45 protein-coding genes and 1 pseudogene (1 of these 46 running past the window's edge) are annotated in these 57671 nt (G+C 62.5%); 18 read left to right on the top strand and 28 right to left on the bottom strand.

Going from position 1 to position 57671, the window contains the following annotated elements:
• From leuB to leuC, 3 genes are all read right to left on the bottom strand, one after another.
• Window positions 1–359: the 5' end (the start) of a 3-isopropylmalate dehydrogenase gene (gene leuB, locus D3260_RS00225; RefSeq protein ID WP_120096476.1), read on the bottom strand. Its footprint begins 718 nt before the window's first position; only the first 359 of its 1077 coding nucleotides appear in the window; it begins with the start codon at window positions 357–359; the stop codon falls past the left edge of the window.
• Window positions 360–727: 368 nt separating this feature from the next.
• Complete coding sequence (gene leuD / locus D3260_RS00220) at window positions 728–1372, bottom strand: 3-isopropylmalate dehydratase small subunit (protein WP_120096475.1); 645 nt, start codon at window positions 1370–1372, stop codon at window positions 728–730.
• 104 nt (window positions 1373–1476) lie between these two features.
• Window positions 1477–2886, bottom strand: coding sequence for a 3-isopropylmalate dehydratase large subunit (leuC, locus tag D3260_RS00215; protein ID WP_120096474.1), 1410 nt, complete (start codon window positions 2884–2886; stop codon window positions 1477–1479).
• 104 nt (window positions 2887–2990) lie between these two features.
• Between leuC and D3260_RS00210 the strand changes: the two genes are divergently transcribed.
• Window positions 2991–3884 (top strand): LysR family transcriptional regulator, encoded by an 894-nt coding sequence (locus D3260_RS00210; protein WP_120096473.1) that lies wholly within the window; start codon window positions 2991–2993, stop codon window positions 3882–3884.
• 76 nt (window positions 3885–3960) lie between these two features.
• On the opposite strand, the gene D3260_RS00205 is transcribed toward D3260_RS00210, so the two are convergent.
• Genes D3260_RS00205 through prmB form a run of 3 tightly spaced genes read right to left on the bottom strand, consistent with a single transcriptional unit; the run spans window position 3961 to window position 7005 of the window.
• Complete coding sequence (locus D3260_RS00205) at window positions 3961–4941, bottom strand: tetratricopeptide repeat protein (RefSeq protein WP_158583321.1); 981 nt, start codon at window positions 4939–4941, stop codon at window positions 3961–3963.
• Window positions 4942–4972: 31 nt separating this feature from the next.
• The gene (gene aroC, locus D3260_RS00200) at window positions 4973–6073 is read right to left on the bottom strand and encodes a chorismate synthase (RefSeq protein WP_120096470.1); all 1101 of its coding nucleotides are present in this window, start codon (window positions 6071–6073) and stop codon (window positions 4973–4975) included.
• Window positions 6074–6075: 2 nt separating this feature from the next.
• Window positions 6076–7005 carry a 50S ribosomal protein L3 N(5)-glutamine methyltransferase gene (prmB, locus tag D3260_RS00195; protein WP_120096468.1) on the bottom strand — a complete coding sequence of 310 codons (930 nt, stop codon included), beginning with the start codon at window positions 7003–7005 and terminating at the stop codon, window positions 6076–6078.
• A gap of 277 nt (window positions 7006–7282) precedes the next feature.
• On the opposite strand from prmB, the gene asd reads away from it, so the two are divergent.
• Window positions 7283–8158, top strand: coding sequence for an archaetidylserine decarboxylase (gene asd / locus D3260_RS00190; protein WP_120096467.1), 876 nt, complete (start codon window positions 7283–7285; stop codon window positions 8156–8158).
• Window positions 8159–8196: 38 nt separating this feature from the next.
• Here the strand turns inward: asd and epmA are convergent, their stop codons facing one another.
• Both epmA and efp read right to left on the bottom strand, forming a co-directional pair.
• On the bottom strand, window positions 8197–9105 hold the full coding sequence (gene epmA, locus D3260_RS00185) for an EF-P lysine aminoacylase EpmA (protein WP_120096465.1): 909 nt from the start codon (window positions 9103–9105) through the stop codon (window positions 8197–8199).
• Between the two features lie 52 nt (window positions 9106–9157).
• Complete coding sequence (efp, locus tag D3260_RS00180) at window positions 9158–9730, bottom strand: elongation factor P (protein WP_120096464.1); 573 nt, start codon at window positions 9728–9730, stop codon at window positions 9158–9160.
• Between the two features lie 152 nt (window positions 9731–9882).
• Here efp and epmB point away from each other — a divergent pair, with 152 nt between their 5' ends.
• Window positions 9883–10845, top strand: a complete 963-nt coding sequence (gene epmB, locus D3260_RS00175) for an EF-P beta-lysylation protein EpmB (RefSeq protein ID WP_370456272.1) — start codon at window positions 9883–9885, stop codon at window positions 10843–10845.
• Window positions 10846–10920: 75 nt separating this feature from the next.
• Here the strand turns inward: epmB and parC are convergent, their stop codons facing one another.
• Window positions 10921–13140 (bottom strand): DNA topoisomerase IV subunit A, encoded by a 2220-nt coding sequence (parC, locus tag D3260_RS00170; RefSeq protein WP_120096910.1) that lies wholly within the window; start codon window positions 13138–13140, stop codon window positions 10921–10923.
• 617 nt (window positions 13141–13757) lie between these two features.
• Window positions 13758–15668 (bottom strand): DNA topoisomerase IV subunit B, encoded by a 1911-nt coding sequence (gene parE, locus D3260_RS00165; protein ID WP_199671292.1) that lies wholly within the window; start codon window positions 15666–15668, stop codon window positions 13758–13760.
• A 130-nt stretch (window positions 15669–15798) separates the two neighbouring features.
• On the opposite strand from parE, the gene D3260_RS00160 reads away from it, so the two are divergent.
• Window positions 15799–16092 (top strand): exodeoxyribonuclease VII small subunit, encoded by a 294-nt coding sequence (locus D3260_RS00160; RefSeq protein ID WP_120096459.1) that lies wholly within the window; start codon window positions 15799–15801, stop codon window positions 16090–16092.
• A gap of 66 nt (window positions 16093–16158) precedes the next feature.
• Here the strand turns inward: D3260_RS00160 and D3260_RS00155 are convergent, their stop codons facing one another.
• Genes D3260_RS00155 through D3260_RS00140 form a run of 4 tightly spaced genes read right to left on the bottom strand, consistent with a single transcriptional unit; the run spans window position 16159 to window position 22309 of the window.
• A complete protein-coding gene (locus D3260_RS00155; RefSeq protein WP_120096458.1) occupies window positions 16159–17187 on the bottom strand; it encodes a diguanylate cyclase domain-containing protein in 1029 nt (342 codons plus the stop codon).
• On the bottom strand, window positions 17180–17773 hold the full coding sequence (locus tag D3260_RS00150; RefSeq protein ID WP_158583320.1) for a chemotaxis protein CheB: 594 nt from the start codon (window positions 17771–17773) through the stop codon (window positions 17180–17182). Before D3260_RS00150 ends, D3260_RS00155 begins: the two co-directional genes overlap by 8 nt.
• Window positions 17766–18641: a protein-glutamate O-methyltransferase CheR gene (locus tag D3260_RS00145; RefSeq protein ID WP_120096456.1), complete on the bottom strand. Its 876-nt coding sequence runs from the start codon at window positions 18639–18641 to the stop codon at window positions 17766–17768. The genes D3260_RS00150 and D3260_RS00145 overlap by 8 nt, the downstream gene beginning before the upstream one ends.
• Entirely contained in the window at window positions 18638–22309 is a 3672-nt protein-coding gene (locus D3260_RS00140) for a response regulator (RefSeq protein WP_120096455.1), read from the bottom strand. The genes D3260_RS00145 and D3260_RS00140 overlap by 4 nt, the downstream gene beginning before the upstream one ends.
• 588 nt (window positions 22310–22897) lie before the next feature.
• Between D3260_RS00140 and D3260_RS00135 the strand changes: the two genes are divergently transcribed.
• Window positions 22898–23572 (top strand): Bax inhibitor-1/YccA family protein, encoded by a 675-nt coding sequence (locus D3260_RS00135; RefSeq protein WP_120096453.1) that lies wholly within the window; start codon window positions 22898–22900, stop codon window positions 23570–23572.
• 424 nt (window positions 23573–23996) lie between these two features.
• Here D3260_RS00135 and cysG read toward each other — a convergent pair whose 3' ends face one another.
• Window positions 23997–25394, bottom strand: a complete 1398-nt coding sequence (cysG, locus tag D3260_RS00130; protein WP_120096452.1) for a siroheme synthase CysG — start codon at window positions 25392–25394, stop codon at window positions 23997–23999.
• 171 nt (window positions 25395–25565) lie between these two features.
• Window positions 25566–26363 (bottom strand): sulfite exporter TauE/SafE family protein, encoded by a 798-nt coding sequence (locus tag D3260_RS00125; protein WP_120096450.1) that lies wholly within the window; start codon window positions 26361–26363, stop codon window positions 25566–25568.
• Between the two features lie 137 nt (window positions 26364–26500).
• Between D3260_RS00125 and cysB the strand changes: the two genes are divergently transcribed.
• Window positions 26501–27481 (top strand): HTH-type transcriptional regulator CysB, encoded by a 981-nt coding sequence (gene cysB / locus D3260_RS00120; RefSeq protein WP_120096908.1) that lies wholly within the window; start codon window positions 26501–26503, stop codon window positions 27479–27481.
• 70 nt (window positions 27482–27551) lie between these two features.
• Here the strand turns inward: cysB and serS are convergent, their stop codons facing one another.
• Window positions 27552–28829 (bottom strand): serine--tRNA ligase, encoded by a 1278-nt coding sequence (gene serS / locus D3260_RS00115; RefSeq protein WP_120096449.1) that lies wholly within the window; start codon window positions 28827–28829, stop codon window positions 27552–27554.
• Window positions 28830–29055: 226 nt separating this feature from the next.
• On the opposite strand from serS, the gene D3260_RS00110 reads away from it, so the two are divergent.
• Window positions 29056–32511 (top strand): PAS domain-containing hybrid sensor histidine kinase/response regulator, encoded by a 3456-nt coding sequence (locus D3260_RS00110; protein WP_120096447.1) that lies wholly within the window; start codon window positions 29056–29058, stop codon window positions 32509–32511.
• Between the two features lie 487 nt (window positions 32512–32998).
• Here D3260_RS00110 and D3260_RS00105 read toward each other — a convergent pair whose 3' ends face one another.
• Together D3260_RS00105 and D3260_RS00100 are read right to left on the bottom strand one after the other, a co-directional pair.
• Window positions 32999–33676 carry a PEP-CTERM sorting domain-containing protein gene (locus tag D3260_RS00105; protein WP_158583319.1) on the bottom strand — a complete coding sequence of 226 codons (678 nt, stop codon included), beginning with the start codon at window positions 33674–33676 and terminating at the stop codon, window positions 32999–33001.
• A 297-nt stretch (window positions 33677–33973) separates the two neighbouring features.
• Window positions 33974–34666, bottom strand: a complete 693-nt coding sequence (locus D3260_RS00100) for a response regulator transcription factor (protein WP_233543888.1) — start codon at window positions 34664–34666, stop codon at window positions 33974–33976.
• Between the two features lie 496 nt (window positions 34667–35162).
• Between D3260_RS00100 and D3260_RS00095 the strand changes: the two genes are divergently transcribed.
• Complete coding sequence (locus D3260_RS00095) at window positions 35163–35849, top strand: haloacid dehalogenase type II (RefSeq protein ID WP_120096444.1); 687 nt, start codon at window positions 35163–35165, stop codon at window positions 35847–35849.
• 467 nt (window positions 35850–36316) lie between these two features.
• Here the strand turns inward: D3260_RS00095 and D3260_RS00090 are convergent, their stop codons facing one another.
• The 4 genes from D3260_RS00090 to D3260_RS00075 all read right to left on the bottom strand — a co-directional run bounded on the left by D3260_RS00090 (window position 36317) and on the right by D3260_RS00075 (window position 41359).
• A complete protein-coding gene (locus tag D3260_RS00090; protein ID WP_120096443.1) occupies window positions 36317–37696 on the bottom strand; it encodes a replication-associated recombination protein A in 1380 nt (459 codons plus the stop codon).
• A complete protein-coding gene (locus tag D3260_RS00085) occupies window positions 37674–37982 on the bottom strand; it encodes a VanZ family protein (protein WP_147418062.1) in 309 nt (102 codons plus the stop codon). The genes D3260_RS00090 and D3260_RS00085 overlap by 23 nt, the downstream gene beginning before the upstream one ends.
• 94 nt (window positions 37983–38076) lie before the next feature.
• Window positions 38077–38727: an outer membrane lipoprotein chaperone LolA gene (gene lolA, locus D3260_RS00080; protein ID WP_158583318.1), complete on the bottom strand. Its 651-nt coding sequence runs from the start codon at window positions 38725–38727 to the stop codon at window positions 38077–38079.
• Window positions 38728–38824: 97 nt separating this feature from the next.
• A complete protein-coding gene (locus D3260_RS00075) occupies window positions 38825–41359 on the bottom strand; it encodes a DNA translocase FtsK (protein ID WP_120096906.1) in 2535 nt (844 codons plus the stop codon).
• A gap of 158 nt (window positions 41360–41517) precedes the next feature.
• On the opposite strand from D3260_RS00075, the gene D3260_RS00070 reads away from it, so the two are divergent.
• From D3260_RS00070 to D3260_RS17170, 7 genes are all read left to right on the top strand, one after another.
• Window positions 41518–41853, top strand: a complete 336-nt coding sequence (locus D3260_RS00070; RefSeq protein ID WP_120096438.1) for a hypothetical protein — start codon at window positions 41518–41520, stop codon at window positions 41851–41853.
• Window positions 41854–41955: 102 nt separating this feature from the next.
• Window positions 41956–43101: a GNAT family N-acetyltransferase gene (locus D3260_RS00065; RefSeq protein WP_120096437.1), complete on the top strand. Its 1146-nt coding sequence runs from the start codon at window positions 41956–41958 to the stop codon at window positions 43099–43101.
• Window positions 43098–43874, top strand: coding sequence for a leucyl/phenylalanyl-tRNA--protein transferase (aat, locus tag D3260_RS00060; protein WP_120096435.1), 777 nt, complete (start codon window positions 43098–43100; stop codon window positions 43872–43874). The genes D3260_RS00065 and aat overlap by 4 nt, the downstream gene beginning before the upstream one ends.
• A gap of 109 nt (window positions 43875–43983) precedes the next feature.
• Window positions 43984–44202: a translation initiation factor IF-1 gene (gene infA / locus D3260_RS00055; RefSeq protein ID WP_109994791.1), complete on the top strand. Its 219-nt coding sequence runs from the start codon at window positions 43984–43986 to the stop codon at window positions 44200–44202.
• Between the two features lie 174 nt (window positions 44203–44376).
• Entirely contained in the window at window positions 44377–44841 is a 465-nt protein-coding gene (locus D3260_RS00050; protein WP_120096434.1) for a pilin, read from the top strand.
• 36 nt (window positions 44842–44877) lie between these two features.
• Window positions 44878–46335, top strand: coding sequence for an O-antigen ligase (locus D3260_RS00045; protein ID WP_120096432.1), 1458 nt, complete (start codon window positions 44878–44880; stop codon window positions 46333–46335).
• A 179-nt stretch (window positions 46336–46514) separates the two neighbouring features.
• On the top strand, window positions 46515–47183 hold the full coding sequence (locus D3260_RS17170) for a hypothetical protein (protein WP_147418061.1): 669 nt from the start codon (window positions 46515–46517) through the stop codon (window positions 47181–47183).
• A gap of 376 nt (window positions 47184–47559) precedes the next feature.
• Here the strand turns inward: D3260_RS17170 and D3260_RS00035 are convergent, their stop codons facing one another.
• Together D3260_RS00035 and D3260_RS00030 are read right to left on the bottom strand one after the other, a co-directional pair.
• Entirely contained in the window at window positions 47560–48834 is a 1275-nt protein-coding gene (locus D3260_RS00035) for a nucleotide sugar dehydrogenase (protein WP_120096429.1), read from the bottom strand.
• A 46-nt stretch (window positions 48835–48880) separates the two neighbouring features.
• A complete protein-coding gene (locus tag D3260_RS00030; RefSeq protein WP_370456271.1) occupies window positions 48881–50308 on the bottom strand; it encodes a mannose-1-phosphate guanylyltransferase/mannose-6-phosphate isomerase in 1428 nt (475 codons plus the stop codon).
• Between the two features lie 225 nt (window positions 50309–50533).
• Between D3260_RS00030 and D3260_RS00025 the strand changes: the two genes are divergently transcribed.
• Both D3260_RS00025 and D3260_RS00020 read left to right on the top strand, forming a co-directional pair.
• Window positions 50534–51544, top strand: a complete 1011-nt coding sequence (locus D3260_RS00025) for an NAD-dependent epimerase (RefSeq protein WP_120096905.1) — start codon at window positions 50534–50536, stop codon at window positions 51542–51544.
• A gap of 667 nt (window positions 51545–52211) precedes the next feature.
• On the top strand, window positions 52212–53354 hold the full coding sequence (locus tag D3260_RS00020; RefSeq protein WP_147418060.1) for a hypothetical protein: 1143 nt from the start codon (window positions 52212–52214) through the stop codon (window positions 53352–53354).
• A gap of 119 nt (window positions 53355–53473) precedes the next feature.
• On the opposite strand, the gene D3260_RS00015 is transcribed toward D3260_RS00020, so the two are convergent.
• The gene (locus D3260_RS00015) at window positions 53474–54811 is read right to left on the bottom strand and encodes an undecaprenyl-phosphate glucose phosphotransferase (protein WP_199671291.1); all 1338 of its coding nucleotides are present in this window, start codon (window positions 54809–54811) and stop codon (window positions 53474–53476) included.
• A 775-nt stretch (window positions 54812–55586) separates the two neighbouring features.
• Here D3260_RS00015 and D3260_RS00010 point away from each other — a divergent pair.
• A complete protein-coding gene (locus D3260_RS00010; RefSeq protein ID WP_158583316.1) occupies window positions 55587–56306 on the top strand; it encodes an FkbM family methyltransferase in 720 nt (239 codons plus the stop codon).
• A 312-nt stretch (window positions 56307–56618) separates the two neighbouring features.
• Here D3260_RS00010 and D3260_RS00005 read toward each other — a convergent pair.
• Together D3260_RS00005 and D3260_RS18005 are read right to left on the bottom strand one after the other, a co-directional pair.
• Window positions 56619–57566, bottom strand: a pseudogene (locus D3260_RS00005) (IS3 family transposase); the annotation flags it as partial.
• The coding region (locus D3260_RS18005) for an integrase core domain-containing protein (protein WP_370456270.1) at window positions 57556–57671 on the bottom strand (116 nt) is incomplete at its 5' end. The gene D3260_RS18005 and the pseudogene D3260_RS00005, both read right to left, overlap by 11 nt.

Below are 57671 nucleotides of genomic sequence, written 5' to 3'. Positions count from 1 at the left end.
AGTGCCGAGGCATGGGCCAGCTGCGGATAGAGCATCGCCGGACGCAGATTGGCGAACAGATCGAGTTCGCTGCGCAGCCGCAGCAGGCCCGATTCGGGCCGACTCGCGCGCGGTAGTCCATCCCACTGCGGCCCGCCGATGGCCCCGAACAACACGGCATCGGCCTCGCGCGCGGCGGCCAGCGAGGTCGGCGGAAGCGGGTCGCCCTCGGCGTCGTACGCGGCACCGCCGACCAGCGCTTCGTCCAGTTCGACATCCAGCCCGTGGTCACTGACCAGGGCATCGAGCACCCGGACGGCTTCACGACAGATTTCCGGGCCGACTCCATCGCCCGACATGACCAGAATACGTGACGTCATATGGCGTCCTTGAAACATGTTGCGAAAAATACGGTGCACGGGCCGATGCCGTGACCGGCCGACCGCGCACCGATCACGAATCCAGAACCCGCCAGGGCCTGTTGATGTTTCGTGTGAGCGCCTTTTCGTCGAGAGACCGCCGTGTGTCGGACAAGCCGCGAGTCGCCGTATCGTGGCGTGCCACGATCAAGGCTCGCAACGCCGCCGGGCGGGATTTGTGGCGCCAACGCGGCGCTCGGACGAAACATCAACAGGCCCTAGCACGCTGGCACAGAATGACTGCACGGCGCGCACGACGCCTCGTCTCGCCGCCCATCGTCAATTTCCGAGCGCACTTGGCGCGGACTCGCACGAAACATCGGCAGGCCCTAGAGATCGCGGAACAGCCACGGACGATCCGTGGCCCGTTTCGTCTCGAAGGCCCGGATCGCCTCGGCCTGTTGCAGCGTTTCGCCGATGTGATCGAGCCCTTCGAGCATGCTCGCACGCCGATTGGCGTCGATCGCGAACGCATAACTCGGCCCGTCGGCCCGACTGACCTGCTGCTCGAACAGGTCGACGCGCAGGGTCAGCCCCTGCGGATCCTGCGCGGCATCGAACAGGGCATCCACTTCGTCGTCGGCCAGTCGGATCGGCAGCACACCGTTCTTGAAGCAGTTGTTGTAGAAGATATCGGCAAAGCTCGGCGCGATGACGGCCCGAAAGCCGTAGTTCTCGAGCGCCCAGACGGCGTGCTCGCGGGAGGAGCCGCAGCCGAAGTTCTCGCGGGCGAGCAGGATCGAAGCCCCTCGCCACGGCGTCTGGTTGAGCACGAAATCCGGATCCTCGCGCCGATCGGCTACATCGATATCCAGCCCGCCGGCGTCGAGATAACGCATGTCGTCGAACAGGTACGGGCCAAAACCGGTCTTGCGGATCGATTTCAGATACTGCTTCGGAATGATGGCGTCAGTATCGACATTGGCGCGATCCAATGGTGCGACCAGCCCTTCGTGAATGGTGAATGCCTGCATGTCGGTCTCTCGGAAATTCGTTGAAAATCAGTCGATGCGATCAGCGCCGCGACGACGCAGCGGCGGCGCGAACTCGAACCGGGGCCCGATCGAGCGGCCCGGAGTCACGCGCCGCCATCCAGATCGCGAATATCGACGAAGTGGCCGTAGACCGCGGCGGCGGCCGCCATGGCGGGACTGACCAGATGGGTACGCCCGCCCTTGCCCTGACGACCCTCGAAATTGCGATTCGATGTCGAGGCACAGCGCTCGCCGGGCATCAGATTATCGTCGTTCATGCCCAGGCACATGGAACATCCGGCATCACGCCATTCGAAACCGGCGGCCTTGAAGATCGCATCCAGGCCCTCTTTTTCGGCCTGCAGTTTCACGAGACCGGAACCGGGCACCACCATGGCGAGCTTGATGTTCGGCGCGATGCGTCGGCCCGCCAGATATTGTGCGGCGACGCGCAGATCCTCGATGCGGGCATTGGTACAGGAGCCGAGAAAGACCTTGTCCAGCATGATCTCGGTCATTGGCACACCGGCAGTCAGATCCATGTATTCCAGTGCTCGGGTCCAGCTCTTTGCCTGACCGGCATCGGGCGCGTGTGCCGGATCCGGCACACGCGCGGTAATCGGCACCACCATCTCGGGCGAGGTTCCCCAGGTGATCTGCGGCGCGATCTCGGCGGCGTCGAGCGTGACCACGCGATCGTATTCGGCATCCTCATCGGAAACCAGCGTGCGCCAGTAGCGCTCGGCGTCGTCCCACTGGGTTTCGTCCGGCGCATACGTCCGGCCGCGCATGTAGTCGATCGTCTTGTCATCGACGGCCACCATGCCCGCGCGTGCGCCGGCCTCGATGGACATGTTGCACATCGTCATGCGGCCTTCCATCGACAGATCGCGGATCGCCTGGCCGCCGTACTCGATGACATAGCCCGTGCCGCCGGCAGTGCCGATCTTGCCGATGATGGCGAGCATGATGTCCTTGCCCGAAATCCCCGGTGCGGTGTGCCCGTCGACGCGCACCAGCATGGTCTTAGACCGGGCCTGGGGCAGCGTCTGCGTGGCCAGAACATGCTCGACTTCCGAGGTGCCGATACCGAAGGCCAACGCCCCGAAGGCGCCGTGAGTCGCGGTGTGCGAATCACCGCAGACGATGGTCATGCCCGGCTGCGTGGCGCCCTGCTCCGGGCCGATGATATGGACGATGCCCTGACGCGGGTCGCCCATGCCGAACAGGCGGACTCCGAAGGCGTTGCAGTTGGCCTGCAATGCTTCGACCTGGGCGCGGGAAATCGGGTCGGCAATACCGCCGTCGCGGTTGACCGTCGGCACGTTGTGGTCCGGCACCGCCAGATTCGCATTGGTCCGCCACAGGCCGCGGCCGGCCAGCCGCAGCCCTTCAAAGGCCTGGGGCGAGGTGACTTCATGGACCATGTGACGGTCGATGTAGAGCAGCGCGTCATCACTGTTGTCCGTGACGCAATGCTCGTTCCATATCTTCTCGTAAAGCGTCTGGCCCATGCTCGTGCTCCTGTTTTCAGTGGCGCGCAGTCTAGAAAGGGCTGACGCATTACTCAAATGAATATTTTTCTGTCATCGATTCCAGTTCGGAATAGAATACGTGAATGCGTATCGATGCTCTTCTTGCGTTCGTGGCCGTCGCCGAAACCGGCTCGTTCGGCGCCGCCGCGCTGCGTCTGCACCTGAGCCAGCCGGCCGTGAGCAAACGTCTGGCCGGGCTCGAGGCTCGTCTGGGCCATCGACTGCTCGACCGAACCGGACGCGAGGTCGATCTGACCGAGGCCGGCCAGGCCTATCTGCCGCATGCCCGCCAGACGATCGCCGCGCTCGCCGATGGCGACCGGGCGCTGGATAATCTGTCAGAGCGCATCGAGGGCCAGCTCGATATCGCGCTGTCTCATCATGTCGGCATGCATCGGATGCCGGCCGTACTGCGCCGCTTCGTCGCGCGCTACCCGGCCGTATCGCCACAGATCTCGTTCGCCGATTCCGAGCTGGCCTGTGCCCAGGTGGTCAACGGCGAAAGCGAGCTGGCGGTCATCACCCTGCCGGTCACGCCCCATCCGCGACTGATCGCGCTGCCGATCTGGCACGATCCGCTCGACATCTATGTCGGCAACGCGCATGCGCTGGCCGGCCGCGAGACTGTCACGGCCGATGAGCTGGCCCGGCACGCGGCCGTACTGCCGCCGCCGGAAAGCTACACTTTCGCGATCGTCGCCTCGGCATTCGCGAGTGCCGGCGCGGTGCCGAGGCCTCGCATGACAAGTCACTCGCTCGAGACCCTGCGGATGCTGGCGGATGTAGGGCTCGGCTGGACGGTGCTGCCGCGAGCCATGCCAAACGCGCTCACTCCGCTGGCAGTGCCTGGCGTGACGATGGCCCGGACCCTCGGGGTCATGCGCCATCCCCAGCGCACCCTGTCGAATGCTGCCCGGGCGCTGGTGGCCATGCTCGAGACCGAGGCAACCGAGATCGCCGCGGGCCTCGACAACTAGAGCCTGTCGATGTGTCGTGCGAGCGCCGCGTTGGCGCTACAGATCGCGTCCTGAGAACCGCTCGCCAGCGCCTGGCTCAGGAGCCACCGCCGAGCGCGCGGATGCGCCAGCTGCCGTCTTCGCGAACGAGCACCCCGCGCTCGGCGACGCGCGGCCCGTTGTCGGCACTGATCTCGTCCCAGGTGGCATCCACGCGGTCCGGCCCCACCCGGTCGACATCGACGTTGGCGACACGCCGCGCTGCGGCCGGCGGATCCGCCAGCAGCGTACGCTGTCGCTGGATCCAGTCTGCACGGTTCTCGTCGTCCCCTGGCTGGAAATCGTCGCTGTAGGTCGCCAGCCAGCCGGCAAGATCAGACTCGTTGCGTGCCGTGGCGCGCGCACTCAAGACGGCGGCGATCGCCTGGCGCAGCACATCGCCGGTCTCGGGCCGGTTCGACGCGGCCGTGGCCTGCGGCGCGTCATCCGGGCCGTGCCCATTTGTAGCAGCGTCGATACGAGCCGCGGGCGCCGGGGCGGTGTCCGTGTCGTCTGCCGGGCCGGATTTCAGATCCGCCAGTGCCGGCAACAGACGGGTCAACTGCTGTCGGCGACGGGCCGCGGCCGGACCGGCGCCATCGTAGGCCGCGCCGGCCAGCGCCAGATACACGTCGCCCAGGTTGCGCCGCACCATGTCGTTGTCCGGCGCCAGAGCCACCGCGCGCATCAACGCCTCGCGCGCGCTGTCGAGCCGGCCGTCGCGCGCATACAGAATGCCGAGATTGTTCAGCACATCCGCACGTGGGGCGTCCGGCGCGTTGAGGTCTTCGAATACCTGAATCGCCCGGCTTGTCTGGCCGGTATCCGCCAGCGCGCTGGCCTGGAGAAAACGGGCACGCTGGTCGTCGGGATGCGCCCGAATCCAGGCATCCAGCCGGTCGAGTGCGGCCTGCGACTGGCCGGCAGACAGCGCCTGAACCGCCTCGTCGACCGGCGTGGCCGCGGCCGGCCCGGCCATGACGGCCAACCCGACGGCGAGCGCCACAGCCGCCATCCCGCTGCGTCCAGCCTGTCTCATGCGCATCCCCCTTGTCCCTGCCCGCTCTACATTACGTGATCGCGCCGGGCAGTGTGGGCAGCGGCGGCACTACGTCCGCATTCTGTCCGCGATGGCGCAACGCGTGATCGAGCAGTGTGATCGCCAGCATGGCCTCGGCGATCGGGGTCGCTCGCAGGCCGACACAGGGATCGTGTCGACCGGTCGTGTGCATCTGCGTGGACTCGCCGCTGGTCGTCACGGTCTCACCGGGAATGATGATGCTCGAGGTCGGCTTGAGTGCCAGGCTCGCGCGAATCGCCTGGCCCGACGAGATGCCGCCCTGGACGCCTCCCGAATGATTGGTCTTGAAGCCGTCCGGCGTCATCTCGTCTCGATGGGTCGACCCCCGCATGGCCACGGCGGCGAAGCCGTCTCCGATCTCTACGCCCTTGACGGCGTTGATGCTCATCAACGCCTTGGCGATATCGGCGTCGAGCCGATCGAAGACCGGCTCGCCCCAGCCCGGCGGAACGCCCCTGGCCATCACCTCGATACGCGCGCCGATCGAGTCGCCGTCGCGTCGCAGCTGGGTCATGAACGATTCAAGCTCGGGAATACGGGCCGGTTCGGCACAGAAGAACGGATTCTCGCGCGCTGCGGCCAGATCATCGTCGCCGAGATGGATATCGCCGAGCTGCGAAAGCCAGCCCTGGATCTCGATGCCCCAGGTCTCGGCCAGCACGCGACGCGCGATCGCCCCGGCGGCGACACGCGTGGCCGTCTCGCGGGCCGAGGAACGTCCGCCGCCGCGATAATCACGAAAGCCGTACTTCTGCGTGTACGCATAATCGGCATGATTGGGGCGGAATACATCGGCGATCCTGGAATAGTCCCGCGAGCGCTGGTCGGTATTCTCGATGACGATTGCGATCGGCGTGCCGGTGGTCCGGCCCTCGAACACGCCCGAGAGAATCCTGGCCTCGTCGGCTTCACGACGCTGCGTGACGTAGCGCGACGTCCCGGGCTTGCGTCGATCGAGATCGGCCTGCAGGACAGACGCATCGACGGCGATGCCGGGCGGGCAGCCATCGATCACGCAACCGATCGCCGGGCCATGCGATTCCCCGAACGAGGTGACCGTGAAGTGCTGCCCCCAGGTGTTGCCGGCCATGGTCAGCCCTCCTCGCGCTGGGCCTGGACCCAGGCCGCCAGATCCTCGGCCTCGAACGCACCGATACCCATGCCACCGCGCTCCAGGTCGATCCAGGTCACGGGCAGATCCGGGTACTTGGCTTCCAGCAGGAAAGCCGAAGCGCCGACTTCGATGATCAGCAGACCGTCCTCGGACAGATAATCGGGCGCGCCGAACAGGATACGCTCGACCAGTGTCAGATCCTCGGCATCGCCGTGGAAGGCAAAGCCCGGCTCATGCTGGAATTCCGGGTCCAGACCGGCGTATTCGTCCTGCGTGACGTACGGCGGATTGGTCACGATCAGGTCGAAACGCTGCGGCGCGAGTCCATCGAACAGGTCGGCCTGTACCAGTTCGACCTGTGGACCGGTGTCGTGTTTGTCGCAATTGATTTCAGCGACCGCGAGCGCCTCCGGGCTGGCGTCGGTACCGACCACGCGCGCGTCCGGAAACGCATCGGCGCAGGCAATCGCAATGGCGCCGCAGCCCGTACACAGATCGAGCACCGACAGCGGTTCGCGATGCCCCAGCCACGGCTGGAAACCGCCCTCGATGAGCTCGGCGATCGGCGAACGCGGCACGATCACGCGCTCGTCGACGAAGAATTCGAGCTCCGCGAACCAGGCCCGGCCGGTCAGGTATGGCGCCGGCAGCCGCGTCTCGATACGCCGCTCGATGATCGCGATGGCTGCGGCCCTTTCGGCAGGCGTGAGCACCGACTCGAAATAGATGTCCGGCAGGTGATGATCGAGCCCGAGCGCATCGAGCACGAGATGAGCCGCCTCGTCGATCGCGTTGTCGCTGCCGTGTCCGTAGGACAGATCCGCTGCCACGAAGCGCGACGCCCCCCAGCGAATGTAATCGAGAATACGCGTGAGCGACGTCGACACGTCGGCCTGTGTTTCTGCCATGCCGTTAGCTGATCATCGAAGCGATAGCACAACAGGATAAACCACGCGCCGCTTCGGGGGGATGTTCTCGGCGCGTTGTCGCGATGCGCCCGTCGCCTTCACCTGACACGGTCGTGCGGGCCGAGGCTGGCTCGCGGCCGGCCATAGCGCCTCGACGGCCGGTTTCCGCCCGCCCGCGGTCATCGATCGGCAGCGCGGTCACGTAGAATGCAGAAGGTGTCCGCCACACGCCCGGCAAGACCGGCCACGAGACTGCCACCCGACCCTTGAGGAGCCGATGTCCGCACCGCTGCCTGCCACGACCGGCGATCGAATCTTTGCCACGACACTGGGCTGTCTGCCGACCCGGGCGATCTCACGCGCGGCGCTCAGCCTGGCCGGCGCTCGCCGGCGCTGGCTGAAGAACGCGTTGATTCGCGCATTTCTGAAAGGTTATCCGGCCATCGACATGAGCGAGGCCGCCGAGCCGGATGCCTACGCCTACGACAGTTTCAACGCGTTTTTCACGCGGCGCCTAGCCAGCGGCGCTCGGCCAGCTCCGGACGATGCGACGGCGCTGGTCTGCCCGGTCGATGGCACGCTCGGTGCCTTGGGCGACATCGAGGCCGGCCAGCTTTTCCAGACCAAGGGCGTGGCCTACGACGTCGCGAGTCTGCTGGACGATTCAACCCTGGCGGCACGTTTCACCGGCGGCCGCTATGCGACCTTCTATCTGGCGCCGTCGAATTACCACCGCGTCCATATGCCGAGTGCTGGCCGGTTGCAGGCCACACGCTACGTGCCCGGCCGGCTGTTCGGCGTGAATCCGCGCTGCGTGCGTGCGGTCAGCCGACTATTCGCCCGCAACGAACGCCTCGTGAGCCTGTTCGAAACCGAGAACGGGCCGATGGCGCTGGTCCTGGTCGGTGCCTTCATTGTGGGCGGCATACACGATGTGGCGACCGGGCGTGTCTGCCCGCCCCATCGACGGGCGGCGCGCGCGCAGCGATTCAACCCGGCCGATCATGCTTACGAACGCGGCGACGAGATGGGGCATTTCTGTCTCGGATCGAGCGTGATCGCGCTGTTCGGCGCCGATGTCATGGCGTTTGACGACGTGTTGGCCCCGGGCATGCCGGTGAAGCTCAACGCCCCACTCGGCCACTGCCGCTGACGAACGCCGCGACGCCGGGCCGTGGCTGGCCTGTCGGCTCAGCGGGCCGGCCAGGCGAAAGGCACCACATCAGCCAGCTGCTCAGCACCCGTGAGCAGCGCCAGCAGGCGATCGACCCCGAGGGCAACGCCCGCGCAGCGTGGCAATCCTGCCGTCATGGCCTGTAGCAGGCGCTCATCGATCGGTGGTACGGCGCTGCCGGCCGCCCGACGGGCCTGTTGTTCGCGCACCATGCGCTTACGTGCCTGTTCGACATCGGTCAGCTCGACAGCGCCGTTGGCCAGCTCGATGCCCTGCCAGAAGCACTCGAACCGTTGCGCGAAGCGCGGATCGTGCGGATCGAGTTCGACGAGAACGGCATCGTCGGCCGGGAAATGCGTGATCACTTCCGGCCCATCGCGCCCGAGCGTCGGTTGCACACAGAACGCCATGAGCAGATCGAGCCAGAACACCCGGTCACCGGCATCCGCATCGGCGGGCGCTATGCCCTGCGCCCGCGCATGTGCTGCCAGCGCTTCGGTATCGGCGGTCCGGACATCAAGCCCGGTGGCTTCGGCGAACACATCGGCATAACGCCGACAACGAACCCGCCTCGGCGCACCGGCCTCCTGGAGGACCGCGTCCAGCGTATCCACGGCATCGGCCATTGAAGCGCCAAGGCGATACCACTCGAGCATCGTGAATTCCGGATTGTGCCAGCGCCCGTGCTCACCGGCCCGAAAGACATGGCCGAGCTGATAACAGTCGCGACGCAACTCGACAAGCAGTCGCTTGAGCCCGTGTTCCGGCGACGGCACCAGCCAGCCGGCCTCGACGACCGCCAGGCAGTCGAGCGCACGCTCGGCCGGCGCGGCTGCCGAGAGCACCGCGCCGTCGATCTCGAGCACATCGAGATCGGCCATCACCTGCCGGAGGGCAGCGAGCAGCGCGGCGCGTCTGGCAATCATCGCCGGGGCGACGCCCGAACCGCCGTCGAATGCCCGCAAGCCCACGCCCGAGTCAGCTGTCGCCGGCGCGGGAGACGTACTCGGCCTTGCGCGTGTCAACGCGCAGCACTTCGCCTTGTTCGATGAACAACGGCACCTGCACCACAGCACCGGTTTCCAGCGTGGCCGGCTTGGTGCCGCCCGACGAGGTGTTGCCCCGCACGCCCGGATCGGTCTCGATGACCTTGGCGACCAGAAAATTCGGCGCATCCACCTGCAACGGCACACCGTTCCAGAGGGTGACGTCGCACTTGTCCTCGGGCTTGATCCACTTCGCCGCATCGCCGACCGCGGCTTCCGCGGCCTGGTACTGCTCGAAGCTGTTCGGATCCATGAAATGGTAGAACTCGCCGTCGTGATACAGAAACTGCAGATCGAGGTTGAACACGTCGGCCGCCTCGACCGAGTCCCCCGACTTGAACGTGCGCTCGACCACGCGATTGGTCTTGAGATTGCGCACCTTCACACGGTTGAACGCCTGCCCCTTGCCGGGTTTGACGAATTCGTTCTCCACGATGCTGTAGGGGTCACCATCGAGGATGATCTTCAGGCCACCCTTGAACTGGTTTGTGGAATATTGCGCCATAAATCGAATCTCCGGAACTGTTCGCGCATCGCCGCCCGATGCCGAGCCACGATGCGTAGAATGACGGCATGGCCGAGAGTCTCACATCCCCTGCGCCCGGCGCCGTGACGGCGCGCAGTCTATCGCATCCCACGCCGGGCTGGCAGCAGGCGATGCGCGCCTCGGTCACCGACGTCGAGACGCTGTTCTCGCGTCTGGCGTTGCCCGCCGAGCAGCTCGATGCCGCGCGTCGGGCCGCCGCGCTGTTCGGTCTTCGCGTGCCCGAGTCCTATCTCGCCCGGATGACGCCGGGCGACATCGACGACCCGTTGCTACGTCAGGTGCTGCCGCTCGACGCAGAGACCATCGAACGTCCGGGTTTCGCATGGGATGCGGTCGGCGACCTGGACAGCACGACCGGTGACGGCCTGCTGCACAAATACCACGGCCGGGCCTTGCTGGTGACCACCGGGGCCTGTGCGGTGCACTGTCGCTATTGTTTTCGGCGCCATTTCGACTACAGCGCCCATCACGCCGGCGGCTCGCGGATGCGCCAGGTTATCGCACGCATCGCCGCCGATGCGTCACTGGCCGAGATCATTCTGTCGGGCGGCGATCCACTGTCGCTGACCAACGACCGGCTTGCGACGATCGGCGCGGCACTCGATGCCATCACCCACGTGCGCCGCCTGCGCCTGCACACCCGTACGGCCATCGTGCTGCCCGAGCGCATCGATGCCGGCCTGCTCGACTGGATCGCCGCGCGGCGGGCTCGGGTCGTCGTCGTCGTCCACGTCAACCATGCTCGCGAGCTGAGCCCGGGCGTGTGCGCGCGTCTGCGAGCCCTCCAGCGCGCCGGGGCCACGCTGCTCAACCAGGCCGTGTTGCTGGCCGGGGTCAACGACAGCGCCGAGGCACAGATCGCCTTGAGCGAAGCCCTGTTCGATGCCGGCGTCTCGCCGTACTACCTGCATCTGCTGGATCGCGTCGCCGGCGTGCACCATTTCGAGGTCCCCGAGCAACGTGCGATCGCGCTCATGCGCGCCGTGGCCGCCCGCCTACCCGGTTATCTCGTGCCCAAACTCGCTCGCGAGCAGGCCGGCGATACGGCCAAGCAGGTCATCGGCGTGGCCTGAGCCGGGCACAGCCCGGCTCAGGCGCCACGATGAGGCGGCCCCGCCTGGCCGTCTCACGGCCGATACCGGGCTGGCTCAATCCACGCCGAGCGCCTGAACCGAAGTGAAGCCGCGTGGCAGCTGCCGGCCGCGGGAGGCGCGCGGCCCGCGATAGGCATCACGTTCGGCCGACTTGAGCGTCATGTGCCGTTTGCCGCTGTGCACGACCAGCGTGGCCTGCTCGGCTAGAGCCTGGATCGCCACCAGCGTCTCGCCGGCCTTGAGCGCCACCAGTTTGTTGCCCTTGCCCTTGCTCAGACGTGGCAGTTCATCAAGCGCCAGGCACAGAAGATGACCGCTGCTGGTGACCACGCAGAGCTCCGCAGCCTCGGCATCGACCGTGCTCGGCGCCATCGCCGCCGCGCTCTTGCCGGGCGACAGCGTGGCCTTGCCGGCCTTCTGCTTGCTGGCCATGTCGGCCAGCGTGGTGGCGAACCCATTGCCGGCACTCGAGGCCAGAACACAGACCAGTGACTCGGCGCCGAGCGCCACACCAACGAAGCTGGCACCGTCGGCCGGATTCAGGCTGCCGGTCAACGGTTCGCCCTGGCCGCGCGCCGACGGCAGCCGATGTGCGGCGAGGCTGTAACTGCGTCCGGTCGAATCCAGAGCGATCAGCATGTCGTTCGAGCGGCCGCGGGCCGAGGCGAGATAGCCGTCGCCGGTGCGGTAGTTCAGGCCGCCGACATCGACGTCGTGCCCCTTGGCGGCCCGGATCCAGCCCTCGCGCGAAAGCACGACCGTGATCGGCTCGCTTGGTAGCAGATCGGCTTCCGAGAGGGCCTTGGCCTGGGTTCGCTCGACGAGCCGGCTGCGGCGATCGTCACCGTATTTCTCGGCATCGGCCGCAATCTCGTCGGCGATCAATGCCTTCAATCGCTTGTCGGAGCCGAGCGTGGCCTCGAGATCCTGGCGCTCGGCCTCGAGTTCTTCCTGCTCGCCGCGGATCTTGAATTCCTCGAGCTTCATCAGATGTCGCAGACGCAGGTTCAGGATGGCATCGGCCTGGACATCCGTGATCCCGAAGGTCTCCATCATCACCGGCTTGGGGTCATCCTCGGTCCGGATGAGACGAATGACCTCGTCGATATTCAGATACGCGACCAGCAGCCCTTCGAGGATATGCAGCCGATCGACGACCTGATCGAGACGATGCTCGAGCCGGCGGCGCACCGTGGCGGTGCGATACGTCAGCCATTCCGTGAGCAGGTCGCGCAGATTCTTGACCTTCGGCGCGCCGTCGAGACCGATGACGTTGAGGTTCGCGCGGACATTCTTCTCCAGGCCCGTGGTCGCGAACAGATGCGCCATCATGGCTTCGACGTCGACCCGGTTGGAGCGCGGGACGATGACGAGCCGCGTGGGGTTCTCGTGATCGGATTCGTCGCGCAGATCCGAGACCATGGGCAGTTTCTTGGCTGCCATCTGACCGGCGATCTGCTCCAGAACCTTGGCGCCGGAGGTCTGGTACGGCAACGCATCGATGACCACCTCGCCGTTTTCAACGATGTAGGTCGCGCGCACCTTGATCTGGCCGTTGCCCGTTGCGTAGAGCTGACGAATCTCGGCGGCCGGCGTGATGATTTCTGCACCGGTCGGAAAATCCGGTGCCGGCAGGTGCGCCATCAGCGCATCGAGATCGGCCTCCGGATGCTCGAGCAGATGGGTCGTGGCCGCCGCCACCTCGCGCAGGTTGTGCGGCGGGATATCGGTGGCCATGCCGACCGCAATTCCGGTCCCGCCGTTGAGCAGCACGTTGGGCAGACGCGCCGGCAGAGTCGCCGGCTCGTCGAGCGTGCCATCGAAGTTGGGCTGCCAGTCGACCGTGCCCTGCCCCAGCTCGGCGAGCAGTGTGGCGGCATACGCCGTCAGACGTGACTCCGTATAGCGCATCGCCGCGAACGACTTCGGGTCGTCGGCCGTGCCCCAGTTGCCCTGCCCGTCGACCAACGGATAGCGATAGGTAAACGGCTGGGCCATGATGACCATGGCCTCGTAACAGGCCGAGTCCCCGTGCGGATGGAACTTGCCGATCACATCGCCGACCGTGCGCGCGGCCTTTTTGGGCTTCGAGGCCGCCGACAGGCCCAGCTCGCTCATCGCATAGACGATGCGCCGCTGAACCGGCTTGAGACCGTCCCCGACGTGCGGCAGCGCACGATCGAGGATGACGTACATCGCATAATCGAGATACGCCTTTTCGGCAAAGGCATTGAGCGGTAGACGCTCGCTTTCGTGTTCGAAGGTCGTGGCCATCGTGTCTCGCTGAAGAATCGTGGCATGCCGGAAACGGCCCGGCGAAACGGACAGTACCGGGCCATGCGCGCCCACGGCAACCATACCGGCGACCGCGTGCGATGCAATACGCTCGGCGCCTGACCGGCCGCTGACATCCACTGACCGAGGCCCGGCGCGATCGCAACACGGCCCGGAAGCCGTTGCCGAGGCCCGGGCCTGTCAACGCCGGCGCCAATCACTGTGATGCCGCCCAACGCGACCTGGCAGTACACGAGCCGAGAGACGAGGTGAGCCTCATGACCGACGCGCCACGCGCTGGGCGATCTCTGCGCGACCGGGCCATTCCTTGCCTGTGGGCAAGGCCTCGCCTGTCTTGGTCTTGGGTTTGAAATCTCGTGACGCAGCGCCCGAATGCCTGTTGGCCCTATCCACGCGCGTCGTATTGCTGCCCAGAATCGCGATTCGGCAAGTTGCACTACGCCGCGGGGCCCGATCCTGGCGCCATTCGAGGGGCTGCGGCTCGTCCCGCAATCTGCGTTGCCGCGCGCTCGTGTCACATATCGACACGGCGCCCCGCCGCCTCGTGTCGCACGCCGAGCCGCCGACGCGGCGCACGCGGGACGTATTAACAGGCCCTAGTCGACTTCCGCCTCGTGACCGCGTGCCTCCAGCCAGTCCCGGCGATCGGCGGCCCGTTTTTTTGCCAGCAGCATGTCGAGCAGTTCGTCCACGCCCACGGTCGCGCCATCCTCCGGCTCGATACCGAGCTGGACGAGGCGGCGGGTGTCCGGCGCCATGGTGGTCTCGCGCAATTGCAGAGCGCTCATTTCACCCAGCCCCTTGAACCGGGTCACGCTGATCTTGCGCTGTTTCTTTTCGTTTTCCAGGCGCTTGATGGTCGCATCGCGTTCGTCGCGATCGAGCGCATAGAAGACTTCCTTGCCGGCATCGATCCGAAACAGCGGCGGCATCGCGACGAAGACATGGCCGCGGGCGACCAGCGGTCGGAAGTGTTTGACGAACAGGGCACAGAGCAGCGTGGCGATGTGCAATCCATCGGAATCGGCATCCGCCAGAATGCAGACCTTGTTATAGCGCAGGCGCTCGAGATTTTCGGAACCGGGCTCAAGCCCGAGCGCCACGGAAATATCATGGATCTCGTTGGAGGCCATGATATCGGCGGCCTCGACCTCCCAGGCGTTGAGAATCTTGCCGCGCAGCGGCATCACGGCCTGGAAATTACGATCGCGCGCCTGCTTGGCCGAGCCGCCGGCCGAGTCGCCCTCCACGAGAAACAACTCCGAGCGCGTCGGGTCGTCGGTCACGCAATCGGTGAGCTTGCCCGGCAGCGCCGGCCCCTGGGTGACTTTCTTGCGCTTGACCTTCTTCGCGCTCTTGGCGCGCGCCTGGGCATTGCCGATGATGATCTGGGCCAGTGTCTCGCCGGTCTCGGCATGGCGGTTGAGCCAAAGCGAGAAGGCATCCTTGACCGCATTCGAGACGAACCCGCTGATATCACGCGAGGACAGACGTTCCTTCGTCTGGCCGGAGAACTGCGGCTCGCTCATCTTGACCGACAGCACATAGGTGCAGCCCGACCACACGTCCTCCGGCGTGATCTTGACGCCGCGTGGCAACAGGTTCCGGAACTCGCAGAACTCGCGCACGGCCTCGGTGAGGCCCGTGCGCAGGCCGTTGACGTGGGTGCCGCCCGACGCGGTGGGGATGAGATTGACGTAGGACTCGGTCACGCCGTCCACGCCGGGCTGGTCCGGGGCGATCCAGGTCAGCGCCCAGTCGACGGTCTGGCCGCCTTCGTTCTCGCCGCCGGTAAACGCCGGCGCGATGACAGTGTCCACGCCCTCGAGCGCATCGGCCATGTAATCGGCCAGCCCATCGGCGTATTGCCAGACGATGTCTTCCTGCGCTGCCTCGTCGACGAAGCGGACCTTCAGGTTCGGACAAAGCACGGCCTTGGCCCGCAGCAGATGCTTCAGGCGCGGCGTGGCGATCCGCGGATTATCGAAATAATGCGTATCCGGCGTGAAACGCAGCATCGTGCCGGTACGGCTTTTCGCGCACTGCCCGATGACCGCCAGATCGCTGGTCTTCTCACCGTTGGCGAAACGCATCTCGTAATGTTTGGCGTCGCGCCAGACCTGGACCACCAGTTCGGTCGACAGCGCGTTGACCACCGAAACGCCGACCCCGTGCAGGCCACCCGAATACTGATAGTTCTTGCTCGAGAATTTGCCGCCCGCGTGCAACCGGGTCAGGATCAGTTCGACCCCGGATACCCCGTGCTGGCTGTGCGTATCGACCGGCATGCCACGGCCGTCGTCGACCACGGACAGGCTACCGTCGGCATGCAGTGTGACTTCGATCGATTTGGCATGACCGGCCAGTGCCTCGTCGACACTGTTGTCGATGACTTCCTGCGCGAGATGGTTCGGGCGGGACGTTTCGGTGAACATGCCCGGGCGCTTACGCACCGGGTCGAGCCCGGAGAGCACCTCGATATCGGCGGCATCGTATTGGCTGGCCATCACGTCTCGTGTGCGGCAAATGGAGTTGGCGGCACGTTAAGTCAAGCGCCCGCGACTGGCAAGAAACCCCCGCTGTGCCTCAGGCCGGTTAGAATCGAGCCTGCCATTCGACCAGACCCCACGTCGTCTCATGACCGATCAAGACACCGACGCCGTCTCAGCCGCCCCCAACGACGAAGACGCACCGCCGCTCGCGGCGTTCGAATCCTCGGTCGATGAGCTCGAATCGCTCGTGGAAAGCCTTGAGACCGGCGAGATTTCGCTAGAGGACGCGCTGGCTCAGTTCGAACGAGGCGTCACGCTGGCCCGCCAGTGCCAGGCGATGCTGAAATCCGCGGAGCTACGGGTCGATCAGCTGATCAGCCAGAACGATACCGACACCCTGGCCCCATTCGACGCGGAACAGCCGGCCGCCGACGAATAAACCTCGTATCCCGGAACCGGCCGTCGTTCCGACCGGCAGTCGGCATGACGGGATATAGCCGGCACCTCAGGCAGTCTGATTATGAATCCGGACACGCCCCTTGCCGCCGGCCTTGGCTTCGTACAGCGCACAATCGGCCTGATGCATGAGCGCATCCGGCCCCTCGGCATCGCCCGGATAGAGCGCGATGCCCAGGCTCGAATCAACCTGTAACGAGACCGGCGCCCCGCCGTCATCGGCGATCATGGCAACCGGCCGGACGATCTCGGCGCGTAGCGTTTCGGCCAAGGCCTCGGCGGTCGAGCCATCGGCAACCCCATCAAACAGCACCGCGAATTCGTCGCCGCCAAGCCTGGCGACCGTATCGCACTGGCGTAATCGACCGGTCATGCGGGCCGCCAGCGACTCGAGCAGATGATCCCCGGCCCGATGGCCGTGGGTATCGTTGACCGGCTTGAAACCGTCCAGATCCAGGTAGCCGAGTGCGAACGGGCGTCGGCCGCGATCGGCCCGCGCCATGGCCTGGCGAAGCCGGTCGAGAAACAGCAGCCGATTCGGCAACCCGGTGAGGGCATCGTGTGTGGCCAGACGCTGGGCACGGGCCTCGGCTGCCTTGCGGCGCTCGACTTCGGCCTGGAGCTGCGCATTGCGTTCGGTCAGATCCGCCATGGCCTGTACGAGCGCACACCGATTGGCGTAAAGCTCGAGGAAATTACGGACCTTGGCCGCGAGCAACCCCGGATTGAGCGGCTTGCTGATGTAGTCCACGGCTCCGACGTCATAGCCCTTGAGTCGGTCCATGTCCTCGGTCGCCCCCGCGGTCACGAAAATGATCGGGGTCTCGCGGAGCTGGTCGTCGCCCTGGATCAGCTCGGCGACCTCGACCCCGTCCATGCCGGGCATCTGAACATCGAGCAGGATCAGGGCGAATTCGTGATCCAGACAGGCGGCCAACGCTTGATTGCCGCTGTCTGCCTCGACGATCTCGACGTGGAGACCGGACAGGATATGCCGCATCGACAATCGATTGGCATAGAGATCATCGACTACCAGCACCTTGGGCGCCGCTACCGTGGCAGTTTGAGGGTCACGCATCAGAAATCGGGCCGATCCATGCCAGCGCTCGCACGAACTTCTGCAGTTCGTCCGGTGAATTTTGCCCGTCGGGGGCGGCCAGTGCCAGAGCCGCCCGCGGCATTTCAGGCGCCTCGGCTGTCTCCGGATCCTGGACGCGTACGTGGCCACCCAACGCCCGGATGCGCGTGAGCCCGATCGCCCCGTCGTGATTACGACCAGACAGCAGAATGCCGGCCAGACGGCCACGATAGGCCTCTGCCATGGTTTCGAACAGGACATCGATCGCCGGCCGCACATGGTTGATGCGCTGGCCGGCACAAAGCGCGAAACGTGCCTTGCGTTCCACCAGCAAGTGATACCCACCGGGGGCGATATAGACCCGCCCGGGCTCGACCGCGGCACCGTCGATCGCCTCGACCACTGAAACCGTCGCCGTATCGCCCAGTACCGCGCACAGATCGTCAATCACGTGCGCACTCGTATGCATGCACACCACGACTGCCAGCGACATCTCGCATGGCAGCGCGGCGATCAACCCCCGGATGACCGGCAGACTACCGGCCGAGCCGCCGATCGCCAGAGCCGCACATCGGGCTCTACGCATGGGCCCGCCGGCGAAGCCGATAGATGCGGGCCTGCTCATCCACGGGAGAGAAACAGTCCGCGTAGCGCGAGAATTGCAGCGTCTCCTTGTCTCCAAGCACGAGAAAACCGCCATGCACGAGGCTGTCGGCAAACAGCTTGACCACACGATCCTTGAGCGGCTGGGAAAAATAGATCAACACGTTGCGACAGAGAATCATGTGCGCTTCGGCGAAAACGCCGTCGGTCACGAGATTGTGATGCGCGAATGTGACCCGTTCGCCAAGCTCGCGGCGCATGCGCAGCAGCGCGTAGCGCGCATGATAATAGTCCGAGAGTGCGGCGGTGCCGCCGGCGGCCCGGTAGTTCGACTCGAAATCTGCCAGACGCTCGACACCGAAGATGCCCTCGGCCGCCTTTTCCAGCGCATGGTCGTTGATGTCGGTCGCATAGATCTGCGAGCGCCGCGCCAGGCCGCATTCGAAAAGCATGATGGCCAGCGAGAAGACTTCCTCGCCGTACGCACAGCCGGCCTGCCAGACGTTGATGCGCGGCCACGACGCCAGGACCGGCATCACCTTTTCACGCAAGGAGGCAAAGACCCAGGGATCGCGGAACAGATCTGACACGGGGACCGACAGATGCTCGATGATGGTGTCGCACAGCGCCGGCTCGTAAAGCAGGCGTGGAATCAGATCCCCGATACGCGCGACCTCGAGATCGCTGGCCAACTGGCGCACTCGTCGCTTGAGCGAAGCGCGTGCATAGCCGGAAAAATCGTAGCCATGACGGATCCGTAGCGCCTGGACGAAGACATCCAGAACCTGCTCCTCGAGATCCAGCGCCGAGAGTTCGCCGCCGCCATCACCGCGCGGCTGAAACCCGTTCATACGAGCGCCTCGACCCGTGTGATCAGCAGATCCGTATCCAGCGGTTTGGTCAGATAATCGTCGGCCCCGGCCGCCAGGCATTTCTCGCGATCGCCCGGCATGGCCTTGGCCGTGAGCGCGATGATCGGCAGATCCTTGTACGCCTCCTGAGCCCGGATCCGTCGGATCGTCTCGTAGCCGTCCATGCCCGGCATCATGATGTCCATGAGCACCACCGCGACATCGTCGTTGGCCGCGAGCTGGTCGAGCGCCTTGAAGCCATCGGCCGCCATGAGCACTTTCAGACCGGTGGTGCGAAGCACGCGTGACAGAGCAAAGGTGTTGCGCATGTCGTCGTCGACGAGTAGCGCGGTGGTGCCGGTCAGATCCCGGCGCTCATCCGGCGGAATCGGTGTGGCCACTGGCGCAACCGGCAGGCCGGCGGCCCTGGTCGGCGTCTGGTCATCATCGATCAGCCGATGGAAGAACAACGAGATCTCGTCGAGCAGACGATCCTGTGCGTGCGAGCCCTTGATGACGATGCTGTCGGTATGCGCCCGCAACCGTGCCACTTCCTCGTCAGACAGCTCGCGACCGGAGTAGACGACCACCGGCGGACTGTTCGGCCGCGTGGCGATACGCTCCAACAGATCGAAACCGTTGATGTCAGGCAGATGCAGATCCAGCACGATACAGTCGTACGTACCGGTATCGAGCGCCGCGAGTCCGGCGGCGCCGGTGGTCTCCGGCGTGATCTCGATCGCCTCGCGGCGCAACAGATGGCCGATGGCGGTCTGCGCGTCCTGATCGTCGTCGATGACGAGAATCCGCTGGGCAGGCCGGCCGCTCAATGTCTCTGCGCGAGTGAACAGGGTATCGAGATCCGCTTGCGCGATCGGCTTCTGCAGATAACCGACCGCCCCGGCCCGCCGCGCCTGACCGGGGTCGTCGGCTGCCGAGACGATATGCACCGGAATCTCGCGCGTGCGCGCACTGGCCTTGAGGCGATCGAGCACGGCCCAGCCGTCCATGCCGGGCAGCCCCAGATCCAGCACGATGGCATCGGGCGTGCTCTGCCGGGCGATATCCAGTCCGCGCTCTCCGTCGAACGCACTCGCCACGTCGAAACCGCGCTGGTGCGCCACATCGCGCACTACGCGGGCGAATGTCGTGTCGTCGTCGATGATCAGCAACAACGGACGCGCGCGTGACGTCGCCACGTCCCCTCGGTCGGCCGAGGGGACGCCGGTATCCGGCGCTGGCCGTGCGGTATCGCCGGTATGGCCCGGTTCGAGCGCCTCAACGCTGACCGACGAGCCGATCTCGTCAATCGGCAGCCGTCGGGCGACGAGGGCTGTGAAGCGACTGCCCTCGCCGAGCCGGCTGCGAACGTGGATTTCGCCGCCCAGCAGGCTCGTGAGCTCACGCGAGATCGACAAGCCGAGCCCGGTACCGCCGTAATGACGGCTCGTGCTCGCATCGACCTGTTCGAATGCCTGGAAAATCTGCTCCAGCCGGGCTTCGGGAATGCCGATGCCCTGATCGATCACATGGACCGCGAACAACGCGTCCGCCGTCGTGTCGGTGCGCCGCAGCGCAATATCGGCCGGCGCCGGAGCGATTTCCACCCGCACCTCGCCGCTGGCGGTGAACTTGATCGCATTGCTCACCAGATTGCGCACGATCTGCTCGAGCTTGCCGCTGTCGGTGACAACTTCGGCCGGCGCGCCATCGGCGACGTCCACCGCGAACCGGAGGCCTTTGCGCTGGGCCACGTGAGTAAAATCGCGCTCGATACGCCGCACCAGTGCGGAAATCGCTGTCGGCATCGGCGAAACCGTCATCTTGCCGGCCTCGATCTTCGATAGATCGAGAATATCGTTGATCAATGCCAGCAGATTGCTGCCCGATTCATGGATGATCGTGGCTGCCTCGACCTGTTCCGGGTCCAGATTGCCTTCGTCGTTATCGGCAAGACTGCGCGACAGGATCAACAGGCTGTTGAGCGGCGTGCGCAGCTCATGCGACATGTTGGCCAGGAATTCCGACTTGTACTGATTCGCCCGAGCCAGTGCGTCGGCCCGTTCGCGCGCCTCGGTGTTCATGCGCGACAGCTCCTCCTGCTGTCCGCTCATGATCTCCTGCTTGGTCCGCAGTTCTTCATTGGTCGCCTGCAGGGCATCCGACTGGACCTTGAGCGCCTCTTCCGAGGCTCGAAGCTCCTCAGCCTGGGCGCCGAGTTCTTCGCTCTGGGCGCGCAGTTCGGCATTGGCCTCCTGCATCGCGTTCTGCTGGCGTCGCAGCGCGGTTTCGGACTCGCGCAGCGCCTCGGTCCGGGCCTGCGATTCGGCGAGCAGCGTCCGCGTCCGTCGCCCACGTGCCAACGCAAGCAATGCCAGCGCGGCGTTGGGCAGAATCGATTCGAACAATTCGAGCGCCCACGGGCTCGGAGGCTCGAACAGCGCGAGCTCAAGCACCGCCTCGACGTGCCCGCCGACCTCGGCCGGGGCGATCATCACGAGCCGTGGGCGGGCCGCGCCCGTTGCGGTCTCGATCGCAGCATATTCAGACGGCACCCCGTCGAGCGTGAGCGGCCGCGGATTCACCAGGACCTGGCCGATCAGGCCTTCGCCGGGCCGCACCTGCCAGTCCGCGGGCCGGCTGCAGCCGTAGCAGGCGAGCGCGTGAAAAGCGCGCGTTTCGTCGTCATCGGCGCCCGCGGAAATCGGGGCGAGCAACGCGGCGGCTCCGGCCCCCATCAACGGCGCGATTTCGGCGAGCAGCGCCTCGGCCAGCGCCTTGTCATCCTCGAAGTCGTGCATCATCGCGACCAGCCGGCCGCGATGATCCCCGACCCAGCTCTGTCGATCCTGTGTGATCAGGCCGAGCCGGAAGCGCTCGATCGCACGCGCCAGCGTCCCGATCTCGTCTCGCTGGTCCTGATGCGCAACGCCCAGATCGCGCTCGCCGCGGGTCAGCCGCTCAGTCGTTGCCGTCAGAGCGGCCAGCGGACTCGTGACGCGGCGCTGCGTCATCCAGATAGCCGCCAGCCCGACCAGGATCGCGAAGACGAGCATACCGATCAGGGTTGTGCGCGCGGCCCGTTCCTGTGCCGCCAGCTCGGTCTGTCGCACGTCGAGTGCGTTATTGACGGTATGCCGGAATGTCGACAATGCATCGCGCATCGGGTCGTAGATCGACAGACTGGCGCCGTCGTTCAATGTCTGGCGCGCCGATGCCAGTTCGCCACGCTGAATCTTGGCCATGATCGGTTGGGCCACGGTGTAGCGCCATTTCTTCTCGAGCGTCTGCAGCGCATTCAGGCTCTGGATCTCGCCGGCCGACCACAGCGTCAGCGCCTGCAATCCGGCGAGCTGTTCGTCGATGCGACCACTCATGTCGCTCAGCGTGTCCAGATAACGCTGGTTACCGCCGCTCAGCACCAGTCCGCGCAGCGCGCCTTCCTGACGCACGACGGAAATCTCCAGTCCGTCGAGATCGGCACGGACATCATTCAGACTCGATGCTTCGGTCGCGGCCCGCTCGACGCCATAGAAAGCCCACACACTCACGATGCCCGCCAGGGCGAACATCGCCAGGATGATGATGAACGCGCCCATCAGACGTGTCCGCAGGCTGATCCCCTGTCTCGAAACAGCCTCTGCCGGGCCGTGCTTTACCGACTGCATTCGCGATCCGAATCGGACTCCCCAGACCGCAGCCTAGGGCCTGTTGATGTTTCGTGCGAGTCCGCGCCAAGTGCGCCCTGAAATTGACGATGGGCGGCAAGACGAGGCATAGCACGCATAGCGTGTCATTCTGCGCCAGCGGGCTAGAACGCTGTATTGCCGTCTTGTTCTTGATTTTGGGGCGCTTGTCCCTTCGGGGTGGGCCGCCCATGAAAAATCGACGATGGGCGCCCCGCGGCGTTGCGCGTCTGGATCGTGGCGCGCCACGATCGGCGACTCGCGCCTTGCCGGACACACGGCGGTCTCTCGACGAAAAGGCGCTCGCACAAAACATCAACAGGCCCTGGCGCAGCTTGGACCCGTCATGCGCCGGGCCGGGATGTCGGGTCGCCGACGTCTCGATTTTCCCGGGGCTGCCACGGCCCGTCGAAACGAACTTTCGGGCCGCGTTGCGGTCCAATCCGTACGATTGAGGGCCCGACCGATCGGTGCATCCTTCAACAACAGATTGGCTTTTCTCGCGAGCGTGCTACGGTCTTGTTCCGAGGCCGCTTTTGCGTCCCGAAGACGTCGTCAACGAGGTAATCCATGAGCGTGGAACAGACAACCACCTATACCAGTCGCGCCCAGACAGCGCTTGCCACCAACAACGTCCTGCGCAACACCTACATGCTGTTGTCGGCAACGCTGTTGTTTTCGGCGGTCGTGGCCGGCTTCACCGCAGCGCTTCATCTGCCCTACCCGGGCCTGATCATCACATTGGTCGGTTATTTCGGCCTGCTTTTCGCCGTCAACGCGACCGCGAACAGCGGCTGGGGGCTTGTCAGCATCTTCGCGCTGACGGGCTTCATGGGCTATACGCTCGGCCCGATCATCGACATGTATCTTCAGCAGTTCTCGAACGGCGCGCAGCTGGTCACAATGGCCATGGGTGGCACCGGCGCGATCTTCATCGGCCTGTCTGCCTTCACGCTCATGTCCGGTCGTCGCTTCAACCAGTGGGCCGGCATGCTGACCGTCGGTATTCTGGTTGCCTTCGTGATGAGCATCATCGCCGTGGTGTTCTCGATTCCTGCCCTGTCGCTGGCTGTCTCGTTGATGTTCGTGCTGCTGATGAGCGGGCTCATCGTCTATCAGACGGGCGAAATCATTCACGGCGGCGAGACGAACTACATCCTCGCGACCGTGACGCTGTTCGTCACGATCTACAACCTGTTCCTCAGTCTCCTGCAGCTGCTTGGCGTCTTCGGCGGCGACGACTGATGGCACGCGCCTGACAGAGGTGCGACTCGAACGAGCCCGACCGTGTCACGGTCGGGCTTTTTTATTGTTCGACTCCCCGCATGCGGCCGGTACGAGATCGAGCCCAGGGTCTGTTGATGTTGCATACGAGCGCCGCGTTTGCGCCACAACCCGTGTCGTGGGTGGCGTGCCTTGATCCGGACTGGCAACGCCGCGGGGCGGGATCTGCGGCCCAACCCGAAGGGACAAGCGCCCCAAAATCAAAAACACGACGGCAATACAGCGTTCCAGCACGCTGGCGCCGCATGACACGCCATGCGTGCGACGCCTCGTCTGGCCGCCCATCGTCAATTTCCGGGCGCACTTGGCGCGGACTCGCATGACACATCAACCGGCCCGAGGGCGCGTCGTCACGCGATCCGACGGCTTGCACCGCCGAGCGGGCTTACGGCGTCGGTTCGAACCAGCCGAGCGTGTCGTGGAGACGCACGACCTCGCCGACGATGAGTAGCGCTGGCCCGGTCGCCGGTTCGGCCGCGACACGTGCCGGCAGATCCGCCAGGGTGCCGACGATCAACCGCTGCTGTCGTGTCGTGCCGTCGATCACCATGGCGGCCGGCCAGTCGCTGGCCAGCCCATGCGTCGTCAGCGACCGACAGATGATATCCAGATTGCGACGCCCCATGTAGAACACGACCGTCTGGCCGGGACGCGCCAGTTCCGGCCACGACAGTTTCAGTTCGCCGGCCTGTAGATGCCCGGTGACGAATATCACCGATTGCGCGAAATCGCGGTGCGTCAGTGGTATGCCCGCGTAGGCGGCACAACCGTTGGCGGCGGTCACGCCCGGGACGATCTGGAACGACACGCCGGCCTCGGCCAGCTCCGCAATCTCCTCGCCGCCACGTCCGAACACGAACGGGTCCCCGCCCTTGAGCCGCAGCACGCGCCGCCCCGCCTGCGCGAGTTCGACCATCAATGTGTTGATACGCGACTGGGCCAGCGTGTGACGATCGGCGCGCTTGCCGACATGAACCCGCTCGGCCTCGGGCGCGACCAGTGCCAGAATCTCCGGTGCCGTCAGGCTGTCGTAGAGCACGACATCGGCCTGTTGCATGAGCCGGAGCGCGCGGAAGGTCAACAGATCCGGATCTCCGGGTCCGCTGCCGACCAGATAGACCTCGCCGCGCACGGCCTCCAGTCCCGCATGCGCATCGGCCAGTGCCGTCTCGAGCGCGCGTTCGGCGGCCTCGTAGCGTCCCGCGAAGACCTGCTCGGCAATCGGTCCGTCGAAAACCCGGTTCCAGAACGCCCCTCGTCGCTCACGTGGCACGCGTGTCCGCACGGCCTCGCGGAAACCTCCGGCGAGTCGCGCGAGGTCGCCGTAGGCTGCCGGCACCAGGGTCTCAAGCCGGGCGCGCAGGCGTCGCGTCAGGCTCGGCGCCGACGCCGCACTGGCGATGGCGATCTGCAACGGACCGCGCTCTACCAGCGCCGGCACCAGAAAATCCGAATCGGCGGCATGGTCGGCCCGCTGGACCAGTGCGCCACGCGATCGGGCCGCGACGGCGAGCTCGCGATTGATCGCACTGTCGTCGGTCGCCGCGAACACCAGACGACAACCGTCGATGTCCGCCGGGTCGACCGCGCGTGCCGACCACGTGAGCGCATCGTCGTCGACAGCAGCGCGCAGATCGGGGGCGATTTCGGGGGCCACGACATGCACGCGTGCCCCGGCGGCCAGCAGCCGCGGAATCCGACGCGTGGCGATCCGGCCGCCGCCGGCCACGAGCACACGGCAACCGTCGAGCTTCAGCGAGACCGGATAGTTCGCCGTCGGCATCGGTGATGAATCGAGTTCTCGGCCTTGCATCCCAGTCGAAATCGCGTCCCGCAGGCAGAGCTCGTCAAATCGGACGGCAAGATTGCGTCAACGATCGCCGCATCACAAGCACTCGTCGCACCCGTGCCCGGCCCGCCGATACCTTTTCATCAACACGCGTCGATAGTGCGATCACAGGTGCATGGTCTTGAAGATCATGCTCACCGCGATGCCGAACAACAAGACAGCGATGATCGGACGCAAGGCGCCGTCCGGCATGCGCGAGGCCAGACGTGTGCCGATATAGATCCCCGGTATGGAGCCCAGCAGGAGCATGAACAGCACCGGAATGTCGGTGGTGCCCAGCGTGAGATGACCGAGCCCGGCAATCAGCGTCAAGGGCACCGCATGTGCGATATCCGTGCCCACGATCCGTACGGCGCGGGTGTTGGGGTAGAGAATCAGCAGCATGGTGGTGCCCAGTACGCCCGCGCCGACCGAGGACAGGCTGACCAGCACGCCGAGCGCGACGCCACCGGCGACGGTGATCGCCGGGCGCAGCTTGAGCAGCCTCTGACGATCGGCCGAGGCAAAGACCATGCGCTTGTGCAGCCAGGCGACAAGCGGCCGGCGCACGAAGGTCAGAATCGCGGTGAGCACCATCGCAAACGCGAGTACCAGGACCATCATCTCCTGCACCGCCGGGGTGATCCCGACATGGTGCAGCATCGCGACAGTCAGGATCGCGGCCGGGATACTGCCCGACGCCATGAGCCCGACGACACGCCAGTCCACCGTCTGCTGCCGCCCGTGCAGCCAGGTACCAAAAGCCTTGGTACCCGCGGCGTACAACAGGTCGGTGCCAACGGCTGCCGAGGGGGCGAAACCGAACAGCAGGATGAGCAGCGGCGTCATCAACGAGCCGCCACCGACCCCGGTGAGGCCGACTGCCGCACCGACGACGAGTCCGGCTATCGAAAACGAGAACATGCAGGATCCTTGTGAAATCGTCGGCGTGCAGCCCGTGCTCGGCCGCTGCCGGAAAGCCGGCACCCTATCACCGCCGTTTCAATACTCAAAGTGATATGCAATCATTCAGTGAGAACGATTTCGCATATCGAAACAACGTGAAGCTTCGACAACTCCAATACATCCATGAAGTCGCGCGCCAGAAGCTCAACATCACCGCGGCCGCGAAGTCTCTGCACACATCACAACCCGGTGTGAGCAAGCAGATCCGCCTGCTGGAGGAAGAGCTCGGGCTGCTGATCTTCGAGCGCAACGGCAAGCATCTCGACGGCATCACGCCGGCCGGCCAGCGAATTCTGGAGACCACGCGTCGCGTGTTGTCCGAGGTGGACAACATCAACCGCACGGCCAGCGAGTTCGCCGACGCCGACCGGGGCTCGCTTTGCGTGGCCACCACGCATACCCAGGCCCGCTATGCGCTGCCCGACACGATTGCCCGATTCCGCACGGCCTATCCGAAAGTCTCGCTGCATCTGAACCAGGGCGCGCCGCCGCAGATCGCCGGCTGGGCCGCAGCCGGCGATGCCGATTTCGCGATCGCCACCGAGGCGCTCGAGCATTTCGACGAGCTGATCATGCTGCCCTGCTATCACTGGAATCGCTGCGTGCTGGTCCCGCGCGATCACCCCCTGGCCAATGTCGACGAACTGACGATCGCCGCACTCGCCGACCATCCGATCGTGACCTACACCTTCGGCTTCACCGGCCGCTCGCATCTGGACAATGCCTTCGCCGAACACGGCATGACGCCGAACGTGGTGCTGACGGCTGTCGATGCCGACGTCATCAAGACGTATGTCCGCCTCGGGCTCGGCGTCGGAGTCGTTGCCAACATGGCCTACGACGCGACAACGGACAGCGATCTCGTGCAACTCGATGCCAGCCATCTCTTCGAGTCGAGCACGACTCACATCGGCTTTCGCCGCAACCTGTTCCTCGCCGGCTACATGCGCCGCTTCATCGGCATGTTCGCCCCCCATCTGACGCCGCAGATCATCGACCGCGCGATCGAGACCTATCCCGGCCCGCGCTTCGATGACCTGCTGCGCGAACTATGGCCGGAGCTGCCGCTGCGCTGAGCGACAGCGCGGTGGGCCGGCGGCCGCGACGTCGCAGCCGGCATTCAGGCATGCCGGCCCGGGATCGGGCTCAGGCCGCGACGATGGTGCGCAGACCGCCCATGTAGGGCACGAGCGCGTCGGGCACCCGGACGCTGCCGTCGGCCTGCTGATGATTCTCCAGCACGGCGACCAGCGCCCGGCCGGCGGCCACGCCCGACCCGTTGAGCGTATGCAGCAGGCGCGGCTTGCCGGTCTCGGCATCGCGATAGCGCGCGCCCATGCGGCGCGCCTGGAAATCCCGGGTGTTGCTGATCGACGAGATCTCGCGGTATGTCTCCTGGCTGGGCAACCAGACTTCGAGATCGAAGGTCCGCGCCGCCGAGAAACCGATGTCCCCACCGCACAGGTCGACCACGCGATAAGGCAGTTCGAGTGCCGCCAGCACGCGCTCGGCCGACGCCAGCATCGCCTCGTGGCAGGCAGTCGAGTCATCCGGATGCGCGATATTGATCAGTTCGACCTTTTCGAACTGATGCTGGCGGATCATGCCGCGGACATCGCGGCCGGCCGCGCCCGCCTCGGCTCGAAAGCACGGCGTATGCGCGACGTAGCGCAGTGGCAGTCGCTCGGGCTCGATGATCTCACCCGCAACCATGTTCGATACCGGCACTTCGGCCGTTGGAATCAGATAATAGTCTTCCGGCTCGACCAGTCGGAACAGGTCGTCCCCGAACTTGGGCAGCTGACCGGTGCCGTACAGCGCATCCGCGTTGACGATGTAAGGCACGTTGACTTCGGTGTAGCCGGTCCCGGTGTGCGTATCGAGCATGAAGGCGATCAGCGCGCGGTGCAGGCGTGCCACGCCGCCGGACAGCACGGTGAAGCGCGCGCCGGTGATCCTGGCGGCTGTGGGCGCGTCGAGACCGCCGAGCCCTTCCCCGACGGCGACATGATCGCGCACCGCAAAATCGAAGGCGCGCGGCGTGCCCACCTCCCGCAGGACACGATTGTCGCTTTCATCGGCGCCGTCCGGCATGGCGTCGTCGGGCAGGTTCGGCAGATCCTGCTGAATCGCTTCAAGCTCGGCCTGGACCTGTTCCAGTTCGGTCTTGGCTGCATCCAGTCGTTCCCCGAGCCCGGCGACAGCCGCCTTGAGCGGCTCGATATCGTCTCCGGCGGCCTTGGCCTTGCCGATCGACTTCGAGCGCTGGTTGCGCTCGGCCTGGAGCTCCTCGGCCTGCGTCTGCAATGTTTTTCGCTGGTCATCGAGCGCGGCATAGGCCGTGGCATCGAAGGCGTAGCCACGACGCGCGAGGCGCTCGGCCACGCCGTGCGGATCTTGACGGAGCAGACGGGGATCGAGCATGACGGTTTGGTCGCTGGAGTGGTCGCGCGCATTATAGTCGGCTGTCGACGCGGCTGCAGTCGCACCCGTCACGCGTATCGCTTTTGCCTGTACGGCCCAAGGAGAACTCGTCATCGGTCCCTGGCTGCTCATCACGATTTCGCTGATCTATCTCGGCCTGCTGTTCTATATCGCCTATCAGGGCGATCGACGCGGGCGTCGGCGCCGTCGGCCGGGGCCGCGACCGGTGATCTATGCGCTGTCGCTGGCCGTTTACTGCACGTCGTGGTCGTTCTTCGGCAACGTGGGCGCCGCGGCGACCGACGGCTGGAGCTATCTGGCGGTCTACATCGGCCCGATCATCGCCTTCGGCGTGTTCGCGCCGGTCCTGCGCAAGATGCTGCTGATCGCCAAGCAGCAGAATACGACCTCGATCGCCGACTTCATCGGCGCGCGCTACGGCAAGTCGCAGAGTCTGGCGGGGCTGGTCGCCTTGGTCGCCCTGGTCGTGATCCTGCCCTATATCGCGCTACAGCTCGATGCGATCACGATGTCGTTCAATACCATCGTGCACGGCGTCTACAGCCGACCCGGCTCGGATATCGCGCTGTCCGGCTGGACCGACACCGGCCTGCTGGTGGCCATTGGCATGGCGATCTTCACCGTCGCCTTCGGTACCCGGCACGTGAACCCGCGCGAATCCCACCAGGGGATCATTCGCGCGATCGCGTTCGAGTCGCTGATCAAGCTCAGCATGTTCAGCATCGTCGGCGCCTATGTCACATTCGTGATGTTCGGCGGGCTCGGCGAGCTGATGGCCCGTGCGCATGCCACGGACAGCTTCAACGCGTTGTTCAACGCGCCACTGATCACGCCGCGCTTCATCACAATCCTCGTGCTGTCCACGGCCGCGGTGTTCTGCCTGCCGCGCCAGTTTCACGTGGGCGTCGTCGAGAACACCGACAGCCGCGATCTGGCCACTGCACGCTGGCTGTTTCCGGTCTATCTGTTCCTGATGTCGTTGTTCGTCGTGCCCCTGGCCGCGGCCGGCATCGTTCTGTTCGGCACCACGACGGTCGAGCCGGATCGCTTCGTGATGGCCCTGACCCTGGCCAACGGCTCGTCCTGGCTGACGCTGGCCGCCTACGTAGGCGGCCTGTCCGCGGCGACCAGCATGGTGATCATGGCCACGATCACGCTGGCCACGATGCTGTGCAACGAAGTCGTCGTTCCGGTGGTGATGCGCCTGCCCTGGGTGAAATTCGGCCAGTCGCGCGACCTGAGCCGCTCGTTGCTGATCACCCGGCGCGTGCTCATCGGTCTCATTCTGATCATGGCCTGGGGCGTGTATCGCCTGTTCGCGACCGGACAGACGCTGGCCGGGATCGGCCTGCTGTCGTTATCCGGTGCCGTGCTGTTCGTCACGCCCATGATCGGTGGCATCTTCATCCGGCGCATCACCCGGCGCGGCGCAATGAACGGGCTGATCGCCGGGCTCATCGTCTGGCTGTACACGCTCGTGCTGCCGATGATGGCCGTGCAGGGCTGGCTGCCGGATGCCTGGCTGACCACCGGTCCGCTCGATATCGACTGGCTCCAGCCACAGGCACTGTTCGACACGCATTTCGGCGATCCGCTCACCCACGGCGTGTTCTGGACACTGGCGGTCCAGATCTTCGTCACCGCCGCTGTTTCGATGAATACATCGATCACGCTCATCGAGCGGGCACAGGCGGTGGCGTTCGTGAACCTCGGCGTCCGCCGCGCCAGCGCGTCGCGCTCGGACGTGCGTCCGCCGGCGATCCGGGTCGGGGAGCTCGAGGTGCTGTTACAGCGTTTTCTCGGGCCGCAGTCGGCTCGGGCCGCGCTCAATGAATATGCCGGCCATCACGATCGGCAGCTGCTGACCCACCAGATCGTGGATGCCTCATTGCTGCAGTTCGCCGAACAACGACTGGCCGGCGTGGTCGGCAGTTCCTCGGCACGATTGATGCTCGCCAGCGGGCTGCGACAGCGCGATCTCGCGCTCGACGACATGGTCCGCCTGCTGGATCGCACGGCCGATGCGGTCCAGTTCAATCGCAATGTGTTGCAGGCTGCCCTGGAGAACATCGATCAGGGCATCTCGGTGGTCGATCAGGATCTGCGGCTCGTGGCCTGGAACACGCGCTATCTCGAGCTTTTCGAGTACCCGCCCGGCCTGGCGCGTACCGGCCGACATATCGCCGACCTGATCCGCTTCAATGCCATGCGCGGCGAATGCGGGCCCGGCTCGGTCGAAGAGCACGTGCGCAAGCGGCTTGAACACCTGCGCGAAGGCAAGCCACACCAGTTCGAACGTCACCGACGCAACAACACAGTGTTGCAGATGACCGGCAACCCCATGCCCGGGGGCGGCTTCGTGACGACGTTCAACGACATCACCGAGTTCAAGCGCAACGAGGCCGCGCTGACGCGGATGAACGAAGAACTCGAAGCCCGGGTCTCCGCGCGCACCGAGGAGCTCTCGCGCGCCAACGCAGGCCTGCGCCGGGAAAACGAACAACGCGCCGTCGCCCAGCGCGCTGCCCTTGAAGCGCGACGCGACGCCGAACGCGCCAATCTGTCGAAAACGCGTTTCCTGGCGGCCGCCAGCCACGATCTGCTGCAGCCGCTCAACGCCGCCCGCCTGTTTGCGGCCGGCGCAGAGCAAGGCACGCGGGATGCCCAGCACAGTGCGCTTAAGCAGATCCAGGCATCGCTGGAATCGGCCCAGACACTGCTCGAGCCATTGCTCGATATCTCCAAGATCGACGCCGGCGCGTGGGACGTGAAACCCCAATCCTTCCCGCTATCCCGCATTCTCGATCCGCTGACGCATGAATTCGAAGTGCTCGCACGCAATGCCGGCCTGTCTTTACATGCCGTGCCCTGCTCGGCCTGGGTCCGCAGCGATCCCAACCTGCTGCGGCGCATCCTGCAGAATTTTCTGTCCAACGCCGTGCGCTACACCGAAACCGGCCATGTGCTGATCGGCGCACGCCGGCAACGTGAGGCTCTGCGCATCGAGATCTGGGATACCGGCCCGGGCATCGAGACCGATCAGCTCGGCTCGATCTTCGAGGAGTTCCAGCGCGGCACGACCAGCCACGGCGCGGCCGAACGCGGGCTCGGCCTGGGCCTTTCCCTGGCCGACCGGATGTCCCGGCTGCTCGGCCATCGCATCGACGTCGACTCCAAGCCCGGTCGGGGTACGGTCTTTCGCCTGACCGTGGAACGCGTCGCCCCGGAGACTGCCCCGGCGCAACCACATGCCGAAGACAGCGACAAAGCCGGGCACAAGTCGATCGGAACGGCGCTTTGCGTCGACGACGATCCGGCTTCGCTCGATGCACTCGTCGGCCTGCTCGAGCGCTGGGACATCGATTGCATGACCGCGCCGCCCGAGGACGCCGCGGCCATCATGGCCGACGAATCCTTCGACGTGGCCATCTTCGATTACGATCTCGGCGCGGACGTGGAAAACGGCATGAGCCGCATCGAGCGCCTGCGCCCGGATTTTCCCGATACCCGTTTCCTGCTCGTCACCGCAAACCGCGACCAGACCATCGTCGCCCGCGCGGAGGCCAGCAGTACCGGGATCATCTACAAGCCGATCGGGCCGGTCAAACTACGCGCTGCCATTTACGGACCGACCATCGCTGGCGAAGTCGAAGTCTACTGACAAACCGCCCCGGATCTTTCAATGTTTCGTGTGCGTCCCGGTCCGGCGCGCCTGACATTGACGATGAGCGGCAAGACGAGGCGTCGCACGCATCGCGTGCGGTTCCACGTCAGCGTGCTGCCACCTTGAACTGCCGCTTCATTTTTGATCCGGAGGCGCTTGTTCCGACGGGTTGTGCCGAGGAGCGCGACGCGGGTCCATCGAGAGCTGCACGATGACAGCGCGCCCTGCGCCGGTGGCCGACGCCGCCGGTCATCCGCCGGTTTCCGAGTAATCGCGACAACGCCGATGCGGCATGTCGGACGAAGCCAGACGCTTGCCCTTCCGGATTGTTCAGCAGGGTCTGATCGCACGACGAGACACGCCCCGCGATCATCAACCGCAGGGCCTATTCGAAACCAAGCATCACCGTCAATCTATCAACCGGCTCTGGAACAACCGCGTGCGTCGCTCCTACAACCGATGCCGGCCATGAGCCGTCAAACGGTCAGAGCTGCGCTGCCGAGTCCGCCGGCTTGCCCTGACGACGTCGTACGAGCCAGCCGAGACCACAAAGGCCCAGCGCAAACATCGCCAGCGAGCCGGGCTCGGGCACGTCACGGAAGCTGACGTTACCAAACGTATGGTTATCGCTCTCGAAGCCATAGGTCGAGCTGGAGAACTCAACCGTAATGAAGGACGGTAGATTGAAGAAATTCACGTAACGGTTGCTGGCCGCCAGGCTCTGGCTGCCATCGGTTGCACCGGAAAAGATGCTGGCGCCGTTGTAACTGGCCACCACATTGCGACCGTCGAGAAACCGGATCAGGTTACCCGGATCGGCCGAGCCCCATAGCAGACCGAAATAATTGGCACTCTGACCGAGACCAAAGGTGGCCGGTGCGACGCCGACGACACTCAAGAACTTGGTCGGATCGCGTCGGGAACCGGTATATGGGCCCGGGTGTAGCACGCTGTCGCTCAAAATCTCGTAGTTGCCGGTGCAACTGGCATAGCCGCAGAGACCACTGTTGAAATCGACGCTGCGGACACCCGAAACCGACGAGGTAGGCACGCTGTCGCGATCCAGGGACTGCTCGAAAGTAATCTGCGTCGCCTGGGCGATACCACCGCTGACAAGAAAGACGGCCCCGACAAAAGCGGCTTTACGAACGATGTTTTTCATTAACGAGCCCATGTACTGAATGTAGAGAACACACGCGTCGCTTGGTTATTTTTCTTATAACTTCTGCCACACAAATATATAGCGCGCGTGACGTTCAGCGCAATGAATTTGTCACTCTTCGCGCATGGGCCCTGGCGCACAAAGCAAGATCATGCGTAAAGCCTACAGAAACAGGGCCCTGCAATAGATCGCCATCGATGGGCGATACCTGCGGCCTTGGCATCACGCCGTACGGCGTCTGAGCGCGCGGCGATGCCGCGCCTACACGGTCGCGCGGTCCATGTGCGTCGTCTCGGCTCAGGAACCGGAGCCGAGTTCTTTTCGTGCGTAACTCTGCCAGTCGATTTCAAGGCTGCGCGCAGCGATCACGGCCTGTGTCCGTGTGTGGACATCCAGCTTGCGCAGGATCGCCGTGATATGCGCCTTGACCGTGGCCTCCGAGATATCCAGGTCGATGGCGATCTGCTTGTTGAGCAGGCCATCGGTCAGCATCATCAACACACGTTGTTGCTGCGGGGTCAGCGTTGCCAGCTTCTCGGTGAAATCGTCCTTGGCCGCCTGGGCATCCTCGGTGCCTTCGGGCAGCCACGTCCGCCCGGCCAGGACTTCATCGATCGCCTGGGCCATGACCTCCGGCGACGCGGACTTGGGAATGAAGCCGGAGGCGCCGTGTTCCACCGAGGCCTGTGCCACGCTGGCATCCTCGTGCGCCGAGACCACGATCACCGGCAGCGTCGGCACCACGCTTTTGGCATGCACCAGCGACGAGTACCCGCGGGCACCGGGCATGTTGAGATCCAGCAGCAACAGATCGGCTTCGCTGCCCGATTCGGCAAGCCAGGCATTGAGCTCTTCCACACTCCCCAACGCGACGAGGTCCGGCTGCCCTAGCGCCTGCGTCACCGCTTGGGAAAGCGCCGTACGAAACAGAGGATGATCGTCCGCGATGATCACCTTGCGCATGCTGTCCGCGTTCGGAGTGGCTGCCATGAGACCTGCCTTGGCGATGTGATGGAAACAAAACAAATTACAACGGATCGAGTATAGACCTTTTGACGATACGCAGGCCAAGAGCACTCGCCGATAGCAACTGAAAAATCCAGATTATCCATTACCGATGGACGCCAGACCATAACCGCCTGGTTGTCCCGGCACGGCGAATCCTCCGAGGCGCCGGCAGCCGACCCCCGCCGCGGCATGTCCTGCACGAGCCATGGCGCACAGGTCTGTGTGGTTGAATTCAGGTTGGCCTCTGCTGCCCGATTTGCGGGATCGCGCCCGCCCGGCGGCCAAGCCGGGCGCCCTTGATGTGGGTTGTCGTCGTCTCGGCTTGGCGGAACCAGTGTCCACCTGGTCCACCACGCGCGCTCTGCGCAATAATGCGATGGATATTCGTCGCCGGCCTGGCTGTCCTGTCCCTGCAACGCAGGCATTGCATCCTGCGATATCGTGATTGCCCGATTCGCCACGAGCCGGATATTGCGCCATGGCTGCCACACATCTCGTCTTCGACGTCAACGAAACACTGCTCGACCTCTCCCCGCTCGACGCGCTCTTTGCCGATATCTTTGGTGATCCTCGGGCGCGTCGCGACTGGTTCAATCGATTGCTGCACTGGTCCACCGTCGTGACGCTGACCGATCGTTTCGTCGATTTCACGACCCTGGCCGAACACGCCCTGTGCCAGCTGGCAGCCGAACGCGATTGCCACCTGAGTGATACCGCACGCGCTCGGGTCTTCGACGCGATTGCCCATCTGCCGCCACATGCCGAGGCCGTGACCGCGCTGGAAAAGCTCTCCGAAGCCGGGTTTTCATTAACCGCGCTAACCAATTCGGCTCAGGCGACGGTCGATGCCCAGTTCCGCCACGCCGGGCTCACCCATCGATTCGATTACGTGCTCTCGGTGGCGCCAGCGCGATGCTACAAACCGCATCCGAAAGCCTATGCCGTCGCCATCGAAGCGCTGGGCGTCGCGCCAGGCGACCTGCGCCTGATTGCCGCCCACGATTGGGATACCTCGGGGGCCATGCACGCTGGCTTGCGGGCCGCTTTCGTGGCGCGCGGTCACGCAACGCGACATGCATCGGCCGCACGGCCGGATATCGTGGCGTCCGATCTACTGGATTGCGCTGCACAGATCATAGCGGCGGACACGAGCGGGCGGCACTGATGCGTCGCCGCCGCCGATTGTGGCGTCGTCACGCGGTTCGCGGATAACAACGGCAGGAAGCCACATGATGCATCGCGACCGGCTTCGACCACGGTCGGTCCCCCTATCCGCGTGAGTCGCCGGCCGCCCTTCAGGCAAGACAAGGCAGCCGGAGCGCAGCGGCAACGCCGGATTGCGGGACACACAAGCCTCGTCCCTTCGGGTTGCGCCCGACATCGCGCCCTGCAGCGTTGTGAGCCTGAATCGTGACACGCCACGATGGGCGACTCGCGCCTTGCCGGACACACGGCGGTCTCTCGACGAAAAGACGCTCGAACGACACATCAACAGGCCCTAGCGCGGCCGGCGCTACCCCTGGCCGGATCGCGATTCTGGGCCGCAAGACAGCCCGCGCGGATAGGGTTAACCGGCCCCAGGGCGATCCATGGGTCGGACCGCCGTGCGCAGGGCCCGGCAACAAGCGCTGCTCAGCCGCCGTTATCGGATTCGGGATGGCTTTTGGTCTCGCGGGCCGGTCCGTGTGCATCCCGAGCCCGCAGACGCGCCAGCTTTTCCCCGATCTTGATTTCCAGGCCGCGCGGCACCGGCTCATAGTAGTGCGTGCCGACGAGGGCTTCCGGAAGATACGTATCCCCCGCCGCGTACCCGTCGTCTTCGTTGTGCGCGTACCGATATCCATCGCCGTAGCCCAGATCCTTCATCAGGCGCGTGGGGGCATTGCGAATATGCATCGGCACGTCGAGCGTGCCATGTTCCCTGGCCGCCGCCATCGCAGCCTTGTAGGCGGTATAAACGGCGTTGGACTTCGGCGCACATGCCAGATAGATCGCGGCCTGCGCGATGGTGAGCTCGCCCTCGGGCGAGCCGAGACGCTCATAGGTGTCCCAGGCATCCAGCGCGATGCGCAACGCGCGCGGGTCCGCGTTGCCGATGTCTTCGCTGGCCATGCGCGTCACGCGCCGCGCGATATAGCGCGGATCGCACCCGGCATCCAGCATGCGCGACATCCAGTACACGGTCGCATCCGGGTCGCTGCCCCGCACGCTCTTGTGAAGCGCTGACATCTGGTCGTAGAAATAGTCCCCGCCCTTGTCGAAGCGTCGCAGCCCTTCGCGCAACACTTCATCGAGCTCGTCCTGCGTGATCGCGTGATCATCACGGCCGGCCGCGATGTCGGCCGCCAGTTCGAGCAGGTTGAGCGCGCGTCGCGCATCGCCATCGGCACGCGCGGCGAGCTGATCACGCAGGTCGGGCGCCATGTCGACCCCGGTCGCGGCCAGTCCGCGCACGTCGTCGCCAAGCGCCCGATCGATGAGCGCACGAATCGCCGCCACGTCCAAGGCCCGCAGAACGTATGTCCGTGTGCGGGACAACAGGGCGTTATTCACCTCGAACGAAGGGTTTTCCGTCGTCGCGCCGACCAGGACCACGGTGCCGTCCTCCACATAGGGCAGCAATCCGTCCTGTTGTGCCTTGTTGAAACGATGCACCTCATCGACGAACAACAGCGTGCCCTGCCCCTGCTCGGCCTTTGCGCCACGGGCTTCGGCGACCGCAGCGCGGATGTCCTTGACCCCGGCCATCACCGCCGAGATCTGCACGAATCGCATGGCGACCCGGTCGGCCAACAGACGCGCGAGCGTCGTCTTGCCGGTGCCGGGCGGCCCCCAGAGGATCATCGAATGAATGCGACCTGCGGCCAGCACCCGCGCCAGGGGCTTGTCGGCCCCCAGAATATGCGACTGGCCGACATATTCCTCGAGCGTGGCCGGGCGCATCCGATCGGCCAGCGGGCGGGCGGTATTCACCGCCGTATCGTCGAGATCAATTTCTTGCTGTTGCGACACGTCGATCGAGATAGACGAGCCAGCGCATGGCGCCGGCCCGGACAAGAACCAGGCCAATCAGGATACCGAAAGTATCGGCCATCCAGTCCAGAGGATCGCCGTCACGATAGCCGCTGGCCCATTGCATCACTTCCGTGAGCACGCCGAATGCGCTGAGTGCCAGCAATACGAGACCGTTACGCCCGGCGAACAGCGTGCCGAACCATGCCGCCATGACGGTGAAGGCAAACGCATGCTCGAGCTTGTCGAAATACGGGATCTGCGGCTCGCTCGGGGGCGACGGCATCAGACAGCCGTAGATGAAGACACCGCATAAACCGAGCCCGACGAGCAACCACAGCGCAAATAGATGGCGCGGCCGCGCATCGGCCCTGCCCGACTCAGCCCCCATTCGCAGACGCGGCCTGGTCGCGGCTGTCGACGATCTCGACGTTGTCGGGCACCTTCAACGTGAACCGGCTGTCATCGAGCTTCGGATTGACCTTGACGTTACCGAAGCTGATGCTCGTGGTCTGGCCGAGATTATCGTGCAAGCGCATCAGCGCGGGCACATTGTTCTTCAGGCCGAGATCCACCGACTGGAAGTCTGTATCGTCGGCCTTCGGCGTCAGGTGCACCCAGTGCAGACCGTCGTGCGTGCCGGCATCCTTGATGGAAAAGGCATCGGAAAGTGCTTCGCCGCCGGTGAGCAGCAACGCCGGCGTGGCTTTAAGCGAAGCCCCGATATCGCGCACGGTCACCTGTGCCAAATCGACGTCATAGAACTTGAAGACCTTGCCATTGCTGACGATGACCTGTTTATACGGCTGCTTGTACGTCCAGCGGAACTTGTCCGGACGCGATAGCAGGAACGTGCCGCTGGCCTGCTGCACCACGTTGCCGTCATCGTCACGCTGCACCTGCTGGAAGTCCGCGGACAGCGTATTCACCTTGTTGTAGAAATCGGTGAGTGCCGTCGAACCGGGCGCAGCCTGTGCCAGACCGGCCACACCGAGCAGCAGTGCGGCTGCCACCAGACGAATTCGGCGCATCATAATCTTCCTCATCACGGAAGCCGCCATCGGCGGCAAATCAGGGCGCAAGCCTCGGCCACGCGTCGTGAATTCCGACTGAACCCGCGACCCACAATCATTCCTCATCAGGCGGTGCCGGCGCCAGCACCTCGCGACCACCGCTGCCTTCGGCCGGGCCGACGACGCCCGCGTTCTCCATCTGCTCGATCAGCCGGGCCGAGCGGTTGTATCCCACCCGCAGCCGGCGCTGCACGTACGAGATCGAGGCCTTGCGCGTCTTGAGCACGATCGCCACGGCCTGATCGTAGAGCGGGTCCGCCTCGGCGTCCTCGTCTTCGCCGTCGCTGCCTTCGCCGCCTTCACTGCCGCCTTCGAGAATTTCGTCGATATAGTCCGGCGTGCCGGTCTGCTTGATGTATTCGACCACCCTGTGCACCTCGTGATCGTCGACGAAGGCGCCGTGAACACGATTGGAAAAGCCGGTACCCGGCGGGAGATAAAGCATATCGCCGTGGCCGAGCAGGCTTTCGGCGCCCTGTTGGTCGAGAATCGTGCGGGAGTCAATCTTCGAGGCGACCTGAAAGGCGACTCGCGTCGGAATATTGGCCTTGATCAGGCCGGTGATCACATCCACCGACGGTCGCTGTGTCGCAAGAATCATGTGCAGCCCGGCGGCGCGCGCCTTCTGGGCGATACGCGCGATCAGTTCCTCGACCTTCTTGCCGACCACCATCATCATGTCGGCCAGCTCGTCGACCACGATCACCACTGCGGGCAACGGCTCCAGCGTGGGCACCTCTTCACCGGCCTCCGCGGCCTCGTTCGACTGCGCGTTCTTCGCGATCGGGTCCTCGATCGGCTGCCCGGCGTCCAGCGCCTTCTGCACCTTGGTGTTGAAGCCCGCCATGTTGCGCACGCCGAGGGCGGCCATCAGCTTGTAGCGACGCTCCATCTCGCCCACACACCAGCGCAGCGCGTTCGCGGCATCCTTCATATCGGTGACGACCGGTGCCAGAAGATGCGGAATGCCTTCGTAGACCGACAGTTCCAGCATCTTCGGATCGATCATGATCAGTCGGACCTGATCGGCCGTCGCCTTGTGCAGTATCGACAGGATCATGGCATTGACCGCCACCGACTTACCCGAGCCTGTCGTACCGGCCACCAGCATATGCGGCATCTTGGCCAGGTCGGCCGTAACGGCCGCCCCGCCGATGTCCTTGCCAAGCGCCAGCGTCAGCGGCGATTTCGAATCGGTGTAGACCGGGGCCTCCAGAATCTCGCGCAGCGCCACGATCTCGCGATCCGCGTTGGGAATCTCCAGTCCGACCACCGACTTGCCGGGGATCACCTCGACAACACGCACGCTGGTCGTCGACATCGCGCGCGCCAGATCCTTGGCCAGATTGGAAATCTGGTTGACCTTCACCCCCGGCGCCGGGTCGATCTCGAACCGAGTCACGACCGGGCCGGGCTGCACGGCCACGACTTTGGCCTGCACGTTGAAATCGGAGAGATGCTGCTCGAGCTGCTCCGACATATGCTGCAACACCGCATCGTCCTGATCGGACTTGGCCGCGCGCGCTGGATCGAGTAACGCAACCGGCGGAATGGGGCTGTCCCGCTCCGGATCGTAGGTCGGCACCTCGACATCGCCTTCCATCGCCAGGCTGAGCTGTTCCGCAGGTTTCGCAGCCTTGTTTTTCTTCTTGTCCTTTTTGGAAGGCTTTTGAATCGCCGGGGCCGACGCCTGGGCGGTCTCCGCCTCCGGCGCGGGCGACGGTGCGGCTGGCGTCGCGCCAGTTTTCGGCTCGCTCGCGGGCGCCGGCCTGGGTGTCTTTGCCGGTTTGGGCGGCTTCGGCGGCCTGGCCGGTCGTGCGGCCTTCGCCGCGCGTGCTTCGGCGCGGCGTTCGGCGAAATTCGCCCGCCATGCAGCCAGGCGATCAAACAGCCCCATGATCGCCCGATAGGCGCCGCCGAGCACCATCTGGCCGATACGCTCCGCCACCCCGAGCCAGGAAAAACCGAGGCCCATCGACAACGTGATCATGAAGATGGTGATCAACAGCCAGGCGGCGCCAAGGGCATTGATGAGGCCCGCGACCGATCCCGCGGCCAATGCGCCGATGATGCCGCCACCTCCCTGCGGCAGGGGGCTCGTCCGGGCGCTGCCAAGAAACAGCCATGCCAGGCCACAGGCTGCAATGAGACAGAACAGCAACGACACGCCGCGCACGCCCTTGGACAACGCTTCGTCGGTAGTCGCGTCGCGATCGGCGTAGATCAGCCAGCCGGCGTAGAGCACCAGCAGCGGCGCGACGAATCCGAGATAACCGAACAACCCGAGCAATACATCGGCGAACCAGGCCCCCGGGGCGCCCAGCAGATTCTTGATCGCCGTGCCGTTGCCCGGCGTTGCCCACCCGGGATCGGCCGAGCTGTACGAGCTCAGGGCAACAAACAGAAACAGCGTGATGGCCAAAGCCACGAACAACGCCGCCTCGCGCACGAGACGCCCCATTCGCTGCCGATAGGCACTGGGCTCCGAAACCGCGTCATTGGCCGCCGCGCGGCGGCTCGACTTCGGTCCGGCTTTCTGTGCCTTGCTGGATTGCCCTGCACGCGACTGCTTCGCTGCTGCCTTGGCCATCAACGCCCCATGTTCGGCACGCGGCCCGAGTACCGCGTCCACCGTCGTTGGATATACATCCAACATTGTAGCTCAAAGCACCCACTCTTCGGGCAGGTGCTTGAAAAACGACGATTTGCGTCTATATCCATAGCGTTATCAAAGCGCACGAGGACTGCATGTCGATCCGTCATTTTCTGCTCACGGACGAAGGCGCCATCGAAGAATTCAACGAGGACGAGGCCTCCGCGGTCGCCGAAGGCAAACAGGATCTGCCCCGTTTCGCTGACCAGCAGCTGCGTTATGTCCAGGTCGCATTCGACGATACCACCAACGAAAACGGCGAAATTCAGGTCAAGACAATTGGCGCCATCGTCAGCTTCGATGCCAGCGGACGGCTCACCGAAGCCGGGCGCACACACGATGCACAGGACGAGCTCAACGAATTCGAGCACGATGCCTGCGTACAGTTCGCTCTGCGTGAAACCGTGCCCAACGCCTACGCGATGCATTGAATAATTCGGAGCTGTCGAGCGCGATATTGATGTGCCCCCTTTCCGCAAGCCCTACCAAAGCGGGTGCTTGCGGGAACGCGGCAAGTGCGATGAGCTAGACACATGCCGACGCTCAGACAGATAGACCGCATTGAACAGATATCGCCCGCGGCATGGGATGCACTCATCGCCAGCGATCAACCGTTCACAAGGCACGGATTCCTGGCCGCGCTGGAAGCCAGTGGCAGTGTTTCCGCTGAAGAAGGCTGGCAGCCGGCACACGCGCTGCTGGAAGACGATGACGGCGTCCTGATCGCGGCCGCGCCGCTCTATTTGAAAGCACACTCGTACGGCGAGTTCGTCTTCGATTTCTCCTGGGCGAATGCCTATCACCAGATCGGTCTTGATTATTACCCAAAGCTGCTGAACGCGATTCCGTTCACGCCGGTCGCCGGGCCCCGACTTCTGGCACGGGACGACGCCGCACGCCGCACACTCGCAACCGCGTTGGCCGATCTGCCGAGCCATCTCGGCGTGTCGTCCCTTCACAGCCTGTTCGACGACGACGCCAGCGCGGCCGCCATGCTGGGCGTCGACGCCAATGCCAGGCGTGGCTGTCAGTATCGTTGGTTCAATCGCGACTATCGCGACTTCGACGACTTCCTGTCCCGACTGTCCGCGAAGCGTCGCAAGGAAATCAGGCGAGAGCGGCGTCGCGTTCACGACGACGGTGTACAAGTGGTCGTTCGCCGGCCGGACGAAATATCCGAGCCGCTCTGGGAAATCCTTTATGCGTTCTACGGGCGGACCTACGCGATGCGCGGCCAGGAACCGTATCTGACGCGAGCCTTCTTCCACGAGCTTTCCGAGCGCATGCCCGAGCATGTCCGCTTCTTCATCGCCTACCACGACGAAGACCCGGTCGGCATGGCGTTCATGATGGTCGGTGCGGATACCCTCTACGGCCGACACTGGGGCTGTGCGACCGATTATCACAGCCTGCACTTCGAAACCTGCTATTACGCTGGCATCGACTACTGCATCGCCCACGGCCTGGCCTGTTTCGACGCCGGCGCCCAGGGCGAACACAAGATCCGACGCGGTTTCGAGCCGGTCACGACCTGGTCGACACATATCATGGTCGACCCCCGACTACGGGACGCCGTTGCCGACTTCGTCGAACGGGAAGGCGACATGATGGCCGAATTCGAGGCCGATCAATGGGCCCGCAGCAGTTTTGCCGATGACGCCACGCGCGAGCCCTCATGAGTGGCCTGCGGCTCTACTGGCTGGATCCGAACCAGCCCAACGGCGCTTTTCCCGACCCCCGACTGGCCCTGAACGAGCCGAACGGGCTGCTGGCCATGGGGGGCGATCTTTCCCCCGAACGACTCCTGCGGGCCTACGACCTCGGCATATTCCCCTGGTACAACCCGGATGAAGCCATCCTCTGGTGGAGCCCCGATCCGAGAACCGTCTTTCCAACCGACGGCCTGCGACTGTCTCGTCGATTCCGGCGAACGCTCGCCAAGACGGATTATGCCGTCACCCTCGACCGCGACTTTCCCGGCGTCATCCGTCAGTGCGCGGCGCTGCGCGAACAGACCGAAGGTACCTGGCTCGGCCCGGAGATGCGCGCGGCGTATCAACAATTGCACGATCGCGGCCATGCGCATTCCATCGAAGTCTGGCGCGATCAGCGCCTCATTGGCGGGTTATACGGCCTCGCCCGTGGGCGCGTCTTCTTCGGCGAGAGCATGTTCAGCCTCGAAACCGATGCCAGCAAAATCGCCCTGGCCTGGCTCTGCCGCCAACTCGATGCCTGGGGGTTTACCCTGCTCGACGGCCAGGTCGGTTCCGGCCATCTATACCGCATGGGGGCCATCGACCTCTCGCGCGAGAAGTTCCTCGGCGCCATCGCCGCCCGGCCCGCGCCCGGCGCAGAAATCGGCGCCTGGCGGTTCGATATCGACGCGCCACAACACGAATCACACCTCGGCAACAGCCGCCAACTGCAGGCATCGCGCGGCGAAAACGCTTGATTGACAAGCATCCGATCCCTCGAAGACGACGTATGGATTGAATCCAGAGCGCCTGCTCGACGATAATCACGCGCGACAACGCCTACGAATCCTGACCAAGAGCGCATTAATGGCGAAAGAAGATCATATCGAAATGGAAGGCACGGTCGTCGAGACCCTGCCCAACACCACCTTCCGCGTGAAGCTGGAAAACGGCCACATCGTGACGGCCCACATCTCGGGCAAGATGCGAAAGCATTACATCCGCATCCTGCGCGGCGATAGCGTGACCGTCCAGATCACGCCGTACGATCTGACGAAAGGCCGCATCACCTATCGCGGGCGCTAACACAGCGCGACTGGTGGCCGATGCCATTGCCAGACAGCGTGTCATCGAATAATACTTGACTATGCCTTTCGGCTAAGGCATTGATTTCTATTGTCGCCGTTCGACCCGTAGGAACGGTCTATTCCGACCCGCCGTGCAAGTGCGAGTCGTCACATTCGTGGGGGAACTGACACCATGCAGAAACAACAAGGCTTTACTCTGATCGAACTGATGATCGTTGTGGCGATCATCGGTATCCTGGCTGCGATTGCCATTCCGCAGTATCAGAACTACGTCGCGCGCTCTCAGATGGCTGAAGCGGTCTCTTTGACCGACGGCCTCAAAAACGACGTGATCGAATATTACTCGACCAACGGTAGCTGCCCAACGAATGGCGATGGAAGTATTGGGAGCGCGAATAATTACAATGGGCAGTACGTTGCCTCCGTATCGACTGGCGGAACTGCTCCGGCTTGCACGATTACAGCTACGATGAAAAGCTCAGGTGTATCGAGCGGAATTGCTTCCGATACTCTCACCTTAACTATGAATGACAACTCGTCTGGAACCGACGCCGCCGGTGGGGGGAGCACGAGTTGGTCGTGTGGAAGTACCGCTCAGGCTAAATACCTGCCTTCCAGTTGCACACACAGCGGATAAAAGTCGTCAAATCGCGAAACAGATTTAAATAATAGCATGATCGAGCGATCGTCTGTCAGTCAGGCGATCGCTTTTATATTTCATATCTGGGCAAAAATAAAAAAAAATACAAATGTCTTTTATGCTTGGCTGCTGATCCCCTTTTTCCCGGCATTGAGTTTTGACGAATGCCGAATCGCGTTAACACTGGCCGTGTGTCTTACTGCGCTTTCAGCAGTTGAGGTCTCTCCCCTTCTACGTACATCAAAGGCAACAGTAATATTATCATGCGCATTGGCGCTCGGCCTTGTATCGGCAGTTAACGCGGAGCGGCCGTACTGGGGGGTATTAGAGACAACCTTTTTCGGATTGTTATTTCTTTCGATCTATCGTATTGCCTATTCTGAAAACCGCGCCAAACGCGCTGCTTTTCGAGTGTATCCGCTGCTAGTTTTTACATCGGTTCTAGTTACCGTTTACATCGCCGTAATAACTATTTTTATAGCCTACTTTCAAGGCGAAAGCGTTGATAAATCGCAACTGACTGCTAATTTTTGGAATATAAGATTATTCAATCAATATCAAACATGGTCGTTGCCACTGATCACCACGACTCTTGTCATCTCGCCTCCGTCATCAAAAATTTCGACATGGATTTGGCAATCTTTCATACTTATTTTAGGCGGTTTTTTCTGGTCGCTCTTATGGATTAGCGGTGGACGCGGGACCCTATACGCGACAGTAGCCGTTTCTATTTTTGTCTGCCTATTCTATGGTCGTATCGGGCGTAGATATGCTTTCAGAACGCTTAGCTTGGCCGCTATCGGATTTTTATTCGCCCGACTCATGTTTGGATGGAATGAGGTTACCAACACGCACTTGGAAAGCACCGAACTGAGTGGCAGAAGCCAGCTCTGGATTCTAGCCTGGCAATCGATCAAAGCGTCGCCTCTAATTGGAATAGGGCCGATGCAATTTGCAACGTACAATACTGGTGTAGCAGCTAATCCACACAATACCCCCCTTCAATTGGCCGCGGAATGGGGAATCCCAGCGACAAGCGTTTTCTTAGGTGTAGCGGGGTATCTAGGCTTTGGCTGGCTTCGTTTTTCGAAGCGTGCTGTCGAAGGCTCATATTCGAAAGATTTTCCCGCTGATGTTCAAAATATTATCGTGGGCATAACCGCTTCGCTTGGAGCAGCGGGAATACATTCTTTGGTGAGCGGGCTTTTAGTCATGCCTATAAGTACGGCCATGTTCGTTATCATTACAGGTTGCGCGGGCCTGATATATCGCACTTATAACACACCGAACGTCGGGCCGATTCGCGAACCTGCGAAACCTCTCCAGATTCACTTCTCGCGAGTAGTCATTATTGCTTCAATTATTTACGTAGCGGGATTTACAAGTGTTGGATTTTTTGAAAAATTTTCAAAAAACACTGTCAAATCACCAACCCAAGCGAGAAATTCTTACGAGCCTCGTTTCTGGTCCGACGGGACATTAACCAAGTAGCCTAATCCCAATATGTGAAGAGATATCCCAAAGAATCTTAAGCATCAACCGGGCAGTTAACACTTACTGTGCTATCTGATTCACGCGCGAACGTAATACTTTTGCATTCAAAAAGTATTTGCTAAGAGCTCCGTGGTAATCTGATACCCTCCAAGCAATCGATCGTTTACCGATCTTCAATGAAGGCATTTCCAACTCGAATCGGTCAGATCAATGCTTCACGCGTCGGGGCCTGCATGTTGCTTATTGCGGCCGCGGGAACTACCTGGATTGCAGTAAACCGATTTGATATCGATAACCGCCTTACTAACACATCGACGCCATTTGCCGAACCGGAGCCCTCTCCTCCGGCGCTTGCTAAAACATCGAATTTCGGCTTCTACTCGGTTTTGTCATCTTCTGCGAGCCTACGATGGTCACCGATGGGTACGCTTACGAAGCCCAAACCGCGAATCGAGAAAAAATCGGGCAAGTCGGAAAAACTCGTTAGCATCGATCAGCATTTGGTACCCCGCCCACTTGAGCTGACGCTGCCGCCGCCAGATGCGACGCCGGATATGGCGTTGGGCTATCAGCGAACCGGTCCAAACGGAACGAAGACGGCCTCGCCTACAGCAAGCCTTGCAAGCCAGCTCAATCCAAATATCGATGACGGGGAGCAGCTGACCGACGAGCAGAAGCTTTTCAATAGCTATACCGGCTTGCGCGGTTTCATGGCTCAGAACTGGGTCAACAAGAGCGTCGGCATTCAGGGCGGCCTTGCGCTGCCCAAAGAACAGCTCCGCGACGATCAGCAGAGCCTTCGCGATCAAATGGCAGTCGGCATGGGCGTCCTGTTCGCTTTCTAGGGCCTTTTGATGTTTCGTTCGAGCGCCTTTTCGTCGAGAGACCGCAGTGTGTCCGGCAAGGCGCGAGTCGCCGATCGTGGCGTGCCACGATCCAGACTCGCAACGCCGCAGGGCGCCCATCGTCGATTTTTCATGGGCGGCCCAACCCGAAGGGACAAGCGCCCCGAAATCAAGAACACGACGGCAATACAGCGTTGTAGCCCGCTGGCGCAGCATGACTGCCCGGCGCCGGCAACGCCTCGTCTTGCCGCCCATTGTCAATTTCAGGACGCGCTTGGCGCGGACTCGCACGAAACCCCAAGAGACCTTAGTCGACCCGTACCCAGTCGAAACTGGCTGATCGCAGGGTATTCGCCGTCGTCATGACTGGCCTCGGTCAAAGTCGTCCAGACACCTCGCGCTCCGGAAATACCGACTTCACGTCGTAGATGACGTGCTCCGATCGCGCCCAGGACCGAATCTGCCCGATCCCCATCGCGATGAACTCGCGATGCGCGACAGCAACGATGATGGCGTCGTACGTGGCCGCCGCCGGCGCCTCGATCAGCTGGATCTCGTCGCTTTCCAGGCCTTCGCCCGACACCCACGGATCGAAGACATCCACGTTTGCGTCCATTGCGCGCAACTCGTGCACGATGTCGACGACGCGCGTGTTGCGCGTATCAGGGCAGTTTTCCTTGAAGGTGAGCCCCATGACGAGAATGCGCGCCCCGTTGACCTGGATACGCCGGCGCAGCATGAGCCGGACGACCTCCTGGCTGATGTAGCGTCCCATGCCGTCGTTGATCCGTCGGCCGGCAAGAATCATTTCGGGGTGATAACCGATCGCCTGCGCGCGATAAGTCAGGTAATACGGGTCCACACCGATGCAATGCCCGCCGACAAGCCCGGGCTTGAACGGGAGGAAATTCCATTTGGTGCCGGCTGCACGCAGGATTTCATCGGTCGGCAGCTGCAAACGCGAAAAGATCTGTGCCAACTCGTTCACGAGTGCCACGTTGATATCACGCTGAATGTTCTCTATGACTTTCGCCGCCTCGGCGACAGCGATGGACGATACGGTATGCACACCGGCCGTCACGACTTCACCATAGAGATCCGCTAGCGTTGCCGTGGCTTCGTCAGACGACCCCCCGACGATTTTCACGATGCTCGACAGCGTATGCTCGACATCGCCCGGGTTGGCCCGTTCGGGGCTGTAACCGACGTGAAAATCCGAGCGAAAACACAACCCGGACCCCGCCTCCAGAAGCGGCACACAGCGCTCTTCGGTGGCCCCTGGATAAACCGTGGATTCATAGACCACGATGTCGCCTTCGCGCAGATAGGGCGCGATCGTGCGCGAGGCGTTTTCCAGGGGGCCAAAGTTCGGGACCTTGGCCTCTGTCACGGGTGTGGGGACCGTAACGATGTAGACCCGGGCTTCGGCGATCGCCGCGGAATCGGCACTCAACGACAGGTGCCCCGACGCCGCCAATCGCTCGGCGGTCACTTCGCGGGTTCGATCATGCCCCTGTCGCAACTGGGCAACACGCTGCTCGTCCACGTCGAACCCGATCGTCGGTCGCGTATGACCGAACGCGACGGCGAGCGGCAGGCCGACATAGCCGAGCCCGATCACAGCGACCGCGTCAGAAGCAGACAGATCCATCACGCATCCAATCGTTGCAGTTTCATCAGACGTCGAAAGACGCCCCTCAGCCGTTGTCGGTCCGACCGTAGACATCGTCGTAACGCACGATATCGTCTTCTCCGAGATAGCTGCCGGATTGCACTTCGATCAGATCCAGGTCTACCTTGCCCGGGTTTTCCAGCCGATGTACCGCGCCAAGCGGCAGATAGGTCGACTGATTTTCGGTCAGAAGCTGCACTTCCTCGTCGCAAGTCACGCGTGCCGTACCACGTACCACGACCCAGTGCTCGGCCCGATGATGATGCGACTGCAGCGACAGTCGCCCGCCAGGCGACACTCGAATATGCTTGACCTGGTAGCGCGGACCGCTCGCAATCTGGCGATAACTACCCCACGGGCGATAAGCCTTGCGATGCGCGGTCGCTTCGCTGCGCCCTGCTGCCTCGAGCTTGTTCACCAGTTGCTTGATTTCCTGTTCGCGGCCGCGATCGGCGACGAGCACCGCATCCGGCGTCTCGACGACTATGGCATCCTTCATGCCAAGCACGGTCACCAGTCTGCTTTCGCTACGTACGACACAGCCATCGCTGTCCTCCAGCCAGACGTCGCCCATCGCTGCATTGCCGCGGGCGTCCAGTCCGCGAGCACGAGCGACCGCTGTCCAGCTCCCGAGATCCGACCAGGCGGCATCCAGCTCAGCCATGACAGCGCGATCCGTCTTTTCCATCACCGCATAGTCGATGGAATCCGCGCGCACAGCCTCGAACGCGGCCGCATCGAGCCGGAGGAAATCGATATCGGCCTGTGCATTCGCGTATGCCGCGGCCACCCCGTCGTGAATATCGCTCGCGAACTCCGACAGCAACTCAAGATAATCGACCGCGCGAAAAGCGAACATCCCGCTATTCCAGAAATAATCTCCGCTCGCAACGAATTCGCTTGCGCGTGCCGCATCCGGTTTTTCGGTGAACGCATCCACCCGGCGCAGTCCCGGCGCCGTATCCATACCTGCCCGAATATAGCCATACCCGGTCTCCGGGCCATCCGGCGTCACGCCAAACAGTGCCAGCGCCCCATCGGCAATCGCGCCACGGGCAACCGCCACGCTTGACTTGAACGCTTCGGCATCGGCGATTGCATGATCCGTGGGCAAGACCAGTAGCTCGACCTCGTCACCGTGCAACCGGCGCGCCTCGTGCGCCGCGGCCGCGACGGCGGCTGCCGTATTGCGCGGCGCAGGCTCGAGCAGAATACGGCCGGTATAGCCGGCGGCCTGCATCTGCTCTGCGATCATGAACCGGAATTCTTCTGCCCCGACCGCGATCGGCTCACCCAGATCCGCAAGCCCTTCCAGCCTGGCGAGCGTATCAGCAAACAGGCTGGACTCACCGTCAACGAGCGGCAGGAATTGCTTGGGCCGGCTTTGGCGCGAAGACGGCCAGAGTCGCGTGCCGACGCCACCGACAAGAAGAACAGGTACAAGCATAGAAATTCGTTCTGTTGCGCGTTAGAAAATCGTCCGCACGCGAAAGCGCGTCAGACTGGAATGATCCGTCTATATCCCCAAGTCGAACATCAAGACCCGGGCGCCGCGAAATCGTACTACAAAGCGGCACATTACTGGCCCCTGTCACGATTTCTTCGCCATCCGAGCCGGGCTGTTCGACGGCGCCGTGCTGTTACAATCGCGCCGTTGATTCTCTACCGACAGTCGATTGTGAGCATTCTTGTCACGGGCAGCGCTGGTTTCATCGGTTTCCATGTCGCCAAGCGATTACTCGCAGCCGGCGAAACCGTCGTCGGCGTCGACAATTACGACCCTTATTATGATGTTGCACTCAAACATGCCCGTGTGAACCAGCTGCTTGAATATAACGACTTCACTCAGGTTGAGCTGGATATCTCGGATCGCGACGGCATGCGTGAATTGTTCGAGACACATCGCTTCGATCGGGTCGTTCATCTCGCCGCGCAGGCCGGCGTCAGGCACTCCATCGATCATCCCCATGATTACGTGGATGCCAACGTCACGGGCACGCTCAACGTTCTCGAGGGCTGCCGCCACACCAAAGCCGCACATCTCGTGTATGCCTCGACGAGTTCGGTCTACGGCGCCTCGACAGACATGCCGTTCGACCCCTCAGGCGATGCCGACCACCCACTCGCGATCTATGCCGCGACGAAACGCGCTACCGAATTGATGGCGCATTCCTACGCCCACCTCCATCGGCTACCAACCACCGGACTCCGGTTCTTTACCGTCTACGGCCCGTGGGGACGGCCCGACATGGCGCTGTTCCTATTCACGAAGAAAATGCTGGCCGGCGAATCGATACCGGTCTTCAATCACGGACATCACCGCCGCGATTTCACCTACGTCGACGATATCGTCGAGGGCATCGTTCGCATCCTCTACCAACCCGCCACGCCCGACGCCGCGTGGAACAGTGATGTCCCGCAACCCGACAGCAGCCCGGCTCCATGGCGCGTCTATAACATCGGCAACGGCAATCCCGTGCCATTGATGGACTATATTGAAGAGCTGGAAAAATGCCTAGACGTGACGGCTGACAAGGAAATGCTGCCCATGCAGCCGGGGGATGTTGAAGCAACCCATGCCAGTGTCGATGGTCTGTTCAATGCCGTCGACTACCGCCCTCAGACATCGGTCGCTGAAGGCGTCGAAAAATTCGTCGACTGGTATCTCGATTATTACAAACCGAGCTGAGCCGCCGGAAAAGGCGCGACTCGTGCGAGACTAGACGACCCAACCATCTGCTGCCTTGAAATGTATCGATGACGCACGCTTTGGAAGCGTACAAGGCGAGGAACGATTTAAAAAACTTTTGCGCGCCGCGCTTGAACTCGCGTCGTCGATTCGGTCAATCCAATGCAGATCCAAACGCCTCTACGGCTCGGCGAGCCCGCCGTGCTCAATCGTTCAGTACATAGCCAAATGTTAGCCCAGCCGTCCTAGAGGTTTCGTGCGAGTCCGCGCCAAGCGCGCCCTGAAATTGACGATGGGCGGCAATACGAGGCGTCGCAGGCACCGCGCAGTCATGCTGCGCCAGCCTGCTAGAACGCTGTATTGCCGTCGTATTTTAATTTTGGGGCGCTTGTCCCTTTGGGTTGGGCCGGCAAATCGGGCCCTGCGGCGTTGCCAGTCTGGATCGTGGCACGCCGTGATCGGCAACTCGCGCCTTGTCGGACACACTGCGGTCTCTCGACGAAAAGGCACTCGAACGAAACCCCAGCAGACCCTAGGTCAAGGTTATGATATATAAAATCTGGAGGGTTTAGGTGCATTCACTTCATACGGCACAAGCCCCCAGAAACTGCGGCATACTTCAAGCTAGGGCATGGGTCGCCAAGTCAAAAATGATGAGAGTTGCTTGATGAACTCCGAAACAGGATTGTCCCCGACTCCAATCGTATTCGTACATCGCGACTTGGATTTTTGGAAACCCTTCCTCTTCGGAGAAAAATCGATTTCCAATGACGAAATCTCTGACCTCTGTCGCGACGGCCGCGACGTATGGATCATCAACACGTATACGAGAGTTCGGGACGCCCTGGCAGCAGTCTCTATATCCGCTGACGTTGTGCCAGGCGCGATATGTATCGCTCATCATGACGATTTGGCACAACTGAGCAATACTCACGAGTGCGTCTTGGTCGCGATTCGCGCTGACCGTGAAAGATCCTTCGGCTGCGATTTCGAAGTGGTTCAGAGCCCCTCTTCCATCGAGTGGGAGCGCTCATTCTTCATTCCGCATTGGCCACAATTCGGTCTCTCGCCCCGATCCGTCGACCGCGGCAACACCATATCCCGAATCGGCTTCTTCGGTCTGGAAAAAAATCTTGCGGATGAATTTCGTACTGAAGCCTTTCACGACGCGCTCAAACGCATGGGGGTCGAGCTCGTCATATGTCACGAGCCCTCGTCATGGACTCGATACAACGACATCGACATTGTATTGGCGATCAGAGACGGTAGTCCGTACTACCTGCAATCGAAGCCAGCAAGCAAACTCTATAACGCGTGGATTGCCGGTTGCGTGGCTTTCGTGGGCGACGAGCCGGCATTTCATTATCACGGTTTGCACCGGATCGACTTCATGCACATTCGCGATTCTGCCGAAATGATCCGGACCCTGGAAGAGCTCAAGAGCAATCCACAGGTCTACGAGCAGATGCGACACCGATCGCTGATACGAGCCAGGGAAGTCAGCGTCGAGGCCACACTGAAAAAATGGTGTGAATTTCTCGAACGCGAGGTAAGAAGCAAATATCCGCTCGAAAAAGAAATCCAATCTGCCAACTTTCGACGTGGAAGACTTCTGAGGCGCAAGGTCGGGCAATTGCGACAACGCGCGCGTTCAGGTTTGTACTCACACGGTTTCGACAAACATGGGCGAAAAACACAGCATAAAAACTCGACCACCGGGCGAATCGCCTGTCTCCTGGATCGGAAGATCACTTCACTCGAGAACTTCCGAGGTCGATACAACAACCCTTACGACAGTTTGAAAAGATAACGCTTAAATTAGCTGGAAACCGAAATTTTAATGTAGAACCAGCGAGGATAGTGAGCGCACAGCGCTCGCCGAGCATTAATTATCGAGATGATTGACGTGCGCTAGCACGCTTAACATGTTCAGTAGGCATTCTTGCTTATAAAGCCCTTGAATACAGTCAAGAAAATGATCTTCAGATCGAACCAGAAGGACCAATGCTCGATGTAATATAAATCATGCTCAATACGTTTCTGTAGATCGGTTGATCCTCGCCAACCGTTAACTTGCGCCCAGCCCGTGATGCCGGCCTTGACCATATGCTTCTGCATGTAGCCTGGTATTTCTTCCTTGAACTGATCCACGAATACAGGACGCTCGGGACGCGGCCCGACGATTGACATATTCCCCAACAACACGTTGATGAACTGGGGCAGCTCATCGAGACTTGTTCTCCGCAGGAACGATCCAAACTTCGTTGAGCGTTTTTCGCCTGCCTTGGCCCAAACTGCACCGGTCTTCGATTCCACATCCACAGGCATGGAGCGGAATTTTAAAATCGTGAAAAGCCGTCCGTTCCAGCCCATTCGTTTCTGCCTGAAAAAGATAGGACCTGGCGAGCTCATTTTGACGCCAATCGCCAGCACCAGCAGGACAGGACTTATCATGGTGAGGATAAGAAAAGCCAACGCACGATCTTCCAACGCCTTGATCAGGCGACTCCACCCCTGCATCGGTGACACACTCAAGTTCAGCATCGGCACGCCGAGAATCTCGGCCACCGGATGCTGTATCAGCCGCATGCCGTGAAGATTTGGCACCAGGCGCATCGTAATCGTGCTATGCCGGAAGTCCCAGCGAACACGGTCAATCAACGCTTGTTGCTCGAGCGGTAGACAGAGCCAGATTTCATCGGCACCGAAACGTCGCGCAAGCCGCTCGATACGCTGCCGATAACCAACCACACGTACCTTGCCGACATGCCGAGACCCATCGTGGTCCACCATCGCCGCGGCAATCACTTCCCAGCCTGTCGAAGGTGTCGACTCAACACGCGCCAACACTTCTTCGGCGAGCGCATGATTCCCCACAATCAGAATGCGACGATGATTCCATCCCTGAATCCGTAGCTGGCGCAGAACAGCGAATGTCGCAAATCGACCGAGAACCAGAAGTGCCCAGGTCCAGAATCCCCAGGTGACCACCCAGAGCCTGGAATAATTCGCGCTCTGCTTGAGCGCGAAACCAATAAGAATCAGACCGAGAATGACACCGAACCAGCCAACAGTGACCGCACGCATCTGGTCGATCGGGCTACGTCCTCGCCACGAATCATACAGCCCGAGAGCTGGGAATACCGAGAGTGTCAACAGTATCCCGACCAGTACGGGTCCTCGGTAGTATCCGTCCAGACCGCTTTGCCCAAGGCACCAGACATATGCCACATACGCGCCAACGACGATCATGAGGAGATCGACCATTACGTAAAGGCCGGCGGAAATGGTGCTGTGATCTCTCAGGAAACCGCGTTGGAACATATCGCTTCATCATCACTTCGATGGACATAGTCTACGGTGTAGGAACGCCCGAACGCTTAATAAATTCCGCCATGCACGAAGTAACCCATAACCCAGCCTCGGTGAGCGGCGCGCTTCAGCCCCAGTGGGCAGTGGGCAAGCCTGAAGCCCGATCGACTCGGACATACATCGAGTAACAACCCGATCTACCTAGCGCCTGTATAGATATAGCGCGCACTATCGATCAACGAAAGGCATTCGAAAGAATGCTCGGCATCGCCAGCACAGTATCGTCAGATATAAAGCGAGCGACTCGATTTTCTTCGAAACACAGGCAATTGAGGCGACAGAGTTATCATTGCCGTCGGCGTCAGCTCAGGATTTTACCAATGACCGGCACGCTCGTCTGCCGCCAATACGCGTCATCTTCCGGAAAACCTTGGGAATGCACCATCCGTTCTGTAAATTGGCCTGAGCCGAAGAGGCGACAGGCCACTCGCTATCCGGCGCCCCTCCCAGGCTCAAATAGCACGTGGCTTAACACGATTTCGGCACTGTCCATAGGCATATGTACTATGTGGTAATAACTAGTCGGTTAACCGAGGCCGATATTTCACTGGCTAATATAATAGGTGGATTTATGTTTCGTGCGAACTTGGCAAACCAATTGGTTAGATGCCTGAATAAGGCGCCAGAGTTACCCGGCAAATCTCGGCTGCTATCCCTCACCGGAAAATCCTTGGACGGTTATCCGGTGCAGAGCGCGTACGGGGTACAGCTGGTTTCCAACTTTTCCGACTTCACTAATCGCGCTGCTATTCTCGGGTTATATGGTAGCGCGCTTACTAGGCATCTTAGAAATTTACCCGCCGGTTCGGTGTTCATGGATATCGGTGCAAACTGCGGGCTTTATTCCCTTATAGCCGCGGGGAGCGTTGGCCCCACCGGACGAGTGCTTTCTTTTGAACCACAACTGGAGCTGTTCTCACAGCTGGTTGAGAATATAAATCGGAATGGCTTTCGAAACATCACTCCTTTTAATCTGGCGCTTTCAGATCAAAGCTCCGGTATTCGACTAAACGGGAGCACCCGGCACTCAGGCGCGACATTTATCTCATATGACTTGTCTAGTGAAATATGGGCCGCCAATCTCGCTTCAGACTTAAAGCTCGCTAGCAAAATTGTTGGTGAGCGGGAATTAAATATCAAAGTAGACGTAGAAGGAGCCGAACTGCTCGCGCTGAAATCGCTTGGGTCTTTACTAGGTCGATCTCAAACGCGTTCGGCAATCGTAGAAATCGATCAAAAATACTTGGCACGCTTCGGCGTGGCGCCTCATGAGATCGATGAGCATATGCAGCAAGCAGGATTCGCTAACCAGACGCCGCAGCCTAAAACTCGAGAAACAAACGAACATTACGACGCCTTTTACGTCAAACCTCCTCTCGAGGATGGGTAACCCCCTGAGGGCTCCCCACAATTATTCATTCTTTAACAGATATTTAGCGTTATTCGAGGGGTGGTCAGAAGGGCGTGCATGACGGATAGTACCCTTCGTATCGACCAAAATGCGGAGGCCGTCATGCACGCGAGTACGGTAGTGCAGACGTGTCTCGGGTCTGTCTTCGAGATCGATCAACGTAACGCCCACACCACATCACAGGCCGTGTGTGCCTGCCTGATCGGCCAACGCCTGACGCTCATGGCGCTTGCACGCCATTGGCCGGCGTCTCGTCAGATCGCAGCGCCTCTCAAGCGGGTTAGCCCCCATTTACACGGACGGTTCGAACCGGGTTGAGAGCCGCTGTTTCTCGGCTTCCAGCCTACGTCGTATCCGGTGATTGTGAAATCGCTCGATGTAGTCGAAGACATCTGATCTGGCCTCGGAGCGGGTTCGATAACGACGCCGTCTGACGCGCTCACGTTTGAGCATGCCGAAGAAGCCCTCGCATGCGGCGTTGTCACCGCAATGCCCGACCGCACTCATGCTGCTGATCAGATTCTGATCCTTGAGAAACTGCTGAACTTCGTGACTGGTAAATTGCGTGCCTCGATCCGAATGTAAGATCACGGCTTGCCGGTGATCATCGCGCTGCCCCAGGGCGGCGGTCATGGCGTCCAAAACCAGCTGCCGCTGCTGGGTCGCGTCCATCGACCAGCCGATGACGAGCTTGCTGTATAGATCGATCACCACACAGAGAAACAGCCACCCTTCGCCCGTCCGGATCTGGGTGATGTCGGTGACCCATTTAATATTGGGTTCGAGCGCGACAAAGTCGCGCTCGAGATGATTACGCAGCCCCAGTGGCCGCAAACCCGACGGTTTGTAACGCAGGGACTTGGCGATCGGGATGCCGCGGATGCCATGGCGGGCCATCAGTCGCGCAATGCGATTGCGACTGGCGGTTTCGCCTTCAAAGCCCAATTCTTCATGCATGCGACGTGCGCCGATCACACCATGCTGATCCGCATGAATAGAGCGGATGCGCTTGAGAAGCCGCCTGTTGTCTCTCGCGCGGGCACTGGGCTGGCGACCTCGCCAGTCGTAGAACCCGCTGGGTGAGACCCGTAAGCAGCGGCACATCAGGCGTACGGGATACTGTTCGCGGCCACACTCGATCGCCCGATATTTCAGGACGATTCCTTGGCGAAGAATGTGGCCGCGTCGCGTAAAAAATCCCGCTCCTTCTTGAGACGTGGAGTTGCCCCTATAAAACCGGACACGCATTCTTACTTGCCTGAGCCTGTCTGAATTCCCGCGGTGAGCGCATGTTCAGCGCCTTGTGCGGGTGCGTGTTGTTGTAGTCGTCGAACCAGGCCGGCA

The sequence above is a fragment of the Salinisphaera sp. Q1T1-3 genome (assembly GCF_003602005.1).
Lineage (GTDB): Bacteria > Pseudomonadota > Gammaproteobacteria > Nevskiales > Salinisphaeraceae > Salinisphaera.
Note: the sequence above shows the minus strand (reverse complement) of the source record. Positions and strands in the feature narration are given on the sequence as shown.

Bases quoted from the DNA above. Each gene is read 5' to 3' on its own strand.
- D3260_RS00075 (WP_120096906.1), bottom strand. From the start codon at position 41,359: ATGGCCAAGGCAGCAGCGAAGCAGTCGCGTGCAGGGCAATCCAGCAAG.
- D3260_RS00205 (WP_158583321.1), bottom strand. From the start codon at position 4,941: ATGAGACAGGCTGGACGCAGCGGGATGGCGGCTGTGGCGCTCGCCGTC.
- D3260_RS00135 (WP_120096453.1), top strand. From the start codon at position 22,898: ATGAGCGTGGAACAGACAACCACCTATACCAGTCGCGCCCAGACAGCG.
- D3260_RS00095 (WP_120096444.1), top strand. From the start codon at position 35,163: ATGGCTGCCACACATCTCGTCTTCGACGTCAACGAAACACTGCTCGAC.
- D3260_RS00105 (WP_158583319.1), bottom strand. From the start codon at position 33,676: ATGAAAAACATCGTTCGTAAAGCCGCTTTTGTCGGGGCCGTCTTTCTT.
- D3260_RS00045 (WP_120096432.1), top strand. From the start codon at position 44,878: ATGATCGAGCGATCGTCTGTCAGTCAGGCGATCGCTTTTATATTTCAT.
- D3260_RS00155 (WP_120096458.1), bottom strand. From the start codon at position 17,187: ATGCGTGACCCTCAAACTGCCACGGTAGCGGCGCCCAAGGTGCTGGTA.
- parE (WP_199671292.1), bottom strand. From the start codon at position 15,668: ATGGCCAGCCAATACGATGCCGCCGATATCGAGGTGCTCTCCGGGCTC.
- D3260_RS00035 (WP_120096429.1), bottom strand. From the start codon at position 48,834: ATGGATCTGTCTGCTTCTGACGCGGTCGCTGTGATCGGGCTCGGCTAT.
- D3260_RS17170 (WP_147418061.1), top strand. From the start codon at position 46,515: ATGAAGGCATTTCCAACTCGAATCGGTCAGATCAATGCTTCACGCGTC.
- D3260_RS00020 (WP_147418060.1), top strand. From the start codon at position 52,212: ATGAACTCCGAAACAGGATTGTCCCCGACTCCAATCGTATTCGTACAT.
- infA (WP_109994791.1), top strand. From the start codon at position 43,984: ATGGCGAAAGAAGATCATATCGAAATGGAAGGCACGGTCGTCGAGACC.
- D3260_RS00015 (WP_199671291.1), bottom strand. From the start codon at position 54,811: ATGGTCGATCTCCTCATGATCGTCGTTGGCGCGTATGTGGCATATGTC.
- D3260_RS00160 (WP_120096459.1), top strand. From the start codon at position 15,799: ATGACCGATCAAGACACCGACGCCGTCTCAGCCGCCCCCAACGACGAA.
- serS (WP_120096449.1), bottom strand. From the start codon at position 28,829: ATGCTCGATCCCCGTCTGCTCCGTCAAGATCCGCACGGCGTGGCCGAG.
- aroC (WP_120096470.1), bottom strand. From the start codon at position 6,073: ATGGCCGGCAACACCTGGGGGCAGCACTTCACGGTCACCTCGTTCGGG.
- efp (WP_120096464.1), bottom strand. From the start codon at position 9,730: ATGGCGCAATATTCCACAAACCAGTTCAAGGGTGGCCTGAAGATCATC.
- leuD (WP_120096475.1), bottom strand. From the start codon at position 1,372: ATGCAGGCATTCACCATTCACGAAGGGCTGGTCGCACCATTGGATCGC.
- asd (WP_120096467.1), top strand. From the start codon at position 7,283: ATGTCCGCACCGCTGCCTGCCACGACCGGCGATCGAATCTTTGCCACG.
- D3260_RS00210 (WP_120096473.1), top strand. From the start codon at position 2,991: ATGCGTATCGATGCTCTTCTTGCGTTCGTGGCCGTCGCCGAAACCGGC.
- parC (WP_120096910.1), bottom strand. From the start codon at position 13,140: ATGGCCACGACCTTCGAACACGAAAGCGAGCGTCTACCGCTCAATGCC.
- lolA (WP_158583318.1), bottom strand. From the start codon at position 38,727: ATGCGCCGAATTCGTCTGGTGGCAGCCGCACTGCTGCTCGGTGTGGCC.
- epmB (WP_370456272.1), top strand. From the start codon at position 9,883: ATGCGCGCCTCGGTCACCGACGTCGAGACGCTGTTCTCGCGTCTGGCG.
- D3260_RS00140 (WP_120096455.1), bottom strand. From the start codon at position 22,309: ATGCAGTCGGTAAAGCACGGCCCGGCAGAGGCTGTTTCGAGACAGGGG.
- D3260_RS00070 (WP_120096438.1), top strand. From the start codon at position 41,518: ATGTCGATCCGTCATTTTCTGCTCACGGACGAAGGCGCCATCGAAGAA.
- D3260_RS00050 (WP_120096434.1), top strand. From the start codon at position 44,377: ATGCAGAAACAACAAGGCTTTACTCTGATCGAACTGATGATCGTTGTG.
- aat (WP_120096435.1), top strand. From the start codon at position 43,098: ATGAGTGGCCTGCGGCTCTACTGGCTGGATCCGAACCAGCCCAACGGC.
- D3260_RS00125 (WP_120096450.1), bottom strand. From the start codon at position 26,363: ATGTTCTCGTTTTCGATAGCCGGACTCGTCGTCGGTGCGGCAGTCGGC.
- D3260_RS00150 (WP_158583320.1), bottom strand. From the start codon at position 17,773: ATGCGTAGAGCCCGATGTGCGGCTCTGGCGATCGGCGGCTCGGCCGGT.
- epmA (WP_120096465.1), bottom strand. From the start codon at position 9,105: ATGATTGCCAGACGCGCCGCGCTGCTCGCTGCCCTCCGGCAGGTGATG.
- D3260_RS00065 (WP_120096437.1), top strand. From the start codon at position 41,956: ATGCCGACGCTCAGACAGATAGACCGCATTGAACAGATATCGCCCGCG.
- cysG (WP_120096452.1), bottom strand. From the start codon at position 25,394: ATGCCGACGGCGAACTATCCGGTCTCGCTGAAGCTCGACGGTTGCCGT.
- D3260_RS00100 (WP_233543888.1), bottom strand. From the start codon at position 34,666: ATGGCAGCCACTCCGAACGCGGACAGCATGCGCAAGGTGATCATCGCG.
- leuC (WP_120096474.1), bottom strand. From the start codon at position 2,886: ATGGGCCAGACGCTTTACGAGAAGATATGGAACGAGCATTGCGTCACG.
- D3260_RS00085 (WP_147418062.1), bottom strand. From the start codon at position 37,982: ATGCCGTCGCCCCCGAGCGAGCCGCAGATCCCGTATTTCGACAAGCTC.
- D3260_RS00145 (WP_120096456.1), bottom strand. From the start codon at position 18,641: ATGAACGGGTTTCAGCCGCGCGGTGATGGCGGCGGCGAACTCTCGGCG.
- prmB (WP_120096468.1), bottom strand. From the start codon at position 7,005: ATGGCAGAAACACAGGCCGACGTGTCGACGTCGCTCACGCGTATTCTC.